Source organism: Vibrio sp. 779(2023) (assembly GCF_033344285.1).
Lineage (GTDB): Bacteria > Pseudomonadota > Gammaproteobacteria > Enterobacterales > Vibrionaceae > Vibrio > Vibrio alginolyticus.
This window is the reverse complement of the sequence record NZ_JAWPOM010000005.1, coordinates 173,014-221,025: the sequence shown is the minus strand read 5'-3', so window position 1 is coordinate 221,025 and position 48,012 is coordinate 173,014. Positions and strand designations below refer to the sequence as shown.

The following is a 48,012-nucleotide window of genomic DNA, read 5'->3' as shown; positions in this document are numbered from 1 at the left end:
ACTTCCGCTACGCGTTCATCGAACGTGAAATCCCCAATTTTATCGATTGGAGCCGAAAAAATAGTATCTGGATTGCTCTTAGGGTTCATAACTAAGTCTCTGCATACAAGCCGCCTGAAAATGTCAGGCACCAAAAAAGGCGCGTATTTTATGGGAATTTCGCGCCTCTGTCATGTGTTGCGTTAGAACATCTGTAACTGCGAGTTGCCATCGTCAGCAGGGAAAGGTGCTAACTCAGGGAGCGTGATACGCTTTTGTATGTCTTTATATAGGTTTGCGGCCAACTCTGGCGCAATTATATTGTCTGCGGTATGGATCATGACATATGGCTGTTTACCTTCGGCAATCCATTGTGGCAACTTGTTGAGCCATGGTTTAAAAAACTCGTAATTTTGCTGTTCTTCTGGATGACCAATAAAGCGAATCAAAGGGTGTGAAGCGGTAGCAATGGCGTGAACAGGTACTCGTGGTTTTTTCATTTGTGCATCAATAATCGCCTCATTGTCGGGCTTAGCGGCAAAGACTGGGCGGCTATCCATAATAATGCGGTCAATATTATTCTCTACTAACCATTGGTTAAGTGCTCGCTCTTCTTCGCCTTTGGAGAAAAATGCCATATGGCGAACCTCAACACCGAGAGGGAAGTTAGGTGGAAAGTTCGCACAGAACTTTTTCAGCCGATCAAGGTGCTCAGGACCAAATGCGGCTGGTAATTGAATTGTCCATTGGCCCACACGGTCATGCAAAGGCTCCATGACTTTCATGAAGTCTCTCAGTTGTTCGCTGCAACCTCTTAGCATTTGCTCATGAGTAATGGCTTTAGGAAGTTTGAAAGTAAAGCGAAAATCATCGTGGGTTGCGGCTCTCCAGTTTTGCACTGTATTGAGCGTCGGTGTGGCATAAAATGTCGTGTTGCCTTCCACGGTATGAAACACTTGCGCATACCTTTCTAAACGTTCAGCGGGCTTTGTCCCGCTGCCGTAAAAACTTTGTTGCCATTGGTTGTGTGACCACATTGTCAATCCAAGTCGAAGAGGTAAGTTATCCATTATTCTTTACTGCTTGCTACTCGTGTGAATACTTTACGAGAGTTTTGCTGAAATAGGTAATTTCACGCTATAATCCTCCCCAATTTTTTCGCTTTGGTGCGCTTTTGAACATTTGTTGTACTAAAAAGCACCAGTGAATGATAAAACACACGTAATTGTATGTTGAGTAGTCGATTTTCGTGGACATTCAGCGTATAACTGAATCTTTACTCTGCTTAGCAATGAGGCTGACAGAGCGTAGTTAACAACATTTGAGAGATTGGGAATTTCATTATGCGTACCCATTACTGTGGTCACCTGAACAAGTCCCTTGCAGGACAAACTGTAGAACTTTGCGGCTGGGTTAACCGTCGTCGTGATTTAGGCGGTCTTATTTTTATTGATATGCGAGATCGCGAAGGTATCGTTCAGGTAGTTGTTGATCCAGATATGGCGGATGCGTATGAAGTGGCGAACACACTTCGTAATGAATTCTGTATCAAACTAACGGGTGAAGTGCGCGTTCGCCCAGAGAGCCAAGTAAACAAAGACATGGCAACAGGTGAAGTTGAGATCCTTGCGAAAGGTCTTGAAATCATCAACCGTTCTGATGTTCTGCCTCTAGACTTCAACCAAAAGAACTCTGAAGAGCAACGTCTGAAGTACCGTTACCTAGATCTACGTCGTCCAGAAATGAGCGACCGTATCAAGCTACGTGCTAAAGCGTCTAGCTTTGTTCGTCGTTTCCTAGATGACAACGGCTTCCTAGACATCGAAACACCAGTACTAACAAAAGCGACACCAGAAGGCGCTCGTGACTACCTAGTACCTAGCCGTGTTCACAAAGGCAGCTTCTACGCGCTTCCTCAGTCTCCACAGCTATTCAAACAGCTTCTAATGATGTCTGGTTTTGACCGTTACTACCAAATCGTTAAGTGTTTCCGTGATGAAGACTTGCGTGCTGACCGTCAACCAGAATTCACTCAGATCGATATCGAAACGTCATTCATGACGGCTGACCAAGTTCGTGCAACGACTGAGAAAATGGTTCGTGAAATGTGGCAAGAGCTACTAAATGTTGACCTAGGTGAATTCCCAGTAATGCCGTTCAGCGAAGCGATTCGTCGTTTCGGTTCGGACAAGCCAGACCTACGTAACCCACTGGAACTAGTAGACGTTGCTGACCTAGTGAAAGATGTTGAGTTCAAAGTATTCTCAGGTCCAGCAAACGACGAAAAAGGCCGCGTTGCCGTTATTCGCGTTCCAGGTGGTGCATCTTTGACTCGTAAGCAAATTGATGGCTACGGTGAATTCGTTGGCATCTACGGTGCGAAAGGTCTAGCTTGGATGAAGGTTAATGACCGTGCAGCGGGCATGGAAGGTATCCAATCTCCAGTCGCTAAGTTCCTAAATGAAGACGTGATCAACGGCATTCTAGATCGTACTCAAGCGGAATCTGGTGACATTATTCTATTTGGCGCTGATAAAGCGGGTATCGTTGCAGAAGCAATGGGTGCGCTACGTTTGAAACTAGGTAAAGACCTAGAGCTAACGGATGAGTCTGCATGGGCTCCACTATGGGTTGTTGACTTCCCAATGTTCGAAGAAGATGACGAAGGCAACCTACACGCGATGCACCACCCATTCACATCGCCTCTAGGTGTGACTGCAGAAGAGCTAAAAGCAAACCCTGCTGCGGCAAATTCTAACGCTTACGATATGGTTCTAAATGGCTACGAAGTGGGCGGCGGCTCTGTTCGTATCCACAACGCAGATATGCAAGAAGCCGTATTTGATATTCTAGGCATCACACCTGAAGAGCAACAGCTTAAGTTCGGCTTCCTGCTTGATGCGCTGAAATTCGGTACGCCTCCACATGCTGGTCTTGCATTTGGTCTAGACCGTCTAGTAATGCTGCTATGTGGCACAGAGAACATCCGTGATGTTATCGCGTTCCCTAAAACAACAGCAGCGGCGTGTCTACTAACAGACGCACCAAGTATTGCGAACCCAGCAGCGCTAGAAGAGCTAGCAATCGCAGTAACTGCAGCGAAAGAAAAAGACGCAGAATAAGCGCACAACATTTGAAGAAAACTCCCGCAACTGCGGGAGTTTTTGTTTAAATAAACCCAAGAAACTTCCAAAGCAATTTCCCAAGCAACGCTTTTAGAACATGTTTTGTTATTAAGCGTCAAAATACATTAAAAGGTGAATTATGGCTGGTCATAGTAAATGGGCGAATATTCGTCACCGTAAAGCAGCGCAAGATGCGAAGCGCGGCAAAATCTTTACTAAATTAATACGTGAAATCGTTGTTGCGGCAAAAGAGGGGGGCGGTGAGCCAGAAAATAACCCACGTTTGCGAGCAGCAATTGATAAAGCACTGTCTAACAACATGACACGTGACACTGTCAACCGCGCTGTCAGCCGAGGTGCTGGTGGTGAAGGCGACGACAACATGGAAACCGTGATCTATGAAGGTTATGGTCCAGGTGGTACGGCGGTCATGGTCGAATGTATGACGGATAACCGAAATCGTACGGTATCTGGCGTACGCCATGCATTCTCAAAGTCAGGCGGTAATCTGGGGACGGATGGTAGCGTCAACTATCTTTTCGACAAGAAAGGCGTGATTTCATATGGCCCAGGTTTAGATGAGGATGCGGTAATGGAAGTAGCATTAGAAAGTGGTGCTGATGACATTGAAACGGCAGAAGATGGCTCGATTGATGTCTACACGGCCCCAGGCGATTTTGGACTCGTAAAAGATGCCCTTGATGCCGCAGGGTTTGAGGCAGAGAACGCTGAGGTGTCGCTGATCCCATCTACGAAAGCAGATTTGGATGCGGATACTGCGCCAAAACTACTTCGTTTGATTGACGCTTTGGAAGATCTGGACGACGTTCAAGAGGTTTATCACAATGGTGATATCTCTGACGACGTTGTGGCTACGCTAGATTAAACTCAAGGTGTCGGGAGCGGTATTTGCTCCGAAGTTAGCAAGTAATAATAAAAAGACTGAGGCCGAATTAGGCCTCATTTTTAGGAACATTCATGTCAATTATTTTGGGCATTGACCCAGGTTCGCGCATTACCGGCTATGGGGTCATTCGTCAAAATGGACGCCACTTGCAATACCTTGGTAGTGGCTGCATTCGTACTTCAGAAAAAGAACTTCCGGGTCGGCTTAAACAGATTTATGCAGGCGTCACGGAAATCATTACCCAGTTTCAACCGGACGTTTTCGCGATCGAGCAAGTGTTTATGGCCAAAAACGCGGATTCAGCGCTAAAACTTGGCCAAGCTCGTGGCAGTGCAATTGTTGCTGCGGTGAATGCGGAGTTGCCGGTATTTGAATATGCGGCTCGTCTTATTAAGCAAGCTGTCGTCGGCACTGGTGGCGCGGACAAAGCGCAAGTTCAGCATATGGTTCAGCAGATGCTTAAATTGCCCGCCAAGCCTCAAGCGGATGCAGCCGATGCTTTAGGTGTGGCGATTTGTCATGCCAATACTAACAAGACTCTCGTTGCGTTAGCGGGCAAAGCAACCAGTGCCAGAAAAGGGCGCTACCGTTAAAATTAACTGGATGTCTATCCAGTTCTTTATTATCCTGTCGCAAATTCATTTCCAAAGAGTATTTATAGTGATTGGACGTCTTCGTGGCATACTGATTGAAAAGCAACCACCTGAAGTATTAATTGAAGTTAATGGCATTGGCTATGAAGTCCAGATGCCAATGAGCTGTTTTTACGAACTGCCAAATGTTGGCGAAGAAGCCATTATTTATACTCACTTTGTTGTCCGTGAAGATGCGCAATTGCTATACGGTTTCAACACGGTAAAAGAACGAGCACTTTTCCGTGAAGTGATCAAAGCCAATGGCGTTGGTCCTAAACTCGGTCTTGGTATTCTCTCTGGTATGACAGCAACGCAATTTGTTACTTGTGTGGAACATGAAGACGTTTCTACGCTGGTTAAGCTTCCAGGCGTTGGCAAGAAAACCGCAGAGCGATTGGTTGTTGAAATGAAAGACCGCTTGAAAGGGTGGGGCGCTGGCGATCTATTTACACCATTTACGGATGCTGCTCCTGCGGATTCTGGTGCGACATCCAACAACGCGGAAGAAGAGGCAATCAGTGCGCTTCTAGCTCTAGGTTACAAGCCGACTCAAGCGTCGAAAGTGGTATCTCAGATCGCTAAACCGGACATGAGCAGTGAGCAAATGATCCGTGAAGCTCTAAAATCAATGGTGTAACGCTGGTTGCACAGTGAATATTTGTTCAAGATAACTCATTCTCTAAGGTTAATGCCAATCGCTTAACGATGTTTTTTGTGTCATTCCAGCGAGCCTGGCGAGACTGGGAATCTAATAGCAGCACGCTGAGCGGTTAATGAAACAATTTGACCATAAATCGCTCGGATAGAAGATCCTGTATCACGCTCCTTCGTCGCTGTACAGGATGACGAGATATAGAAATATGCCACTTGCTGTTAAACGAGCGGCATTATTCTCTCAGGTAACCATTTTTCAAGGTAAAAAGATGATTGAAGCCGATCGTTTAATCGCGCCAGAAAACCCTGCCTTTCGTGATGAAGATGTCATTGATCGTGCTATTCGGCCAAAAAAATTAGCGGATTACCAAGGTCAGGACCATGTCCGTGACCAAATGGAGATCTTCATTAAAGCTGCTCAGTTACGTAGCGAAGCACTTGATCACCTTTTGATTTTTGGTCCCCCAGGTTTGGGTAAAACCACACTTGCGAATATCGTTGCCAATGAAATGGAAGTGAACATTCGCACTACTTCAGGCCCTGTACTTGAGAAAGCAGGCGATTTGGCCGCGCTGTTAACCAACCTTGAAGAAAACGATGTGTTGTTCATCGATGAGATTCACCGCTTGAGTCCGATGGTTGAAGAGGTGCTATATCCGGCGATGGAAGATTATCAACTGGATATTATGATCGGTGAAGGTCCGGCCGCTCGTTCTATTAAGATCGATTTACCACCGTTTACGTTAATTGGTGCGACGACCCGAGCGGGCTCTTTGACGTCACCATTGCGCGATCGCTTTGGTATTACTCAGCGCCTTGAGTTTTATAAGATAAAAGACCTCCAAGATATTGTGCAGCGAAGCGCGGATTGTTTAGGTTTATCAATGGAACCTGAAGGTGCATTGGAAGTGGCAAGACGTGCGCGTGGCACACCACGTATTGCTAACCGTTTGCTACGCCGTGTTCGTGATTATGCGGAAGTAAAAGGCAATGGTCACATTTGTGCCGATGTTGCCGATAAGGCGTTGAATATGCTTGATGTGGACGCCGAAGGCTTCGATTACATGGACCGTAAGCTACTACTCGCGATTATGGAAAAATTTGGTGGTGGTCCTGTCGGGCTCGACAACATGGCAGCGGCGATAGGTGAAGAAAAGGACACTATTGAAGACGTTCTTGAACCTTATCTTATTCAGCAAGGTTATTTACAACGCACTCCGCGTGGAAGAATCGCGACAGATCGTGCGTATTTGCATTTCGGAATTGAAAAATAAGATTCCCTCGCTGGGCCTTTGTTGCCCAGCGCTTCATTAAAGTTGACCAAACTCACATTTTTTGAATTTTTTCTCATACTGGTTTAGTAAGTAAAAAGCATTGATTGTTAACTCGATGTTTGCTTGCAACTGGTTAATTTCTCTCCTGATTACTCTCTCTTAACATCCGTATCCAATACTGGTTGATCTAGATCAATGTGATGGATTTTTGTGCAAATTCCGCGCATAAACATTGATGTATATCAAAGCGCGTTACGGCTATAAACCTTTTGAAACAATCTGTTTTTACAAGTAATATTAGCCCCAGCTATATTAGCTGATGCTTAACAATTAACTAACCAATGAAGCACATTTTTGCAACAATGAGTTGTGATAATTCAACATTTTTCAAGTGTAAATAACACCTGAATATGGATTGCAATATGTAGAGAGTGTCATTCAGCCGACACATAGGAGTTACCATGATTGACGTAGTTGATCTATCGCGGTTGCAGTTTGCACTGACAGCGATGTATCACTTCCTATTCGTACCATTGACCCTTGGTATGGCCTTCCTTCTGGCCATTATGGAATCGATGTACGTAATGACGAACAAGCAAATCTATAAGGACATGACCAAGTTCTGGGGTAAGCTATTCGGTATTAACTTTGCACTTGGTGTGGCGACAGGCCTTACCATGGAGTTCCAGTTTGGTACGAACTGGTCTTACTACTCCCACTATGTAGGTGATATCTTCGGTGCACCGCTAGCGATCGAAGCACTTGTCGCATTCTTCCTGGAGTCAACTTTTGTTGGTCTATTCTTCTTCGGGTGGGATCGTCTATCTAAACGCCAACACTTAGCGGTTACCTGGCTTGTGGCACTAGGCTCTAACTTCTCTGCTCTTTGGATTCTTATCGCAAACGGCTGGATGCAAAACCCAGTAGGCGCAGATTTCAACTTCGAAACCATGCGAATGGAAATGGTGAGCTTCTCTGAGGTTGTACTAAACCCAGTTGCTCAGGTTAAGTTCGTGCATACGGTTGCTTCTGGTTACACTTGTGGCGCAATGTTTATTCTAGGCATCAGTTCATACTACCTATTAAAAGGTCGTGACATTGCGTTTGCTCGTCGTTCGTTTGCTATTGCTGCTTCTTTCGGTATTGCAGCTATCTTATCTACCATCGTTCTTGGTGACGAATCTGGCTACGAGCTTGGTGAAGTTCAAAAAGTGAAACTCGCTGCAATTGAAGCAGAGTGGCACACTGAACCTGCACCTGCCGCATTTACGTTATTTGGTGTTCCTAACCAGGAAACGATGCATACCGATTACGCAATTAAGATCCCTTACGTAATGGGTATTATCGCGACACGTTCTTTTGATGAGCAAGTAACAGGTCTTCGTGATTTACGTGATGAACACGTCGATCGTATTCGTGACGGCATGTACGCTTATGAACTTCTAGAGAAGCTTCGTGCGGGCGACAAGTCAGAAGAAAACATGACTGCGTTTGATGAAGTGAAAGGTGACCTAGGTTACGGTCTACTTCTAAAACGCTACACAGACAATGTTGTTGATGCAACAGAAGAGCAAATCCAAGCTGCTGCGGACGACTCAATCCCAACAGTATGGCCGCTATTCTGGTCATTCCGTATCATGGTTGCTTGTGGCTTCATCATGTTGTTTGTCTTTGGTGCGGCGTTTATCCAAACGTGTCGTCAGAAGATTGAACAGAAACAATGGATTCTAAAAGCTGCACTATTTAGCATTCCACTACCTTGGATTGCAATTGAAGCGGGTTGGTTCGTCGCTGAGTACGGCCGTCAGCCTTGGGCTGTAGGTGAAATTCTACCAGTGCATGTTGCAGCTTCTGCGCTAACTGCAGGTGAAATCTGGACTTCACTCTTCGCAATTCTGGCGCTATACACGGTATTCCTGATTGCAGAAGTTTACCTAATGTTGAAATTCGCTCGTAAAGGCCCAAGTAGCCTGAAAACGGGTCGCTACCACTTCGAGCAAAATGCTGACTCTGTTGAAGACAAAGTTAGTCGCCAAGTAGAAGCGTAAGGTAAGGAGATAACAAGATGTTTGATTACGAAATCTTGCGACTCATCTGGTGGGTACTAATCGGTGTTCTACTAGTTGGTTTTGCAGTAACAGACGGCTTCGATATGGGTGTAGGCGCGCTTGTACCTATCATCGGTAAAAACGACACGCAACGCCGTGTCATGATTAACTCAATTGCTCCTCACTGGGATGGTAACCAAGTTTGGCTTATCACTGCTGGTGGTGCACTGTTCGCAGCTTGGCCTTTGGTTTACGCAACGTCATTTTCAGGCTTCTACTTAGCGATGATTTTGACACTAGCAGCGCTATGGCTTCGTCCTCTGGGCCTAGACTACCGCTCTAAAATCGAAGATCCAAAATGGCGCAATACCTGGGATATCTGTATCTCAATCAGTGGTTTTGTTCCGCCAATCATCTTTGGTGTAGCGTTTGGCAACCTTCTACAAGGTGTACCATTCCAATTGAGTGAGTTCTTGATGCCAACATACCATGGCTCATTCTTTGGTCTACTAAACCCATTTGCACTGTTGTGTGGTCTAGTAAGCTTGTTCATGATTTTGATGCAAGGTTCTACTTGGCTACAAATGAAAACAACAGGCGAAGTGCATGTGCGTGCGCGCAACGTTGCTCAGTTGGCTGGTTTACTGACGGTTGCTGCGTTTGTAGCGGCTGGTTTCTGGATCCAAAATATCGATGGCTACGTCATTGTTGGCGGTATCGACACTAACGCTGCTTCTAACCCTCTAAACAAAGAGGTTATCCGTGAAGCTGGTGCGTGGATGAAGAACTTTGAAAACTACCCACTACTATGGGCTGCTCCTGTACTAGGTGTTGCAATGCCGCTTCTCGCTGTATTGGCATCTCGTCTTGAAAAATGTGCGATTTCGTTCATTACTTCAAGCTTGGGTGTTGCTGGTGTTATCTTTACTGCAGGTTTTGCGATGTTCCCATTCATCATGCCTTCAGACTTAATGCCAAGCCACAGCTTAACAATGTGGGATGCAACGTCATCTGAGCTGACTCTGAACCTAATGACAGGCGTTGCGTTTGTTATGGTGCCAATCATCCTTGGTTACACATCTTGGACTTACTACAAGATGTTTGGTCGCCTTGATGACCAGTACATTGAAGACAACAAAAACTCACTTTACTAAGGAGCATTTACTATGTGGTATTTCGCATGGATTCTAGGTGTACTACTTGCTTGTGCATTCGGTATCATCAACGCTCTTTGGCTAGAGCACTCAGAAATGATGGATAAAGACAGTGAGTAACCTCGCTGATAAGGTAGCGAAACTTCACGCACCAATGGATAAGACTCTGCTACGAGTCTTATCTCTCATCCTTGGCTTTATGCACGTAGGATTGGTGATGTGGGACCCTGAAGCTTACCATCAAGCAATTGGTGGTTTTAACTCAATCATCGCACCAGCACTGATTTGGTCTGTATGTTCAAGCATGGTGTATGGGGTGGGCTTCAAGCCAAGAAACTGGTACTGGCAAGTTTTGTTTAGTCCTTATTTCTCGTTAGCTATCTTAATTTATCTAACGGCACTTTATTTCATTTAGGCTGAAATATGCTGTAATAAAGTCGGTTACTAAATCACCGAATAAAAGCTAGGTATCTCGCCTAGCTTTTATTTTTTCTACAAATTTCAAAAATATTTCCTTAGCTCGGTACCAATTGCTGTCGCTTCAGTTATAGTAATTACTTTAAAGAATTGAATATATTGGTACTCCCTTGCAAGGCACATCAAATCTCTTTCACTGGCCGATCACTGTGTACTATGAAGACACTGATGCGGGCGGTGTTGTATATCATTCTAATTATCTAAAATTCTTTGAGCGCGCACGGACAGAGATGTTACGTGCTAAAGGCATTTCTCAACATGTGTTACTGGAACAAAATATCGGCTTTGTTGTCCGACACATGGATATCGATTTCAACCAAGGCGCTAGGCTGGACGAGCATCTGACAGTCGTAACCCGAGTGTCAGAAATAAAACGTGCTTCTCTGCAATTCTGTCAAGAGTTGGTCAATGATCAAGGCAAGATATTGTGCAAGGCCTCGGTTAAGGTAGCATGTATCGATAATAAGAAAATGAAACCAATAGCTATTCCAACCTTTATAAATTCGGAGCTAACAAATAGTGACTGCTGATATTTCCATTTTAGATCTCTTTCTTCAGGCCAGTCTGTTGGTAAAGCTTGTGATGCTGACGTTGCTTGGCATGTCAATTGTGTCATGGGCAATGATCATCAAGCGCAGCAAAGTGCTTTCTCAAGCATCAAAAAATGCAGAGCAGTTTGAAGACAAATTTTGGTCGGGTACTGATCTTTCTCAGCTTTACCAAAAAGTAAAAGCGCGTAAAGACGAAATTGAAGGCACAGAAGAAATCTTCTACGCAGGTTTTACAGAGTTTGCTCGCCTACGTAAGAGCAACGCAAATTCACCAGCTTACATCATGGAAGGCACTGGCCGCGCAATGCGCGTTGCTGTTTCTCGTGAAGTAGATGAGCTAGAAACAAGCTTACCGTTTTTGGCAACAGTCGGTTCTATAAGCCCTTATATCGGCCTATTTGGTACCGTTTGGGGCATCATGCACGCCTTTATTGCGCTGGGTGAAGTAAAGCAAGCTACGTTGTCTATGGTTGCACCGGGTATCGCCGAGGCACTTATCGCGACAGCGATGGGGCTATTTGCGGCTATTCCGGCAGTAATGGCGTACAACCGCCTAAGCAATAAAGTGAGTAAACTAGAGCACACTTACGCAACATTTTCTGAAGAATTCCACAGCATCCTTCATCGTCAAGCGATGGCTGGCCGAGACAGCGCGGATAAGGAATAAAGCATGGCGGGTTATCAACCTAAAAAGCGAAAAATGACAGCGGAGATCAACGTTGTTCCGTATATCGACGTAATGCTCGTACTGTTGATCATTTTTATGGCGACCGCTCCATTTGTGACTCAAGGCGTCGACGTTGATCTTCCGAAAACATCGACCGCAGAATCTATGCAAGACCTTGCTGGCGAGACTGACAGTAGCTTTATTATCATCGAAATTGATAGCGAGGGTAATTTAGGCCTAAGCGTAAATGATGAAGAAGTTCAGCGAGGTTTGTCGTTGCAAGATGTTATTGTGCGAGTGAAAGCGGAGCGAGAGGTTAAGCCGGATTCACCAGTTGCGGTAGGTGGCGACGCGGCAACACCATATGCCGATGTTGTTCTATTGCTAGATGAACTAAGTCGAGCTGGTATCCCTAAGGTAGGTCTAATGACCGATATCAGGGAATAGACATCAATTATCTATGAAAGATCACAAGAAGAAACCCAACCAATACGCCAAACCGATAGCAATATCGGTTGGTTTGCATGCAATTCTAGTTGCAGCCCTGCTTTGGGGGACGGACTTCAACATGTCTAAACCAGAGCCTACAGGGCAAATGGTTCAAGCTGTTGTCATCGATCCAAAACTTGTGCAGCAACAAGCGAAAGAAATTCGCCAGCAACGCGAAAAGGCAGCGAAAAAAGAACAAGAGCGTCTTGATAAACTGAGACGCGAAGCAGAGCAGCTAGAAAAAAACCGCAAAGCTGAAGAAGAGCAAATTCGCAAGTTGAAAGAGCAGCAAGCGAAAGATGCTCAAGCGGCGCGAGAAGCAGAAGCTGCACGTAAGAAAAAAGAGCAAGAGCGCAAGCAGGAAGAAGAACGTGTTCGCAAAGAAAAAGAGCGAGCTGCTAAGCTAGAAAAAGAGCGCAAGGAAAAAGAAGAAGCCGTGCGTAAAGCTGAGCAGGAGCGTTTAGCAAAAGAAGCGGCTATAGCAAAAGCTGAGCAAGAACGTTTGGCTCGTGAAAAAGCAGCAAAAGAAGCGGAAGAAAAAGCACGTCGTGAGCGTGAAGCTGCTGAAAAAGCTGAACAAGAGCGCATTGCAAAAGAGAAAGCGGCAAAAGAGGCAGCGGAGCGAGAGCGTAAAGCGAGAGAAGCAGCTGAGCGTGCCGAGCGTGAGCGTAAAGCTCAAGAAGCCGCGTTAGATGATATTTTTGCGGGTCTCGAGGATGAGGTCAGTAAAAACAGTGCTGCGCGCAATCAATTTATTGACGACGAACTTTCTCGTATGTCATCCATCTATACTCAAAATATTCAGCAAAAGCTGATTAAGGATGACTACTTGCTGGGAAAGGAGTGTAGGGTAAACATCAAATTGATTCCGACAGGAACTGATATGATGGTCTCTGGTGTTACCGTTTTGAGTGGCGATACTCGAGTATGTGCTGCGGCGAAGCGAGCAATAGCTCAGGTAGGGACGTTCCCTAAATCTTCAGAATCAGCGGTCAATGAAAGACTAAAAGACATCAACATAACTGTTGCTTTGGACTAAAAGGAATAAGACGTGATTAGACGCCTTTTACTAGGAATGTTTGTACTGTTTAGCAGTATGACAAATGTGGCGAATGCCGCATTAGAGTTGGTCATTACCGATGGTATTGATTCAGCACGACCAATTGCTGTTGTTCCGTTTAAGTGGGAGGGCACACAAGCGCTTCCAACGGATGTTTCTGCTGTTATCGCCTCGGATTTACAACGTAGTGGTAAATTCAGCCCAGTTCCAACGAGCAAAATGCCACAAACACCGTTCAGTGAATCAGAAGTTAATTTTGATGCTTGGACCAATTTAGGTGTGGATGCGCTATTGACTGGTTCAATCAAGCAAAACGACCAAGGTGACTACGTTATCAACTATCAACTTGTTGATATTGTGCGTGGTCAGTTAACAGGTGGGAAGAGTAAGGCGCTTGGTAGTGACGGTGAATTAGTCCTGTCAAAAGATCATGTGCTGTTCAATAAAGTAGCCACTGTTCAAGGGCCTCGTATGCGTGAGTACGCTCACCGTATCTCTGATTTGGTGTATGAGCAGTTAACTGGCGACCGTGGCGCTTTCATGACTCGTATCGCATATGTGGTAGTGAACGATAAAGACCGTTTCCCTTACCAACTTCGAGTCGCTGATTACGATGGCTACAATGAGCGTCTGGTTTTACGCTCTAAGCAACCATTAATGTCACCAGCGTGGTCACCCGATGGTAAAAAGCTTGCATATGTTAGCTTCCAAAATGGCCAAGCAGAAATCTTCATCATGAACATCTACACCGGTGAACGTGAGAAAATTACTTCATACCCACGTCACAATGGTGCGCCAAGATTTTCGCCAGATGGCAATAAGTTAGCGATTGTTCTTTCTAAAACAGGCTCGCTTCATGTTTATACGTTTGACCTTAACACTCGTAAGCTGACGCAAATTACGCGTGGCAGATCAAATAATACGGAACCGTTCTGGCATCCGGATGGAAAATCGTTGATTTTCACATCGGATAGGGGTGGTAAACCACAGATTTATCAAGTAAATTTGGGCAGCGGTTCTATTGACCGTTTGACTTGGCAAGGCAGCCAAAATTTGGGTGGTCAGATTACTCCTGATGGGCGATTCCTAGTTATGGTGAACCGCAGCAACGCAGGATTTAATTTGGCGAAACAAGATTTGGAAACTGGTGCTCTTCAAGTCTTAACTAAGACCTTGCTTGATGAGTCTCCTAGTATTGCCCCAAACGGTGGCATGGTTGTGTATAGCTCGATTTACAACAAGAAAAACGTACTATCGATGGTGTCAATTGATGGTCGATTCAAAGCTAGATTACCGGCAACAAATGGGCGTGTTCGAGCGCCTGCATGGTCACCGTTTTTGTAGTAATAAGTTTGATTAATAAAGGAAAATAAGATGCAACTGAACAAGGTTCTAAAAGGGCTACTAATCGCGCTTCCTGTAATGGCTGTTACAGCGTGTAGTTCAAGCGACGACGCTGCTTCTAACACTGGTGCAGCAACAAACAACAATGGCGCAGTGGAAACAACAGTAGCTACGCCAATTGATCAAAGCGGTCAGTTGACAGAGCAAGAGCTAAAAGAGCAAGCGCTACGTGAAACTCAAACAATCTACTTTGCTTTTGACAACTCAACAATTGCAGCAGATTACGAAGAGATGCTAGCGGCTCACGCTTCTTACCTAAGCAAGAACCCAGCACTTAACGTAACTATCGAAGGTCACGCTGATGAGCGTGGTACTCCTGAGTACAACATCGCTCTAGGTGAGCGTCGTGCACAAGCAGTAGCGAACTACCTACAAGCACTAGGTGTTCAAGCTGACCAAATCTCAATCGTTAGCTACGGTGAAGAGAAGCCACTTCTTCTAGGTCAATCAGATGAAGTTTACGCTAAGAACCGTCGCGCGGTTCTAGTATACTAATTCGAGGTAATCCTCATGTTCAGTAACACTAAGCGCGCTGTTGCGCTTACGTTACTGGCAAGTGCAGCGAACTTTGCGTTCGCTGCACCAGCTCCAGTATCCGATCTCAACAGCACATCATCCGTCTCTAAGAGCCGTTCATCTGAAACGGAAGTAGAACGTCTAGAACGTTTGCTACAAAATCGCAATCGCGTTCAGCTCCAAATGCAACAGCAAATTGACCAAATGTCACAAGAGATCAGTGAATTGCGTGGTCAATTAGAGCGAAATAGCTACGAAATGAAACAAATGTTGCAACGTCAACGTGAGTTGTTTGTCGAGCTGGATCGTGTTCGTGGAGAGATAAAATCCACACCTGCACAAGAAGCACAACCTGTGAAAACAGGTGGCCAGTACACTCCAAATGTTGATGAGCAAACGGCATATCAGAATGCAGTTGACCTCATTCTCAAAAAGCGTGATTACACTGGCGCAATTGCAGCGTTCCAGCAGTTCCAGAAAGATTATCCTGATTCTACATATTCAGCGAATTCTCACTACTGGTTAGGTCAGTTGTACTTCGCTAAAAAGCAGGATGAGGATGCAGTGAAAAGTTTTGCCGCTGTTGTGTCTTATAAAGACTCCAACAAGCGAGCCGATGCGTTGCTTAAGTTAGGCGAAATCGCTGAGCGTAATAACAATGCAGCTCAAGCGAAAAAGTACTACCAACAAGTGGTTGATGAATACCCAGGTAGTGCATCTGCAAAACTTGCCAGCTCTAAGCTGTAAGACGTTATGTTTTGAAAAGGAAGCCTCGGCTTCCTTTTTCTTTTCCATTTTCTGTTGGTGCAGAACGGCTAAGTCGATAGCAATGATGCAGAGCCTCTGACCTTGTGTTGCACCGAATTTCGCTACTCGGAAATGCTACCTGTAACAAAGATATACGGCTAGACCGCTAGAAATCCCCGCGACAAGTTGGTTTTTGAAAATTAACGAGGTTACAATACTCGGATTAAAGGAAGTTGCGTAGAGCAAGAGCAATGAGCCATATATTAGATAAAATCGACACTGTTTACCCATTCCCACCGAAACCAGTTCCATTAAGCGAAGAAGAAAAAGCATCTTACATTGAGCGTATTAAAAAGTTACTCAAAGAAAAAGATGCGGTACTTATCGCACACTATTATACCGACCCTGAGATTCAAGCCCTAGCTGAAGACACTGGCGGGTTTGTTGGTGACTCGTTGGAAATGGCGAAGTTTGGTAATCGTCACCCTGCAAGTACATTGATTATTGGTGGTGTTCGCTTTATGGGCGAGTCGGCCAAAATTCTGACACCAGAAAAGCGCATTCTAATGCCAACGTTGGAAGCGGAATGTTCGCTTGACCTTGGCTGTCCTGCGGATAAGTTCAGCGAGTTTTGTGATGCTCACCCTGATCATACGGTTGTAGTTTACGCAAATACTTCAGCAGCGGTTAAAGCCCGTGCCGACTGGGTCGTTACATCGAGCATTGCGCTTGAAATCGTGGAACACTTAGACGCTGAAGATAAGCCAATTATTTGGGGACCAGACCGTCACCTAGGATCGTACATCGCTAACAAAACTGGCGCAGATATGCTGCTTTGGCAGGGTGAGTGTGTGGTTCATGATGAGTTCTCTGCTGATGCGCTACGAAAAATGAAGAGCGTGTATCCAGATGCGGCTATTTTGGTTCACCCTGAGTCACCAGCAAGCGTCGTAGAACTTGCCGATGCCGTTGGATCAACGAGTCAGCTGATCAAAGCAGCGAAAGCGCTTCCTCACAAACAAATGATCGTTGCGACAGACAAAGGCATTTTCTTTAAAATGCAGCAACTTGTGCCAGAGAAAGAACTTATCGAAGCGCCAACCGCAGGTGCAGGCGCAACATGTCGCAGCTGTGCACACTGTCCTTGGATGGCAATGAACGGTTTGAAAGCAATTGAGAAAGCGCTTAGTGAAGGTGGTGAAGAGCACGAAATTTTTGTTGATGAAGCGCTACGTGTGAAATCACTTATCCCACTGAACCGCATGCTAGATTTTGCTGAGCAGCTAAATATGCAAGTGAAAGGTAATGCTTAAAAAGTAGGCGTAACTGAAAGTAAATCTCAAAAACCAGCCGAATATGGCTGGTTTTTTTGTGTCTTACTATCAATGAGTTACTATTGATGCAATCAATGAATATCGAGGTCATAAATTTATGGCGGTGTGGTTAGTAGTTAAAAAGTGGCTTAGTTCCCACCTTTTTAAATTGAGCAACCGAAGCCTTCTCATCTTTAGTGGCTTATATGTGAGCCTTTCATGGTGGCTGCTGGTTCTCGCTGGTGAAACAGCATTAACAGACAGTTTCGCTAACTTTATCTATTACCTCATGGTTACGGCGAGTACGGTGGGTTATGGCGACCATTCTCCAGTAACAGATATGGGTAAATGGGTTGTCGTACTATTTGTAATCCCCGGCGGTTTGAGCTTATTCGCCGCATTATTGGGGCGTGTCGCTGGAGCAGCGATGGACTATTGGCGAGCGGGTATTTTAGGAAAACGGAGAGTAAGAGTGGAAAACCATATTGTATTGTTGGGCTGGAATGGATCGAGAACGATGCACCTTATTCGCATGTTACAACATGAAGAAGAGGGAAAGCGCCCGATTGTTTTATGCAGCCGTTCAGAAATAGAGAACCCGTTACCTGGCGAAATCAGTTTTATCAAAGTGACCAGTTATACCGATTCGCAAGAGATGAAAAACGCCAATATTGCCGAAGCCGCTTGCATTATTGTGGATAATCTCTCGGACGACATTACCTTGTCAGCCGCTCTATACTGCGCATCTGTAAACCCTTCCGCTCATTTGGTCGCTTACTTTAAAGATGAAGCGCTAGGCCGACTTCTAAGTCAGCATTGCCCGAAAGCGGAATGCATACCTGCTGTTGGCGCAGAAATGTTGGCAAAAGCGGCGGTTGACCCGGGCTCAAGTGCGCTTCATCAGGAGCTTTTGGCTTCAACACGAGGTATGACGCAATACTCAGTTATTTATCCTGAGGGGCAGTCTGCCACCACTATTGAGAATCTCTTCGTTTTTCTCAAAAGACGCCATCATGCCACGCTGATTGCTTTTGATATTGGCGATGGTATTCAACTCAACCCAGATTTAGATGCTGAAGTACCCGCGAGTACCAAGCTGTTTTACATTGCAGATGAACGTATTGAAGATTTTGCCTGGAAAGAAATGAACAAGGAACAATAATGCACATGATTGCCGGCCTGTTAGCAGGCTTCCCAAACTTTTTACTCTATTTCTCTGTTTCTATTATTTTTGTATTGGCGTTTAAGTTCATCTACGTCAAGTTGACGCCATACGATGAGTGGCATCTGATTAAAGAAAAACAAAATACAGCAGCAGCGATTGCGCTAAGTGGGGCTTTCCTTGGTTACTGTCTCGCGATTTCGGGGGCGGCAAAAAACTCAGTCAATATCGTCGATTTTATGGTTTGGGGCGTTGTCGCAATGCTTGCTCAAATTATCGCATTTGCAATTGTACGCTTTATTTTACTTCCGAAAGTGGCAGAGCGTATCGAAAAAGATGAACTGCCAGCCGGTATCGTATTAGCAGCAGTTTCTGTTTCGGTCGGCGTATTGAATGCCGCTTGCATGACTTACTAGGAGGAACGATGAAGCGGAGTTCTAACGTTAAACGTTCTTCCATGGACAAAAGCTTAAAGCTTGGGAAAATTCTTCCCTTTGCTGCCTTTGGTGGTATTTTCTTCTTTGCTACGTACGAGTCAAAAACAGAAGGGTACATTTTTTCTGATGCCGATGAGTGTAAATCTAACTCGCCTGAGTTTAGTGAACAGTGTGACATTGCATACCAAGAAGCTTTAGCTCGTGCCGAAAAAAATGCCCCTCGCTACCGCAGCGAGTTCGAATGCGAGAATGATTTCTACGAGGATGATTGTTACTACAGTTCCAGTTCCCGAGCTTATGTACCTAACTTTGGCGGTTTTTTTTACAGTCGCTCATTAAGCGGGTTGAAAGGTTATAACAAGAGCTATTACTCAGAGCCGATGTACCGTTATAAATCCAAATTCTATAATGGAGCAGGACAATTCTTTGGCTCCTACCGAAATCAGCCGACCAAAGTCGCGACGAATAGCCTTAACAAACGTGGTGGCGGCACCATTGGCAGGGCGATGTCTCGAGGCGGGTTTGGTAAAGCGGTGTCGGTCAGTCGAGGCGGTTAAAAAGCACTATGTTTCGACGAGAAATACAAGAGCGCGAAAACTGGCGTGAATTAGCACGCCAGTTTGGTTTTGGTTTCCATACCATGTATGACCAACCGTATTGGGATGAGAGTGCTTACTATCAATTCACGCTGGAGCAAATTGAGCGCGATATAGAAGCGCCCACTGAAGAGCTGCATCAGATGTGCCTGGCTATTGTGGATGAAGTCGTTCGGAGTGAGCGGTTGCTGACGCAATGTGCGATCCCTGAATCTATGTGGGAGCAGGTCGCTTCTTCATGGAGACGAAGCGAACCTTCGCTTTATTCGCGGCTGGATTTCGCGTACAACGGGACCTCGCCAGCAAAATTACTGGAAAACAATGCGGATACGCCAACCAGCTTGTTTGAAACTGGCTTTTGGCAGTGGGTGTGGCTAGAAGATGTTGTAAATAAAGGTCGAGTTCACCAGAGCGCGGATCAATTCAATATTCTTCAAGACTTTTTGATCGAGCGCTTTGCCGAAATAGCAAAATACCAACCAGGACAAACACTTCACTTTAGCTGCTGCAAGTACACTGAAGAAGATAAAGGGACTGTCCAGTATTTAGAGGATTGCGCGCGAGAGGCAGGGTTAGCAACGGCATTCGTGCATGTCGAAGATATTGGAGTGACGGAAGATGGTCTGTTTGTGGATGCTGACGACAGAGCGATTCGTTGGATGTTTAAGCTTTACCCTTGGGAGTTTATGTTTGAAGAGGAATATGCGAAGTACTTAGCGACTGCGAACGTAAACTGGTTAGAACCGATGTGGAAGTCGATTCTATCCAATAAAGCACTTTTACCGTTATTGTGGGAGCGCTTTCCTAACCACCCGAACCTTTTGCCCGCTTATTTTGCTAACGATTCAAAAGCGAACACTATGAGAGATTATGTCATCAAGCCACTATTTTCTCGAGAGGGCGCGAACATCGAGATCGTCATCGATGGAAAACGTTTTGTTAAAACGTCAGGGCCTTATGAATCTCAATTCAATATCGTCCAGCAATACCATCCACTACCTAAGTTTGGGCAAAACCATACGTTAATTGGCAGTTGGTTGGTCAATGATAGAGCTGCCGGTATTTCGATTAGGGAAGACAGTAGCTTAGTGACTCAAGATATGGCGCGGTATATTCCACATGTAATTTTAACATGATCAAAAAAGCTCTCCATTTGGAGAGCTTTTTGTCTATTCAGCCGTTCAATCTTGATGGTCGACAGCGTTGCGTCTATTGTTCTTCAGCTAATGCAACACCGCGCTGGGTAAGACCACATAACATCACTGGCATTGCATTGAAGATTTCCTCAAACTGCTCTAAGCCTTCCATACCTTGTTCGGCCAATGTTTCAATGGTCGTTTCTGGGTCGTAAAGCATAGTAAGAGAAAGTAAAACACCACCGAGTAGGGCATTATCTTCGCTATCCTCAGGCATCAACGTTTCCCAGTCATCACGCGCAAGTTGCCAGCCTTGTAATACACCTTCACAGAAATCGCGAGCCTGACTTGTTACAATGTCTTGCTCATCTAGCGCGCACCCTGCAGGCCACTGCCAAGTGCCTTCTAGGAGAGCGGGACGAGTTTGGTTCCACATTTGTACAATCTCGTCAATGTATTGCTCTAGTTGCTCACCGTCAGCAAATGGCGCTGTTTCTTCTCCACCCCATAAGAATGGCAACCACTCTTGAGGCATTAATACGTTTGGCGCTGCAGCCATCGCTGTTACAAAGCCTTGAGTTTTTGCTAGGTTTAGTAGTTTACCGTCAAGTTCTGGGAGAGAAAGGATGTCTTGTAGTTTCAAAATAGAATACCATTTGTTAATGGGCTGGTTGATTGCGCTCATCTTACCAATCAATTAGTGATAAATCGATATTAGGGAATGATTCACACATCTATGGAAATTCGCTCATCACTTAGAAAAAAAAGCATTCTCGCCCTAACACTTTACCTGTGCTTCTTTATCGCCACTATCGGTTCTGTCGCCTATTTGGTTGTTGAGCCACCGGTTAGACAAAAGCTAGAGCAAAACCTAGAGTTACGTACCCAACTCCTGGCTCTTGAGATAAAAGAGCCCCTCCTCAGTTCTACAGGTGTATTGAGCAGCTTAGTAGGGCTAGCCCAAGGGACTGAAAATATTCAATCTCTCAACACAATAATTCCACATATACTTCAATTGAGTGACAAGATGCTTGTTAGTGGTGGCGTATGGCCTAAACCCGAACTCAAAGCAGAACAATGGAGATATAAAAGTCTATTCTTCAATAAAAACAGTGATAGTGGTATTGACCAAATTCACTCCTACAATAACCCCGAATCTGGCGGTTATGATAATGAACCCTGGTATGTCGCTGCCGCCGATGCTCCGGTAGGTTCTGTTAGTTGGTCTACGGTTTACATCGACACCTTTACTCAGGTCCAGATGATTACCGCATCTTCTCCATATTACCAAAACGGTCGATTCGCTGGAGTTGTAACGGTAGACCTATCACTAGATGCACTTTTTCAGTTTATTCGAGAGCACACGAACCAGCATTCTTTGGGGGTAGTGGTTCGCGATGCTGACTCAAACGTGATTATTGAACACAACTTTCAACTGACGGACGAAATTTATGTCAGCGAGCTTGATTTCGGAGAGTTCGACTGGCGCATGGAAGTTGTCAACGCAAAAGCTAAAGTCGCCGATCAAGTGTTTGAACAAGTGATGAGCGTTGAGGGGAGGATCATTCCATTTTTGCTCTTGTGTGTCTTGGTCGGTTACTACTTACTGAATCGCTATATTGTTGAACCAATTGTTCGCATTGCCGTTAAGATTGATGACTCGAAAACTGGTGGGATCATAGATATTGACTACGATAGCGATGACGAAATCGGACAGCTTATCGAGAAGTTCAATGAAAAGACGATCTATTTAGAGCAGGAGAGAATAAAAGCTCAGGCTTCGACAAACGCTAAAACGGCATTCTTAGCCACATTGTCCCACGAGATTCGCACACCAATGAACGGTGTACTAGGAACTGCCCAGATACTGTTAAAAACACCACTTACCGATGAGCAGCGTAAGCACCTGAGAACACTTTATGATTCAGGTGATCACATGATGACATTACTCAATGAGATTTTAGATTACTCAAAAATTGAACAAGGGCATGTTGAGTTTGAAAATAAGCCTTTCCCAATTGAGTCGATTATCGGCAGTATCAAGAGTGTTTATCAAACGCTATGTGCAGAAAAAGGTCTTCGCTTTAGAGTAGTCTCGCATTTACCAACGGGTCGTTGGTACAACAATGACAAAGCCCGTTTGCGTCAAGTACTGTTCAATCTACTCAATAACGCTGTTAAGTTCACCGATCGTGGCATCGTAGAGGTAGAGCTAGCCGAGAAATCGAGTAAGGCTGGCACCAAGCTGATACTAAAGGTAAAAGATACAGGGATTGGTATTTCAAAAGAGGCACAAAAACGCATTTTTCGTCCTTTTGAGCAAGCAGAGTCATCAACGACTAGACGGTTTGGTGGTACAGGGCTTGGTTTAGCAATAGTCAAAGAAATCGCGGAACATATGGGTGGGCAAGTGGTTGTAGAGAGTCAGGAGGACGCTGGAACGACTTTTACTGTCGAAATTGCCCTTACACCTTGCAAGCCGGGTAAAGTAGAGTCAATCAATACACATAAATTGAACTGTAAAGGGTTGAAAGCACTCATTGTTGAAGACAACCGAACAAATGCGATCATTATGGAAACTTTCCTCCGAGCCAAGGGCTTTGAGTGCACAAGTGTCGAAAATGGTCAGCTTGCAGTCGATGAGGTTGCGATCAAACCATTTGATTTGATACTGATGGATAATCATATGCCTGTTCTAGATGGCGTTGGGGCCATATCAGCCATTCGAGCAATGAGTTCACCTGCTAAGTCGGTACTGATTTTTGGCTGTACAGCGGATGTGTTCAAAGAAACACAAGAGCGTATGATTAATGTAGGAGCAGACCACATAATAGCGAAACCAATAGTGGAGTCTGAATTAAATGATGCACTGTATCTTCATGCGACACAGTTATATCAGTACCAATCGGACTTTGATGGAAATGCAGCAGATAGCTTTAATGCTGAAAAGTGGTTACTCAACTTCTATGTCGCTCTAGATAATGGACATCTTAATGAAGCACTTGAGGCTATTTCAGCGATCATTGCGGAGGCTCCCCTTGAACTCAGTGGCGACGTTTCTTCAGTCGCCGAACGGATAAGAAGTAACTTAAAGCGTCAGCAATCCCCAGACCAAGATGATATCGATACATTAACGATTTTGCTGGCCTCACCATAATTTAATCAATATGGCGCAACTGTGAATTGTTCTTACTATTCATACGTCATCCAGCTTCGTGACAAACTCTTCTAACCCGCAATGAACAGGCTTGCAGTTTTACTTTTACGAGTAAAACAGCAAGACCTTCTACTGTGATTATATCGGTAATACTCTGAATTTTCGCAGCTTGGTAGCATAAGCTATAGGAGTGACTGTTTTCGGTCCGAGTTTTGTTCTAACTTTACGTCAAAATAATTATCGTAACCCCTTTTTATGTAAGTGAAATCCGTGTTTTTGTACCATTTTTACGTGATTTTAGGCGTTTTTACTCGCCATTGGTGAAAAAAACTACTTTTACTTTAAAAGTTGGTTATAAATTTACAACTTAATTTTAAATGCAGAGCCATAAGCTAGTTTTTGTGTGTTCTAATTGCATCATTAACTGGCTTGATGTCTTATTGGTGGTTAATAGTTTTATTATTTTCATTAATCGCAGTGTTTGATTTTAAGGGTTTTGTAAATGAAGTCTCGTGGACCATTTTGTATTCGTCACGCCGCAGCGGATACCTTTGCTATGGTTGTTTTTTGCTTTATCACAGGGATGATTGTCGAGATTTTGATTTCAGGGATGACATTTGAGCAATCTCTAGCATCGCGTACGCTATCGATTCCAGTGAATATCGCCATTGCTTGGCCGTATGGGGTTTTTCGTGATTGGGTGCTGCATCAAGGTAGTAAGGTGTCACCGTCTTCCTTTATGAAGAATATCTCTGATCTGGTCGCTTATGTACTATTTCAATCTCCAGTTTATGCGGGTATCTTATTCGCAGTTGGCGCATCTACAGATCAAATTGTGACCGCAGTAGCAAGTAACGCTGTTATTTCTTGTGGCATGGGTGTGTTGTATGGGTACTTCTTGGACATGTGCCGCCGTTGGTTCCGTGTTCCCGGTTATTCTCAAAGCATCTAAATGCCCCAGTTTTGCTCAATTTAGTTACTTAGTGAGCAATCGATTCGAAAAGGGCGCTTTTTTTTATGTTTAGCCTTGACCATCAGGCACATAATCATTAAATTAGCGCCTCGTTAGCCAATGATGCTAACCAAAATTTGATTCGGTGAGTTGTCCGAGTGGCTGAAGGAGCACGCCTGGAAAGTGTGTATACGGCAACGTATCGAGAGTTCGAATCTCTCACTCACCGCCACATTCAAGTTTAAAGACGTCTCAGGACGTCTTTTTTCTTATCTGAAGATTATCAAAATCAATTAGTTACAGTCCTGTAGCGTTCCATAATGTTCCACAAAAGCGTTTGTTTTTCGTAATACCTAAAGTAATACCCAGGCCCACGATCTGATGCTAGTATTACTTTAGAGCACTAATTCAGGTATTACTTCGTTGTCAATTTTTCCATCACCATGAGCTATAACTTCATTTAATTTAGATAGTTATCAGTCATAAGTAATACCTAGATTTTTCGGCTATCCAGCTTAGAGCAGGTATTACTTGAGGGATCAAAATGGCGAACAATCTAACGGCAAGGCAAGTCCAAACAGCAAAACCCAAAGATAAGCTCTATCGACTATCTGATGGTGGTAACCTCTACTTCTGTGTGCGTCCCAGTAACTCTCGATCTTGGCAGTTTCGCTACAAGCGTCCAGGTCAGGATCAAATCACCTATCTCTCTTTTGGTACCTATCCTGACATGTCTCTCGCTGAGGCACGAGAGAAAGCCCTCGAAGCAAGGAAGTTGCTTGCCGATGGCATCGATCCTCAATTAGCGAAAGCAGAACAGAAAGCCAAAGCGATCACTGAGCAAAATGCGACATTCAAGTTTGTTGCCGAGCAATGGAAGGTGACAAAAGAGGGGCAGATAAAAGAAAAGACGTTGAATGGGAACTGGCGTAAGCTCGAACTCTACGCTTTTCCAAAGCTTGGTACCATTCCAGTAAGTAAGATCACGGCGCCAATCGCCATCGCGGCTTTACGGACAATTGAATCAAAGGGCTTGCTTGAAACGGTGAAACGAACTGCGCAGTTAATGAATGAGATCATGAACTACGCGGTAAATAGTGGCGTTATCCATGCCAATCCATTGTCTGGCATTCGCGATGTGTTTAAGAAACACAAAGTCGTTCACATGAAAGCACTACAACCGCATGAAATGCATGAGCTTATTCGCACGGTTGCTACAGCCAATATACAGCACGTCACGCGTTTTTTAATTGAGTGGCAGCTTCACACTATGGTTCGACCTAATGAAGCCTCTGGTGCTCGCTGGGAAGAGATTGATATGGAAAATCAGCTGTGGATCATCCCGAAAGAGCGCATGAAGATGAACCGGGAACATGTAGTTCCTCTCACGGCCCAGACTTTGGCAATCCTTGAAGCAATAAAACCGATTAGTGGCCATCGTGAATTTGTTTTTCCATCGAGCCGTAATCCTAAGGTACCTACTGATTCCGAGACCGCCAACAAAGCGCTTGGCAGAATGGGCTTTAAGGATAGAACGACTGCTCACGGTATGAGGGCACTTGCTAGTACCACACTCAACGAAAAAGGGTTTGATGCTGATGTGATTGAAGCTGCGCTGGCTCACACCGATAAGAACCAAATACGCAAAGCTTACAACAGAACCGACTATCTCGACTCTCGACGTCAGCTCATGTCCTGGTGGAGTGAGCATATCGAGAAGTCAAGCTATGGAAGTTACAGTGTTACCGGAGGCAGCTACCTGCAGCAGGTTAACTAGTGGCTGGCTGTATGAGCGGTGGGCCACTCTAGTCGATGGCCAGTAGACATCGATACCAAATCTTTTCAGATATATGTCATCAGAGTGAAATCTACTTATTGAAGAGGTGCCACTATGCCAAATAAACCAATTCGTTTAATCCGCTTAAATGAAGTACTCGCGATGACTGGGTTATCAAGATCTGGTGTGTATCGCTCGATAGATAAACAGCAGTTTCCAAAGCAGGTGTCGCTTGGTGATAGATCTGTGGCCTGGGTTGAGAGTGAGGTTCAAGCTTGGGTGATTGATAGGGTTATTAACCGGTAGTCAGTTTGCTAATGGAGAGCATGATTGCTCTCCATTTATAAAGTTCACAATTTGGAGGGTCCACCTAAATGTTCAAATTCAAGGTCAATAAGTTCTTTAATGAATGCATTTATTTTTTTGTCTTTATTATTTACAAGCCAGTCTAAACGTTTATTAGTTCTCTCTGACATTGATATGCTTCTAGATCTCGTGCCTTTGTTTTTTGATTGAAAATTCCTTTGATTCCAGCTATTTCTCGCTTCTTTTAAAAGTAGCTTCGCAAATGTTAGATCTATTAAACAAAGATAACAAAATTCCGCATAAAGAATATAAAAATAATCTTGTTCATTCACTGAGTTCCATGATAGTTGAATGTTAGGGTATTTCTTTGCGTAGTATTCTTTAAACCATGATGTTTGCTCAGGTATGTCTATATTAAACCATTTACTAAATGAAGAACATTCGTTTTTTGTTGAGGCTTCTTTCCAGGCATCTGCTACCAGCGCTAAAATGTACTCTTGTCCTGCTATATCAATTTCACTTTCTTTAAAAGAAGTTTTAATACAGTCAATAAGTTCTGAAATTGTATTTGGTGTTAGTTTTCGATGTCGGATTAAAGGAATTCTTATTCTATCTCTGTTTCTCAAGAAGGAGGGTAATCTAGGGAAGGTAGTAGTCTTAATAAGTGGCTGGCGTAAGTATTTCGGGTTTAATGCTTTACCTGCATCGTCAATGATTTTGTCATCAGAACGGCATGACCTCAGATACAAAAACTGGTAGCAAAATGCGCAAGCTTTTAGGTTATCTTCCAACCATTGGTAGGCGTCGTTTGGAAGTTGATGCTCTTCGGAAAACTTACTTTTAAGATGTGTAACCAGTGTATGCTTATCATTAAACTGGTGTGGATTTTTACCCAGTTTATTGACTATTTCGGCATTTGAGATCTTGGATAAGAGAGTGCGTAAGTAGCGTTCAGCGTCCTTCAAATCGCGTATACGGTTAAGTATCTTACCACAATTCAACCCCAGGAGCAGGTCTAACTCATGTGCATAAAAGAAACCCTCTCTCCAACTACCTAGCTTTAAATCCATTTGAACATTCCTTCAGGCAAATCAAACTTTTACTACATAAATTTACACTAAGTTAAGCATAAATAACGTGTAATTATCACATAATTATTACGTAATTTTTGAGTAAGGTTTTTTCTTTCTCAATCCTCACTCTATCAAGGATTTCTACTAAAGATGGGTTGTTTATCATGGCTTTTGTTGGAACTGATAACTCCAGAGCGATTTACTCGGTGTTACGTATGTAATTTTGCAATTGCTATAGAAGGGGGAATCTCGTGACAGGATCGCTTCGAGCGTGTTGGTATAGTTATATACATAGCTCTTAGTGAACATACCCTAGTATGATCACGTCACGGTATCGTCACTAAAAAATTAATGCTGTTGATTATCTATGAGTGAAAAACCATAGGTAATGAAAAATGAGCAAGAACCACTACAAGGGACTCCCAATACAGGGGAATGTGAATGACTACCAAACAAGATACTTAGACCGGATTCTATGCACGATTAATCGTGCATGTGATGAAGATAATCGAGTGTATGCAGTGAGGATAGACCTAAAGATACCACAAGCTTCCCAAGAGCTGGATTGCTTGAGTCGAGACGAGCCTGTTAACCATTGTCGATTCAGAGGTAGGCTTATCTCTAGATTTGTAGATTCGCTCAAGGCAAAAATACAAGCAACAGACCAGAGGTATCGTAGAAATAACAAAAGGGTGTATTCAACAAGCGTGAGATATATTTGGTGCAGGGAAAGGGATAGCTCGATAAATGAACATTATCATGTTGTTCTTTTATTTAATAAGGATAGGTATCATAGACTAGGTGACTGGAATAGTAGGGTTAGTTTATCTGGTATGATTATTTCATCATGGGCTAGCGCACTAGGGGTGGATTATGTTAACGCAACCGGTCTAGTACACTTCTCTGACAATGGTGGTTATTATCTATATCGGGATAAATATGAATTCATGAAGCAGTACTCTGACCTATTCTATCGGGTAAGCTATTTGGCAAAAAAAGAAACCAAGCACTATGGGGAGGGAAATAGAAGCTTTGGTTGTAGTCTGCGATAATAAAATAGGCTAGGTTTTCTCCTAGCCTTAACATAGTTAATCCCAAATGGCATCCCAACACTTAAAAACAACATGCACAGGTGCAAACGCTGTTTCTATTACGGTCTCAGTAGTGCCATAAATTAATTCTCCAGCGGCACCGACAATATCCCCATCGCAGATCTTATCGGTGGTATTTGATATTGTTTTCCCTGCGCCATTAATACATGATTCCAGAGGCTTAGATACCAAATCACCGGGGTACCAATGACTGTATTAACTCTGTCTGGTAGTCCAAGTGTTTCACCTGCGGTCTTAGCAAGGGTAGAGCCAATGGTAACAATGCCAATAGGTCCCTTTGCTAGATCTAATGCTCCACGACCAAGAAGCCCGGCACGAGCAGCGACATGGGCACCTACATGATAGTTATCTGCTACTTGTCCCGATGTATGATGGTCGTCCAAGCAGTAGTTAACAAAGTGCTCACAGTTGTTAGTTAGAACGTTGTAGCCTCCTTCACCAAGTTTGTTATGAGCTAGTTCAATAGCTCGTCTAGGGATAGTCGCATGACGTTTGACGCTGATTGGGCAACCCCCACCAAAACAGCCTAATGTATCTTTTGTAACCATGTCGTTGTATGCGTCAAAATGAATCACTATGTCATCACCGATATAAAGCCCATGATGCTTAGCACCAGCGTAACGGGTGTATTGTTGACTGGTATTATTGCTGATGTCGACCACCAGGTGATCGCCAGGTTGTAAATGTTCCATGATAGAAACCTCTCTTAGTTACAGTTCGAGTGATACGAAGTCTTTGTCGACTTCATCTTGGGTGATACCGATATAACGAAGCGTCACGCCTTCAGAGCTATGGCGTAGCATCTTCATTACTCGTCCAAGATCTTTGGTGGATTGGTAGAGGAAATATCCTCGTGTTTTGCGCATGGAGTGGGTACCTAGCGCGATATTGAGTTCTTGCCCGACCTGCTGAAATGCCTCTGAGACCGCACGCCGTGAGAGCGGCTGCGGTGGTCTATGCTTTAGTTGCTGGCATCGGTAGGATTGGAATAGATAGATGTGGTTTGGGTGCTCAGCTCGAATCCTAGCAATATGTTGCTGTGCTTTGGTGTTTAACCGGATGTTCGCCAGCTTGCGCGTTTTGCTCTCACGGATGATAAGCCTGTCACCTTGGATATCTTCAAAGCGGATAGACAGCAAATCGGATATTCGTAATGCCAGGTTTAATCCAATCAGCCAGACATCGGCGAACTGGGGGTGACAACGGATACTCAATAGGTGGCCAATCAGGCGGATAGTATCATCGTCTTTGATCGCTTGGACCTCAGACATAGCCTGCTTCCTTTTTTGTCTGTAGAGGGATGTTTTGGGAAGCACAGAGAGGCCGACAGCACCAAACCCTTATGTAGCAAGGGATCGGAGCTTCCCGTTTTACCAATATGGGAAGCAGCGACATCAGTACTCACGTGTGCCCGTGAAGAGTGTTTTTGAACGAGACTTTAGGTTGGCTTGTAGTTGTGATGGTTTAGTGGCTGCTGACTTTGACTTCGTCGTAGGCGTCCATGTCGACATAAGCGACAAAGTTGCTTTGCCACAATTCGTACAGTTCCGCTATTAAGGGTTCACGTATACTTTGCCATCCCCCATAGCGAGAAAATGCCATTCCATTACCAATATCAAAATCGACATCTCTCTCCAGCTCTGGATAAGGACCATTGAAATAACTAAAGTCGGTAATGTACAAAATGGAGTAATGCGTCCCTTCCACTTTTTGTAGTGCTATCTCGACAGGGTGAAAACCACCATTTGCAGCGCTGTAGCTTTTATCATGAAAATTTAGCGTGATGTGATTACCCAAACCTTGATGGTGAAGGTTTAGCGCTTGGGCCAGGCATTTATGAAATCCCTTCGATACTGGTAAGCATGTAGGGGCAAAACTAATCGTTGATGTTTTTACAGGCATAGGACCTCCTAGCACCGCATAACGGCGCCTTATGTTTATCGATATCGGATTTAAACTGTGGTTTGGGGTGTTCGGTCGATCGTTGAGATGGCAAAAGTATCGAAATCGCCATCACGGAAAGCCTTAAGTAATGCACGTTGCCATGAATGGAACAGCGCTATCACTTCCGGTCGGTTCAGTTCACACCGCTCAATATCAGGTTGATAAAACCATTGGTGATTTAAGTTAAAATAGAGCTCGACCTCCAATTCCGAGCTTGAGTCGTCAGGAAACGAAAAGCTGGTCATGGTAGTAATCTTCCAAACATGGCTATCGTCTAGTCGAGTTAAGTGGATCTCAATAGGGTGTGGTCCGGTTTGATTAACGTGATAGTCGTAATGGCGAAAGTTAAGAGCAATTCGTTTTGAGTGCTCGGGAAGGGCAGCTAGGCTTATTGACGCGACTAAATACTGCTGTAGCTCTGGTAATAAAGATACACAGCCATATTTTGAATTGATGCTGTTCATATCCAGCCCCTTTCTGCAAACGAGACACAACTTTCACCGACCACGATATGATCGAGTACCCGAACGTCAATGAGTGATAAAGCCTCGCTGAGCCTTTTTGTAATGCGCCTGTCCGCACTTGATGGTTCCGGATCTCCTGAAGGGTGGTTGTGGGCAAATATCACGGCGCCAGCATTGCCGTTGAGCGCTGCTTTAACTACTTCTCTTGGATACACGCTAGCGGCGTCGATAGTGCCAAAGAACAGCTCTTCAAATCGTATTAGCTGATGTTGATTATCAAGCAGCATCAGCGCAAACACTTCTCTGTCGTAAGAACCAAGTTTGAGTTTCAAATATTCCTTTACGTTGTTTGGATTAGTAAACGTCCCTTCGCGTTTGTACTTCTGCGCAAGAGCCTCTGCTGCCGTTTCAAGTAGCTCGTTCAAACTCGACGGCTGATGGGGTGGGTAGGGTGTGTTTCGCATGATATGCCTCCTAAAATAAACAGTGGTAACGATTCACTTTGATGACATATATCTGAAAGGCTTTTGAATGAGGGTGCAATCTGGAGGGGCGCTCTGTCTAAAAATTTAATGGCGGACTCCTGTTATGACGAATAACAAGGAGAACAACCCATGAGATTTCTAAAACTAAAAGAAGTAATGGAAAAAACAGCATTAAGCCGTTCAGCGATTTACCGAAAAATGAATGATGGTGAGTTTCCAAAATCCATCAGCTTAGGAGATAGGGCTGTAGCTTGGGTGGAAGGTGAGGTCGATGAATGGATGGAGGAGTGCTTACAACAACGATGAATTTTGAATTACTGGAATGCCTCCAAGAGCAAATTCACCGTACCACTACATTGACGCCATCTCAGAAGAAGCAGCTTGAAGAGTTCAGCCGCAAAACTCAGAGTGTACAAGTTACTCCTAAAGGGCGTGGCGTTGTCTACCGCATTCTAGATATGGATGTCGTTAAAGTCACACTGGATCAGTTGGCACCAAATCAAAACGTGTCTCCATCTGCTCCGCAAAGAGCTATAAACATAGCCTCCACACGCAGCAGCAAACAAGGAAGAGTAGGTCACAATGTCACCTATGTGCTGGCTAAAACGGTTGCAAATCCGCTATGGGAGGTTGCTGGAATACTAACTGAGCACTTAAATATAGCGACAGAAGAGTTTGGCGTTTTTTCCCTTGAAGTGGGTGGAGAAAGAAACAAGAACCTTCAAACTCATCATTCTATTTGACTGGTGGAAAACCAAGCATTGTTTGACCGTCTAGATTGGCTACCCAGTAACGAACCCACTACCGTTATTTGGTACCGAGGGCAGCTACACAACAAACTGATTGATTGGCTATCGGTGCCTGAAAGAGCACCGATGGTCTACTTTTTTGCTGACTATGATGGAGTCGGGCTAAATAACTTCCGGCGTCTGAAAGAGAAGCTAGAAGAAAGAGCAGAGTTTTGGATGATGCCTAACTGGAAGGGGCTTTTGAACCATTATGGACAAAATGGTCTTAGGGTTGATACCTCTCGGGAATTTGAATCTTTCGAGCGAAACAGCCAAAGACTTTTAGATCAATCCCCTGCGCTGCGAGAGCTGGTAACGGAAATGAAGAAGTATGGCTTAGCGTTGGAGCAAGAGGCTACCTGGTTGAGTGACGCGTACATGCATTGTGAAGAAGGCAAACAAGAGTAGAGTGCCTGAATATGGAATAAGCGTTTAATCTCATAATGAAACAACAATCATTGTTCATTCCCCAATTTTCCCATATTCTCTCACTATCAATTCTGATGAATTAAACCAAAATGAGATAACACTCTGAATGGTAGACCAAATTTTAACCTTGAAAGAGGTGGCTGCTTACCTAAAGTTGGCCGAAAAAACTGCATACAGATTAGCAAGCGAAGGAAAGCTACCGGGCTTTAAAGTCGGTGGTTCTTGGCGCTTCAAGCGTGAAGACTTAGATGCATGGATCAATACGCAAATCCAACAAACTGATCGGTGAGGCTCTCAGTGGACCAAGAGATTCAGAAGGCAAAACTAAGCCAACTGCTTGTGCAGTTAAGAGCGGAGCCGAAAACGGCAGAAGTCATCTTTGATGAGCACCAAGAACTATGGCGTACACTAAACTTCAGTCAAGCTCAAGTGGGGCTGTGGCTTGCTTCATTGCGAGTCGACAACGAGATTAATTATCCAGGCGCAGATTACAACGTCACACCGGATATTTCTTCGCACCTCATTGAGTTGTTGCAGAAAGCCGGTGGGCGAATGCCTTTGGCGCAAGTGTTGAAAAAGCTTCCTGCTGGGGTTGTGACCTCAGAACAACAAATTCGCAAATTGGTGCAGCAGCACAGCCAGCTTCAAGTAAAAGGGCCATTTTTGGTTCTGGAAAATTAATTGCTGCATTCAACTCAAATGATTATTAGAGAACAGATTTTAAGAAGACATCATGGCTAAACAAAAAAAGATAGACCCAACCATTGCGCTCGATGAGCAATTTCAAACGCTGGTGGCGCAGCATGGCGAGTTCACTCAGCCATTAGTAGAACTGCCGGAGCATGAGTTTGCCAAAGCAGGCCTTATTCAAGGATTGGTCGAGGGGAACTTGACGCCACCAGTGATGCTGGTTTCCCTGCTTGAAGGTCATTGGGAATATGCTGCTGATACAGCAAAGTTTGATGATTTGGCTTACCAGCTGTTAAGTGATGTTGAAGGAGACTGGCCTGTTTTTGCCGTCGTGGCAGATGGTAGTAACCATCGTATTCTTGCCCTTTTCGGTGCAGATGGTTCAGACGGCACCCATGGAGTTGATGCACTCCCAACACTGGAAGAGCTGCGTAATTTTGACCGCCTGGAACGCGATCCTACGTTTCGTTGGTCTATGCGAGTTTATACCCGTTTGATGCAACGCTTTGATGCATTTCATGAAAATGTCTATCGCGTTACCAAAGATAAGGTGAACGATAAAAACGACATCATCGAAGAAGTGGCTAAATTGCTATTTCTGGAGAGCTTCCGCGTACACCACGATGAAGATCTTACCTTTAAAGATGAAGCCGGTAATACGTTACGTTTCCGTGATGTATACGACTGGGAGTATGTCGCCAAGAATGGTGATAAAGCAGTAGAACAAATCAAAGCTGCGTTTGAAGAATTTAAAAGCCATGAAGACTATGTAGTGATCTCAGACGATGGCTCACGCAACGCTATTTTTGGTAAAGACACACATTTGCGCCTCTCAGTGGCCAAAAACTACCAAGATTTGCTTGAAGCCATTCAAAACTTGGGGCCAGTCAAAACCAACGATGGCAAAACCGTGAAAGAGCAAGGCACCTTGGGTGATGTGTCTGGGGATTTGCTCGGTCGAGTTTTTGATGTATTCCTGCGAGCCAACTTTGAATCCAAAGGCGGCCTTGGCGTATACCTCACACCAAACCCAGTGAAACAAGCCATGCTCGAAATCGCGATGCATGATATTGACGATGACGATGAAATGCGCTCGCGACTGGCCAATGGCGATTTTCGTTTTTGTGACCCAACCTGTGGTTCCTTTGGTTTTGGCTCAGTGGCACTGAGTCAGATTGATAAATGGATCGACTTTAAGCTGGTCTTGGGCGACGACAAAAAACAAGAACTTAAACAACAGCTTCGCGACAATGCCTTTACGGGCGCCGATGCTGCACCGCGCATGGTGATGTTGGCTCGCGTCAATATGGCGTTGCAAGGGGCGCCCAAAGCACAAATTTTCTATACCGATAACTCGCTCACGACTCAAGCTCTGAAGCCAAATAGCTTTGACCTTATTTGTACCAACCCGCCATTTGGTACCCCTAAGTTTGGTAAAGACAAAAAAGGCCAAGAGTCGAAAAAGAACTATGAAGCCAATATGGAGCAAGTCCTTGGTGGCTTTCGCCCTGCTCAAAAAGTCGTTGATAGCTATAACGCTTACTACGACCACTTAAAAATGAAGTGGGTAGATACCGGCGATTTAGAGCTTGATGAGCATGGCAACCCCAAATGGGCGGGTTACCGCACAGATTTGCGCCGAACTGGCGGTACCGACAAAAAGCCAGTTTACAGTCTGCAGCCTAGCCCAGCCGGTTTGGCACTTGGTAGCAAACCTGATGGTAAAGGGAACTGGCAGCCAGTGAGCTCCACCATTGATCCCGCTGTGCTGTTTATCGACCGCTGCCTGCAACTGCTTAAACCCGGTGGCCGTTTAATGATTGTCTTACCTGATGGCATTTTATGTAACTCAGGCGACCGTTATGTGCGCGAGTACATTATGGGCAAGAAAGATGAGCAAACTGGCGAATTTGTCGGTGGTAAAGCCATCGTTAAAGCAGTAATTTCTCTGCCAAGCGACTGCTTTAAGCTCTCTGGTACAGGCGCAAAAACCTCGATTTTGTATTTGCAAAAACGCCACGCCAACCCAGACCAACCCGAACAGTTTTTACCTGAGCCACAAACCGACGTGTTTATGGCGGTAGCCGAAACCTTAGGTTATGTGGTGAAAAACAATATCGAAGACTATAACGCCGGCGTTGCTAATGATCTGGATACCATTGTTTCTGCTTATAAGCGGGGTGAGTGATTATGCCTGCATCCCTATTTAACCGTATAAAACCAGATGAAATAGCAGATAGGCTCGACGGTGAATATTACTCAAGAGAGTTATTAGAAAACGAGGATAAGCTTGGACGTTTCAACCAAGTTACACTTGAGAGTAGTGTGACCAATGCTCGTAATGCTATTTCTGATCTTACGTCGAATGGAAGCTTTGAGTTTTTGCGGGGTATAGAGTTTAACGACTCGAGTGGCATTCCTTACATTCGAACTCAGAACCTGATGGAAGGCTACATAGATGGCGCGGATGTCATTTACGTGGATATTAAATGCAAAGAGATGGTAGCAAAGTCACTATGTGAAACTGGTGATTTAGTTGTTTGTCGGAAAGGTAAGGTTGGTGCTGCAAGTGCCGTCTCAGTTGAAATGAATGGTGCAGCAATCAGTGAAAACGTCACAAGGTTTCGCCTTCAGGATAACTATGATGGAGACTTTCTCGCAGCATTTTTAAACTCGAACCATGGAAGAATGAGGTTTTTAAGGGAGGCCACTGGCGTTATTCAGAAATGGATTAACAATGAAAAGCTGCGACAGATTAAAGTTGTTCGAATTGAGCCTCAAGCAGAAAAATACATCGGGGATAAAGTTCGCCAAGCCGAGCAACTGCGCGCTTGGGCTAAGCTTTGTAGAGGAAAAATCAACGATTATTTTGACGGGTTATTTACTGGGATTAGTTTAACTAAGCCAGAGCATCACCATACGCGAATATCTTTAGATATTTTGGTTCCTCGTCTAAATGCAGAGTATTACTCAGACCACTACACTCAAGTCGAAAAGGGCTTGTTAGATCGATTCGGAAAGCTGACTACACTTGGTCGTTTAGCACCTACCGTTAGAGCAAAGATAAAACCGTCGGCTGACTGCATATATAAAGAAATAGGCGATCTTGATGTAGGTAAAGGAGCCTTTAGCTCTGGGACTTTCTATAAATATGGAGAGGCCCCTAATAATGCCCAGAGGGTATTTGATGAGGGGGATGTGGCTGTTTCTACGCGGAGGCCTAACAGAGGAGCGATCGCAGTTATAGAGGAATCATCGAGCACAACTTTTTATTCTGTATTCCTAGCTAGGTTGAAGCCTAAAAACAAAAACTTCGGATATTGGCTCAAAGAATTTTTGAGGCACGACGCTGGTAAATTACTTCTGCTCCAACGATGTACGTGGACGACATACCCTGTAATTTCTGAGGATGACATTGAAACTATACCAGTTCCTGAGATTCCTAATGATTGGGACTTCGTAGCTCGTTTATCTAAGCAATCCGTTGAATTGGAGGCGTTTGCAACGAATCTAACTAGAAGTGCCAAAACCCTAGTCGAAGGCCTAATTGAAGGCCAACTCACCGAACAACAACTTATCCAAGCCCAGCAGGCCTTGGACGATGGCGATAACAGCTTAGACCAAGCGATTTTAGGCAAACTTAGTAACGAAGGTTACGCCATTGAAGGTTCTACTCTACTGTTTAGTGATCTTGATGAGTTGTACCGCTTGTTAGAAAGTGCCACTCAAGCCGAGACTGAGGAGTAGCTATGGTGGCGAGTAACATGGATGGTAACACGCAAGTCAGTAACCTGTTATCCCACGACATCGCCCGAAGCGGTTGCCAGTTACTCAACCAGCTTTGGTCCTGTGGCGGGTTATCAGGCGATAAAGCCGCAGAGTTATTGACAGCCATTCCTACGCTAAAAAAGCTGTTACAGCCGATTGTGGCTGGCGATACAGATGGTGATGCAAAGGGAGAGAGCTACGCCTATTGCCTAAGCGCCTCTTTGCTTGATGCTTATAATCAACTCAGCCAACTAGGTGAATGGCAATTAGCACTTCTGGGGTTAAACCCAGAAGTGCGCGCACATTGGCTTAATTTAGCCGCTGCCCGCTGTCGCGAGGCGGGCGCCATGAGTGACCCGCAGGTGTTAGTAAAGCTTATCCAGCAACTGGGCAATGCCAGCGAATGGGTGTTCACGCAGCTGGAAAACGCGAGTAATACCCCAGGGGCTGCGCCACAAATTGCCGCGGGCCCTTTGGCGCAACTAGAGCGAGATTTACTCGGCCACAGCCTAAACGACAACGCCGCTATACCGGCGTTATGCCGCATATTACGTGCCTGTTTTAGGTTGCACACTTTGAGTGAACAAACCGAAGCCTTAACGCCAATCCAACTGGTCGATATTAGCGCAAAACAGCTTGCCGACAACTGGTGCCAAGGTCGATTGCTGGCACTGCCGGACACTTTGCTTAGCGAATACAGCTTCAATCATCCGCTCAAACCCAATGCTAACTGGTTGTTGGTGTCTCGTCCTGTCAATGATGAGGCAAAGCTTATTGAGCGCTTCGCCCACCAGCCTTGGTGGTTTTTATTAAGCCTAGTGAGCTTTGTGCAAGATGCGTGGGCCGCCGAGCAGCGCGGCGGTTTATTGCTGACTCTGCCCGCCGGACAAAATGCCTTTTCCCCAGCTCAAGTGAACGTGGAGGTGCAAGGCATTGATGGTGATGAAGTCAGCCTAGGTAATTTGGCCGAGTTTTTAATGCAGTTGCTGGGCGAGCTAAATATCGCACTTTACCCCGCGCTAACGAATAGCGCAGAAGATATGCAGCGATTGAATCGTGCACTTAGCCCATTAATTGCCGAGTTACTGGCAAACAAAATTTGGCAGTTCACTGAAGCAGGGCGAGGCGAACCAGGTCATTACCGTATTCACCCCGATTTTAGCGATGCCTGTTACAGCCTGCCGCTGGCGCCGCTGTTTGGCTATAAAAGCCAACATTTGCAACAGGCGATTAAGCAACTGGCCCAAACCAGCTATGCCAATAAAAAATGTGCCAGCTCGGCTAACAGAATAAACAGTTAAAGGATTTTCGTGATGAGTTTTGAATTAGATGATGTCGTCGTCGATAAGCTAGCCAAGCAACACCGCTGGGCAGCGACGGGTGTGTCGGACTATCCACCGCGTGATCCATTGGTTGGTCAAAGCCGCTTTTTTAAGCGCTTTCAAACCTTTTTACACACGGTTGACCATGACGATGATCGCTTTGCCCATGTATTTGCCGTAGAGGCGGAGTGGGGGCGTGGTAAATCTCGTTTAGGCCATGAGCTGGTGGCGCAAATTAACGACTGCTCGAAAGGTTGGTTTGTGCGTGACGACCAAGGCCAATTACATGATCAGAAACTGTTCACTGTTGAAGAACAAGATAAATACTTAGCTCTCTATATTCGATACTCACAAGTGGAGTCAAAGTACCAACAGGCAGATAACTGGTTTGCCTTTGGCTTGTATCAGGCGCTATTGCCACTGGCGACCCAATCCTTTGATGGCTCCATTCAAAGTGAAATTGCTAAACAGGCCTATGAGCGTTTAATGCCGTTCGGTTTTAAATCTGAGTTGCTGGCAGACGCTTTGCAGTTAGACGTAAATCATAGTGAGGAAGAGCTCTACACTGATCCAAACTTGGTGGTAAGTTTAGTTCAAGCCGCGTACGAATTATTAAAACGCTTTGGTGTGCAATATGTGTTAGTTGTGCTCGATGAACTTGAAACCGTCGCTGAAGCTGCCACCTTTGGTTTGGAAGATGAACAAGACAAACGTCTTGATGGCCAAGCCATTCGTTTAATTGGTAAAGCAATTAAGCATGAAGACCCTCGTCGTAAGTTGCCTTGGTTGCGTTATGTAGCTCTTTGCTCGCCACTTTTGGGTCAGGAGCTACGTGAAATTCAATCAGTGGCGCGCCGCTTTGAATTGGTCGAACTTGAGCACAATGCGTTTGCCGATGTGTCAGACTATGTCGCCAGCCTACTAAACGATGGCAAACTGGGTTTTGATTACCCAGCAGGTTTGGTGGAAGCCGTTTATGCCATGAGTGGTGCTAACTTCGGTTGGTTTAACGTGGTCATGGCCAATGTGGATGCGGTACTTAGCCAATATCAACAAGCGGACCGCAGCATTAATGATGTGGGTGAATTGTTTGAAGCGGTGTTGGCTGGCTCTGGCCGTGTGGCCAACCACGTGCTCGATAAGGGCGCCATTGAAGGGATTCAAACTCGCGATAGAGCCTTATTAGGCCAGTGCCGCAGTTTGCTTTATGGCCAGCTACCTGTGCGTTTGCCTGAGGTGAAGCAAGCAACGGAACTTTTGGCACTGAAAAACGAAGACCAAGAGCCGATAGCCGCACACTATCGGAAACTGAGCATCGACCGCTTGCAGTGTCGCCAAGCGCTAGAACAAGCTAAATTTCGCCGCGACAATGATGAATGGTACTACCCTGCGGTAGACCAAGCGCTCAGTTTAGACACCTTGCTGGATAACCTACGTACGTTCTCGATTAAAGAGCAGGCTGCCAGTGGTGATAAAGGTGCAGTGTTATTGCCGCTGTCTAAAGGTGAATTTAAGTACTTATTGAGCTTACTGTACGATCACCCCGCCATTGAATTTGCCGCAGATGCCCTATGGCACAAGTTGGTCGGAGAAACCGCCGAGCTAGATGCCAGCGAAGCGACCCACATTGGCCCGAGCGTGGCCATGTTATTACGTTTGGATTTACGCTACCGAAGTGCACAACAGAACTCGTTGATCTTTAAAGAACCAAGCATGGGCGATGGTCACGAGCAGGCGATGGCGGCGCTGAGTAAACAAAGCAGCCAAAAGCCAATCATAAAAGCGTTAACCCGAGTAACTGGCTTTGTGCGTTTGCTGGACAACAACTGGGGCTATGACGAGAGCCTGTTGGACAACAAAGAAGGGCAAGACGATGCGCCACTGGCGATTCTAACCGAACCGCGAAGCCGCCAAGGTGGCCTATTCACACTGGAAGGGTTTAAGTTGCACCCAGAAGGTAAAGCCTTGTTTGCATGGGTGAGCAACCTAAACGAGTTGGAGAATCTTCATTCTTTTTCCACCGCATACTGCCGTAAAACTGGACGTATGCCGGTACTGGCACTAACGGCCTCTGCGCATTTAATGGAGCAATATAGCCGTCTAGAAGAAAACAACGAATTGCGCGATGCGATACTACTGCACTACGTGAACCCAAGTGAAGCGGACCAGTTAGAGCGTATTGGTTTAAGTGTGGAAGTTTGCCACCAACATGGCGTGTCTTTGTGTCCCGAGAGTTTCACCGCTAAGTTCAACAACAAGCTGCATGCTCTGAGTACTTTTGCCAACGAGGCAATCCATAAATGGCGCCAGCGTTTGCAAAAGGCTGGTTTAATTGCTTGGCCACTAAAAGTGGACGGCAAGCTATCGCAAAATGATCGCGAACTGTTGTTCAAAGGCTGGTATCAGCTAGCTATCGCACACCCAGAACTTAACGGTGTGCTGGATTTACAACAGCAGCATGGTGTGCCGGTGGATGAGCTCAGCGGTTTGCTGGACAAACTCAAAGTGCCAGGCAGCTATATGGCGAAGGGTTATACCGCTGATGAGCACGCTGGGTTGTTTACAGAACTAAATAATGTACAGCGCAGCCAAGCACAAATCCCGCTGTTTTTAGCGCGTATTGCTCACCCAAACAAACAGCATAAATGGCATTTCGAACGCTTTAAACAGCAGTTCTATTTTGCCTATGTCGCTGAAACCAATATTACCGCCATAAGCGTGTTTAAAGACTGGATGTGGTGGTGTGGTGAGCTGAATTTGCTCACTTTAGCCAATCCAACCGAAAAACAAGCGATTTGGGAGAGCTACCCACGTTCCCGTTTAGGTAGTGCGATTAGCGAGGCGAAAAACTGGTTCAGTGGTAACGACCAAGACAGTTACAAAGCCAACGTAGAAGTGATGAGCCGCGTGTATGGCTATGGCCGTATCAATGAAGTCTTTGCGCCGGAAGGTAATAACCAATTCGGTTATGCCACGGTAGAAGCCAAAGAACAGTTGGAAAAAGCACAAACACTCTTTAGTGTTCTTAAGCAACAAGAAGAACAGCTGGAAGATATTAACCAAGTGGGTGAGGCTCATATTTTAGCTGGGCTTGTTAATAAGCGCGCTGAAGTGTTGGACTTAGTAGCCAAAGTTAAGCCATTGAACAGTAGCAAACCTACGCTTAAAGATGCGCATATTCTGGATTTGGAAGACAAAGGCACTTCGCTTTACCAGCGAGTTGAACAGGCTTGCTTATTTGCTGAGTTTGTTGAACGAAGCGCTGAGCGCATCAGCAATCGGATCTCAGACCTAATCAATGATGTTGACGCAGATTGTGTAACACTCAGCCATTTTCCTAAAAGTTTGTATACCAATACATTGCGCACGGTTGGGCATATTTTGGATGGTGCTTTAAAAGAGGACGCCAGTAGCGCGACGGGGAAAAAGGAGCAGCAGGCGGGCAGTGATACCTTATTGCACTACCTGCGCAAACTCGATTTGGGTAAAGCGCAAGATAAACTTTCTGCTCTTGCTACTGAAGTCGGGTTAAATCTGCACACAGAACAGCAGTTACCGATGGCTGAAATCCAAGGCAGTATTTTATCCAGCTACCGAAATTGTAAAGAGCGCTTTGAGAAGCTGATCAATAACTTAGATGAGCAAAGCCAACGTGCTCAAAAACTACAGCAACTGCTCAGTAGTGCAACTGCTGCGTATGAATATGCTGATGATATTGCTGAACTTCCCAAACTGGTAATGAAGTTGCAATTGATTGAAGACGCAATTGCTGATTTACCTGTTGATGCTGAAAGTAAACGTCAAAGCATGCAAGCCAGTTTGCGCAATGGTCAGTTCACGGGATTACGTGATTTGCCGGAAGAGCTGATGAAATCGGCACGTGGACAAATTGCGCCTATTCAAGGTCGACTGAACAATATTGAAAATAACCTTGCAGCTGTAAAACGCGATGCCATCGTTCAGGTAAATAGTTGGTTGCCTCTATTAAAACCACTACTGGTTTCGCAGCAGCAACCACTACCTGCTGAGTTAACACTCGCCGATGTGGACAAATTAGGAGTCAGTGAGCTTGTGATGGTGTGTGATAAAACCCTATCAGATTGGCAAAGCCAAGGTGAAGCGATTTTACAAGGCACTGGGCTAACGCTGGCAGAGTGGCAGCCGGTTTATGAGGCGCTAAGCCAAAATCAAGAGCCGATGTTAACTCCTGAGCAGCGACAAGGTTTAGTTGATAAAGGCATCGTCAAAATGCGCTTAACCTTTGCTGCGGTATTGTAGAGGTCATGCGATGAGTTTTTATTTGTCGTCGGCATTGGCTAGCAATCGTAAAGGGCGCTTTTTACAAACGGTTGCGGGAGCAATACCACTCGACACGGAGTGGCTTAGCTCGCCACCAGCCAAAGGTTTGTTGTTGGTGCAAGCTGAAGAGTTGAACGAGAAACAAGCCTTAATTGGCTTGTTTCAATGGGCGATGCAAACGGGTTGTTCGGCTTTAGTTATTAACCCGCAGCTTGAACAGCATGTTGAGTTTGCCGCACTGCAACCAGCGCTGGATTGGACATTTGCACCAGCTAGCCTGATCTCTGAAGACGCAGGATTAACGGCAGTACTGGCAAGTGAAACCAACCAAGCCGTTGTTGGATTTGTTGGTAGTGCAGATCAGAGGCAGCATATGGTAGGCGATGTTGTACATACTCGTTATGTCCGAAAACATAGCAACAGTGGTTTGTTTGCAGTCACGACGTTGCCTTTGTGGTCGCTAAATCTGCTTGATCATACTGAGGCTTTAGTAGGCTGGTTAAACTGGTTCGTTGATCACGCGGGCGTCGCAACACCGGTTGCTGAGGAAAAAGCAGAATTGGCGGCGTATTTGCCCGACAAGTACGACTTGGTTGTCCTGTTGCTGCTTTATGCTGGACACGGTAAGAGCCTGGCAGCACTTGTTGACAATGACACAGTTAAGTTGATGTTTGATGTAAATAGTCTTGATGCCATCAAGCGAAGCGAAACATTGCAGCTGCATGGTTTTATCAACGAAACAGGATTAACTGAATCGGGCAAAGCCAGCTTACAAGCCTCGCAATATTGGGCTTATGCACCGCTACTCAGCGAGCAGTTAGATACGGGAGCGCTATAAGCATGAATGAAAATAAAACAATGAATTTAGCGCAATCACTTGCCATAGACAGTCAGCTTCGTTTACCAGGCAGTGCGGGGCGTTTACTTAAGCAAATTCGCGATATTGAGCAGGTAGCACCACTGTTTCGTGATGCTGGTTTAGTTAAGGCTGTTCCTAAGCCTACGGTAGTGAATTTAAGCGTGGCGGGTATCGCCACTAAATCGTGCCTAGATAAAGCTCTGGGGGGATTTATTTATGCCAGCGCAGCTGTACGAACAGATTTATTGATAGAAGAAAACAAGGTCAGTACTTCTGGTAGTGATTCAGTATCTGAACTGGATGATATTGATTTCGAAGCGCAACGAAAGCGGCTTGACCTGATTGAAGTTCGCCAGGCGTATCAGCTGGTTGAGAAACAACTGTTGAGCCAAGAGCGCTGTGATTTAATTTTACTTGATACCCCACTGTTCTTAGCGCGCGATATGGCGCCACTGGAGCGGAATGTTCGCCATAAGCAGGAATATGACAAAACCAAGCGAGCAATAGAATCCTTTTGGCAAAACCACCGTGCAAAGCTGTTCCCATGGAATAAGACAGGGGTGGTGTTAGCAAGCATTTTGGCCGAGCGTTTTAGTGCAATTGTGAGTATTGCCAAACAAGATTTACGTTCTGAGCAAGGGCGAAAGCAGATTTTAGATTCGGACGGTTTCTCTAGTGAGTTAATGCAAAATCTGGCTGGACTGGACGAAAGCTTGGTGGGTGTTGGGGACTTACGTTTTATTAATGGCATTTTAGGCAACTACTCGCGGACCATTGCGTTTCGTTTATCAGAACAAGAGAACCGCATAGAACCAAGTGTCGAAGCGAAGCAAGGCCTGATTGGCTTTCATTTTCGCAGCGCGCGTGGTGGCCAAATCAAAATGGTGCAGCTAGCTGGTGATGAACCTGATTGGCAGAGCGCAGATCTTGATTTAGTGGCATCTCGATTGATGGTGCTTGATATGCAGAACAAAGGCAATGCCATGCCTTTGCCGCAATTACTAGGCTATCAGCAGCTCGGCATTTTGCCGAAGTTTGCCAAGTTTTACCGTCAAGGTTTGCACGGTGCACTTAAGAATAATGATATTGAAGCAGGCTGGTTGGCTGGCTTGGATGAGGGATTGAACAATGGCTTATAAAGTTTTGGGTAAATTAGTCGGTAATACCGGCGATGCCAGCCAGTTAACTATGGTGGTGCAAGATTCGTTTTCAGTGCGTCGTGGTGAATTTGTGCGGATTATGCACCAAGAGCGTAAAGACGAGGGGCAAGTGGCCGTATTAGGTCGTGTAACGAAGATCAGCCGAACTAATATGCTTTACAACGCAGGTTTTGGTGATGGCGTGACTGAGCTTGAGTTGTTGCCAGGCGCGAATGTGACTGGTGAGAACATGTTTGCGCAGGTAGAGCTGGTGGGATACCGCGATCCTGTTTCTCGTCAGATTAAGATCCCGCGTCGCCCGCTTAATCCCGGTACTGCAGTTGAAACCGTTGATTTTCAGTTTTTGAGTGACTTTTACGAGTTCAATGAGCACTTCAGTTTGCACCTGGGTAATTTGGTTGGTTACGACAAAGGTGAAAATACGGTTCCGGTCTTTATTGATGTAAATAAGCTAGTGACTGAGCACATGGCTGTGCTAGCGATGACAGGCTCAGGTAAGTCGTACACAGTTGGCCGTATTATTGAGCGCTTGGTTGCCGTTAACAATGGTACTGTTGTAGTGTTCGACCCTCACGGTGAATACGGCAAAGCTCTGGCTGGTGGGAATCTGCAATTTTCTAGCCTTTTGGATGCAACAGACGATAAGCGCGATCAAGAAGCATTGCCTCTGATTAAACATACTTTTGAAAAGTTACAAGCTGCAGGTGCGGGCATTAAAGTTTTCTCGCCACAGCATGAATCTTTTAAACACAAATATGCCAGCAAAAACACACCACTGGCGCTTCAATTCGACCATTTTGAAATGGACGATATTGCCGAGATCTTACCTGGGCTAACCGAGCCGCAACAACGTGTGTTGGATGTGGCTATTCGCTATTGGCGCTCAGTGGATAAGACAGAACCACGTGATATTAACCGCTTACGCTACTTCTTAGGTGATGGTATTGAAGAACTTAAAGAGTGGGATGATCTCTCTGAAGCGGAAGCCAAAGCCTTGTCAGGTCGAAGCGCTGCTGTTGCCTCAATGAAGCTCTCTCGCGTGCTTAATGAAGCTCAAAGCTTTTACAGTGCAACGATGGCTGAGCCAACTGACATTTATAAAATGGTCGGTCGTCCAAGTAACCAACAAGGCCGGTTGGTCGTTGTCGATTTACAAGGCTTGAGTGATACCGCTAAGCAAGTTGTTTGTGCTCTGCTCTCCAGTGAGATTCTAAAAGCGGCTTCAAGCAAAACAGACCCACTTCGCCCTTGCTTTATTGTGTACGAAGAAGGCCATAACTTTGCGCCAGCTGGTGGTAACGCAGTAAGTCATCGGATCATTAAGAAAATTGCCGGTGAAGGTCGTAAGTTTGGTGTCGGTTTTGGCATTGTGAGTCAGCGCCCATCCAAATTGGACTCAGATGTTACCTCTCAGTGTAATACGTTGATTACCATGCGTTTGAAAAACCCAGACGATCAGCGTTTTATTGCCAAAGCTTCCGATATGGTCAGCAAGGCCGACCTGGATGAGTTACCGAGTTTATCAACCGGTGAAGCTTTAGTATGTGGTCGTTCTATTCCGGCCCCATTACTTGTTAAGGTCGGTAGCAAGGCACTTATTCATGGCGGTGAGTCTCCGGAAGTATTGCGAGTTTGGGGTTCATTTAATGGCTAATCTGCCCATGCCAGCGCTTGCTTGGGTAAGTGAAGCGTTTCCTCTTATGACTAGCGGAGCATTGTTGGACCAAGATGTGCTGGTCCATAGTCTGGGGTGCAGTGTTTGGAATACGTTTGGCCATGAGCAATCTTATATGGCAGTAGTGGAGTGCCCAGCACCGGGCACTTCTGGAGCCGATATTCGTTCAGATTCAGGCTGGTTTGATAAAAATGCATCAACACCAATGTGTTTAATTGAGTTTGAGCGCTTTGATGGCACTTCCCGAGGCCAGCAAAAGCTTGAAGAGAAATTGAAAAACTTAATGGAAGCAGCTCAACGTTGGGACCATTCACCGAAAAGTTTGGTGCTGAGTGCTTGGAGTCAGGGGCTTGTGAACGCCCCTGATACGCAAAAACTTAAAGAGATCTGCCGCTCAGGGTTTACTTCATCCGCGGGAACCCAAGTAAGGGCATCGAACGATGTTGAAGTCGTGTTTAGCCGTTTCCAGTTTGTTAAAAATCTAAACACTATCGCTTTGGATAGAATTCACTACGAGGTGTTGATATGAATGTAAAATCAGCACACTTTTTACCAGGTACGAACAAGCGATTAGGTGATAAATACCTATTGCTCGAATGTCTTGGTGATGGCAGTCATGGCTGGGTATGGCGTTCTGAGCGCTTAAATGATGGTCAGATTGTTGCTGTAAAAATACCTAAAGATATAACGAGGGAAGATCGTCAGCTTGCTGAAGGTAAAGAGTTATTGCAAGTCGAGCCTCACGATAACATTGTACAAATTTTTGATATGGGCCGAATCGATAACGAATGGTTCTATATTGAAATGGAGTATTTCCCTAGTCAGACTTTGGCACAAAAACTTGACGATCGACAGCGCAATTTTGGCCAAACCTATGAAAGGTTGTTCAGAATTTATCGACAAGTGCTATGTGCTGTTCAGTATTTGTCTGAATTGCCTGTCCCCATCTCACATGGAGACATAAAACCGCATAACATCCTTGTTGGTGAACGTGATCTGGTTAAATTGACCGATTTTGGTAGTTCTGCGTTACCGGAAGAAATATACGTTCGTACTCGGGAAAACGGTGGAACAGTGTTGTATTCCGCACCTGAGTTTTCCAACGTGGATAGCCGTAAAGGGAGTTTAGAAGAGCTATTGCTCGGGGATGTTTATAGTTTAGGTGTTTTACTATATCAGCTGCTGACGGGTAAGTTGCCGCATGATACACCAGCCCAAGTCCAGCGCCATGCACCTTTCAAGCGGCCTACCGAGATTAATAGTTCTATCCATGCGGATTTGGAGCAAGTCGTACTCACGTGTATGCAAAAAAGGCCGGAGGAGCGCTTTTTAACTATCTCGGCTTTGATGTCTGCATTCGATGCAGCGACCCAGAAACAGTTGAAGATTGGAGCTACCGCTCCTGTTTTTCAGGAAAAACC

The 48,012-nt window shown here is 45.1% G+C and carries 48 protein-coding genes and 1 tRNA gene (1 of these 49 only partly in view); 41 read left to right on the top strand and 8 right to left on the bottom strand.

Translation table 11 applies throughout. The features are described 5' to 3' along the window. Positions 1-182: 182 nt before the first annotated feature. Entirely contained in the window at positions 183-1,016 is an 834-nt protein-coding gene (locus R8O70_RS09410) for a DUF72 domain-containing protein (RefSeq protein ID WP_226082847.1), read from the bottom strand. A 306-nt stretch (positions 1,017-1,322) separates the two neighbouring features. On the opposite strand from R8O70_RS09410, the gene aspS reads away from it, so the two are divergent. The 21 genes from aspS (at position 1,323) to R8O70_RS09305 (ending at position 20,331) form a co-directional block, all read left to right on the top strand. Next, complete coding sequence (aspS, locus tag R8O70_RS09405) at positions 1,323-3,101, top strand: aspartate--tRNA ligase (RefSeq protein WP_064353747.1); 1,779 nt, start codon at positions 1,323-1,325, stop codon at positions 3,099-3,101. Positions 3,102-3,243: 142 nt separating this feature from the next. Next, positions 3,244-3,990: a YebC/PmpR family DNA-binding transcriptional regulator gene (locus R8O70_RS09400; RefSeq protein ID WP_318184150.1), complete on the top strand. Its 747-nt coding sequence runs from the start codon at positions 3,244-3,246 to the stop codon at positions 3,988-3,990. 92 nt (positions 3,991-4,082) lie between these two features. Continuing rightward, positions 4,083-4,604 (top strand): crossover junction endodeoxyribonuclease RuvC, encoded by a 522-nt coding sequence (gene ruvC / locus R8O70_RS09395; RefSeq protein WP_005387909.1) that lies wholly within the window; start codon positions 4,083-4,085, stop codon positions 4,602-4,604. Positions 4,605-4,671: 67 nt separating this feature from the next. Then, positions 4,672-5,283, top strand: a complete 612-nt coding sequence (gene ruvA, locus R8O70_RS09390; RefSeq protein ID WP_005378313.1) for a Holliday junction branch migration protein RuvA — start codon at positions 4,672-4,674, stop codon at positions 5,281-5,283. A 286-nt stretch (positions 5,284-5,569) separates the two neighbouring features. Continuing rightward, positions 5,570-6,574 carry a Holliday junction branch migration DNA helicase RuvB gene (gene ruvB / locus R8O70_RS09385; RefSeq protein ID WP_005378312.1) on the top strand — a complete coding sequence of 335 codons (1,005 nt, stop codon included), beginning with the start codon at positions 5,570-5,572 and terminating at the stop codon, positions 6,572-6,574. Positions 6,575-7,035: 461 nt separating this feature from the next. Then, positions 7,036-8,622 (top strand): cytochrome ubiquinol oxidase subunit I, encoded by a 1,587-nt coding sequence (cydA, locus tag R8O70_RS09380; protein ID WP_005378311.1) that lies wholly within the window; start codon positions 7,036-7,038, stop codon positions 8,620-8,622. Between the two features lie 17 nt (positions 8,623-8,639). Then, positions 8,640-9,776 (top strand): cytochrome d ubiquinol oxidase subunit II, encoded by a 1,137-nt coding sequence (gene cydB / locus R8O70_RS09375; protein WP_006742909.1) that lies wholly within the window; start codon positions 8,640-8,642, stop codon positions 9,774-9,776. 12 nt (positions 9,777-9,788) lie between these two features. Next, positions 9,789-9,896, top strand: a complete 108-nt coding sequence (gene cydX / locus R8O70_RS09370) for a cytochrome bd-I oxidase subunit CydX (RefSeq protein ID WP_000270284.1) — start codon at positions 9,789-9,791, stop codon at positions 9,894-9,896. Next, on the top strand, positions 9,889-10,191 hold the full coding sequence (gene ybgE, locus R8O70_RS09365; RefSeq protein ID WP_005378304.1) for a cyd operon protein YbgE: 303 nt from the start codon (positions 9,889-9,891) through the stop codon (positions 10,189-10,191). Before cydX ends, ybgE begins: the two co-directional genes overlap by 8 nt. Positions 10,192-10,363: 172 nt before the next feature. Further along, positions 10,364-10,783 (top strand): tol-pal system-associated acyl-CoA thioesterase, encoded by a 420-nt coding sequence (ybgC, locus tag R8O70_RS09360; protein WP_017820044.1) that lies wholly within the window; start codon positions 10,364-10,366, stop codon positions 10,781-10,783. Continuing rightward, the gene (tolQ, locus tag R8O70_RS09355; protein ID WP_005378301.1) at positions 10,773-11,471 is read left to right on the top strand and encodes a protein TolQ; all 699 of its coding nucleotides are present in this window, start codon (positions 10,773-10,775) and stop codon (positions 11,469-11,471) included. Before ybgC ends, tolQ begins: the two co-directional genes overlap by 11 nt. A 3-nt stretch (positions 11,472-11,474) precedes the next feature. After that, positions 11,475-11,918 (top strand): ExbD/TolR family protein, encoded by a 444-nt coding sequence (locus tag R8O70_RS09350; protein WP_005378298.1) that lies wholly within the window; start codon positions 11,475-11,477, stop codon positions 11,916-11,918. Between the two features lie 13 nt (positions 11,919-11,931). Further along, a complete protein-coding gene (gene tolA / locus R8O70_RS09345) occupies positions 11,932-12,999 on the top strand; it encodes a cell envelope integrity protein TolA (protein ID WP_042522108.1) in 1,068 nt (355 codons plus the stop codon). Positions 13,000-13,011: 12 nt separating this feature from the next. Then, positions 13,012-14,364, top strand: a complete 1,353-nt coding sequence (tolB, locus tag R8O70_RS09340) for a Tol-Pal system beta propeller repeat protein TolB (protein ID WP_005387925.1) — start codon at positions 13,012-13,014, stop codon at positions 14,362-14,364. Positions 14,365-14,394: 30 nt separating this feature from the next. Continuing rightward, positions 14,395-14,919, top strand: a complete 525-nt coding sequence (gene pal / locus R8O70_RS09335) for a peptidoglycan-associated lipoprotein Pal (protein ID WP_005378293.1) — start codon at positions 14,395-14,397, stop codon at positions 14,917-14,919. A gap of 15 nt (positions 14,920-14,934) precedes the next feature. Then, positions 14,935-15,687, top strand: coding sequence for a tol-pal system protein YbgF (ybgF, locus tag R8O70_RS09330; RefSeq protein ID WP_005378285.1), 753 nt, complete (start codon positions 14,935-14,937; stop codon positions 15,685-15,687). A 251-nt stretch (positions 15,688-15,938) separates the two neighbouring features. Further along, on the top strand, positions 15,939-17,000 hold the full coding sequence (nadA, locus tag R8O70_RS09325) for a quinolinate synthase NadA (RefSeq protein WP_151514653.1): 1,062 nt from the start codon (positions 15,939-15,941) through the stop codon (positions 16,998-17,000). A gap of 118 nt (positions 17,001-17,118) precedes the next feature. Next, entirely contained in the window at positions 17,119-18,162 is a 1,044-nt protein-coding gene (locus R8O70_RS09320) for a potassium channel protein (protein WP_017820047.1), read from the top strand. Next, entirely contained in the window at positions 18,162-18,578 is a 417-nt protein-coding gene (locus R8O70_RS09315) for a DUF350 domain-containing protein (RefSeq protein ID WP_005378281.1), read from the top strand. The genes R8O70_RS09320 and R8O70_RS09315 overlap by 1 nt, the downstream gene beginning before the upstream one ends. 8 nt (positions 18,579-18,586) lie before the next feature. Beyond that, a complete protein-coding gene (locus R8O70_RS09310) occupies positions 18,587-19,156 on the top strand; it encodes a DUF1190 domain-containing protein (RefSeq protein ID WP_258623653.1) in 570 nt (189 codons plus the stop codon). An 8-nt stretch (positions 19,157-19,164) separates the two neighbouring features. After that, positions 19,165-20,331, top strand: coding sequence for a glutathionylspermidine synthase family protein (locus tag R8O70_RS09305; protein ID WP_033905056.1), 1,167 nt, complete (start codon positions 19,165-19,167; stop codon positions 20,329-20,331). A gap of 73 nt (positions 20,332-20,404) precedes the next feature. Here the strand turns inward: R8O70_RS09305 and R8O70_RS09300 are convergent, their stop codons facing one another. Next, the gene (locus R8O70_RS09300; protein WP_318184149.1) at positions 20,405-21,016 is read right to left on the bottom strand and encodes a YecA family protein; all 612 of its coding nucleotides are present in this window, start codon (positions 21,014-21,016) and stop codon (positions 20,405-20,407) included. A gap of 51 nt (positions 21,017-21,067) precedes the next feature. Between R8O70_RS09300 and R8O70_RS09295 the strand changes: the two genes are divergently transcribed. The 5 genes from R8O70_RS09295 to R8O70_RS09275 all read left to right on the top strand — a co-directional run bounded on the left by R8O70_RS09295 (position 21,068) and on the right by R8O70_RS09275 (position 26,523). Continuing rightward, a complete protein-coding gene (locus R8O70_RS09295; RefSeq protein ID WP_258623670.1) occupies positions 21,068-23,488 on the top strand; it encodes a hybrid sensor histidine kinase/response regulator in 2,421 nt (806 codons plus the stop codon). 502 nt (positions 23,489-23,990) lie between these two features. Then, on the top strand, positions 23,991-24,440 hold the full coding sequence (locus tag R8O70_RS09290; RefSeq protein ID WP_054575116.1) for an L-alanine exporter AlaE: 450 nt from the start codon (positions 23,991-23,993) through the stop codon (positions 24,438-24,440). Positions 24,441-24,584: 144 nt separating this feature from the next. Further along, a tRNA-Ser gene (locus tag R8O70_RS09285) sits at positions 24,585-24,672 on the top strand. A 312-nt stretch (positions 24,673-24,984) separates the two neighbouring features. Next, entirely contained in the window at positions 24,985-26,217 is a 1,233-nt protein-coding gene (locus R8O70_RS09280) for a tyrosine-type recombinase/integrase (RefSeq protein ID WP_258645984.1), read from the top strand. Positions 26,218-26,331: 114 nt separating this feature from the next. Further along, positions 26,332-26,523, top strand: a complete 192-nt coding sequence (locus R8O70_RS09275) for a helix-turn-helix transcriptional regulator (protein WP_258645983.1) — start codon at positions 26,332-26,334, stop codon at positions 26,521-26,523. Positions 26,524-26,567: 44 nt separating this feature from the next. On the opposite strand, the gene R8O70_RS09270 is transcribed toward R8O70_RS09275, so the two are convergent. After that, on the bottom strand, positions 26,568-27,593 hold the full coding sequence (locus tag R8O70_RS09270; protein WP_318184148.1) for a hypothetical protein: 1,026 nt from the start codon (positions 27,591-27,593) through the stop codon (positions 26,568-26,570). Between the two features lie 398 nt (positions 27,594-27,991). On the opposite strand from R8O70_RS09270, the gene R8O70_RS09265 reads away from it, so the two are divergent. Further along, a complete protein-coding gene (locus tag R8O70_RS09265; protein ID WP_258645977.1) occupies positions 27,992-28,648 on the top strand; it encodes an inovirus Gp2 family protein in 657 nt (218 codons plus the stop codon). Between the two features lie 122 nt (positions 28,649-28,770). Here the strand turns inward: R8O70_RS09265 and R8O70_RS09260 are convergent, their stop codons facing one another. The 5 genes from R8O70_RS09260 to radC form a co-directional block, all read right to left on the bottom strand. Then, positions 28,771-29,400 (bottom strand): lecithin retinol acyltransferase family protein, encoded by a 630-nt coding sequence (locus R8O70_RS09260; protein WP_258645975.1) that lies wholly within the window; start codon positions 29,398-29,400, stop codon positions 28,771-28,773. An 18-nt stretch (positions 29,401-29,418) separates the two neighbouring features. Next, positions 29,419-29,979: a tyrosine-type recombinase/integrase gene (locus R8O70_RS09255; RefSeq protein WP_258645972.1), complete on the bottom strand. Its 561-nt coding sequence runs from the start codon at positions 29,977-29,979 to the stop codon at positions 29,419-29,421. Positions 29,980-30,172: 193 nt separating this feature from the next. After that, entirely contained in the window at positions 30,173-30,610 is a 438-nt protein-coding gene (locus tag R8O70_RS09250) for a DUF2787 domain-containing protein (protein WP_258645971.1), read from the bottom strand. 50 nt (positions 30,611-30,660) lie between these two features. Beyond that, positions 30,661-31,116 (bottom strand): DUF2787 domain-containing protein, encoded by a 456-nt coding sequence (locus tag R8O70_RS09245; RefSeq protein WP_258645968.1) that lies wholly within the window; start codon positions 31,114-31,116, stop codon positions 30,661-30,663. After that, positions 31,113-31,580, bottom strand: coding sequence for a RadC family protein (radC, locus tag R8O70_RS09240; RefSeq protein WP_258645966.1), 468 nt, complete (start codon positions 31,578-31,580; stop codon positions 31,113-31,115). The genes R8O70_RS09245 and radC overlap by 4 nt, the downstream gene beginning before the upstream one ends. A gap of 150 nt (positions 31,581-31,730) precedes the next feature. Here radC and R8O70_RS09235 point away from each other — a divergent pair, with 150 nt between their 5' ends. The 14 genes from R8O70_RS09235 to R8O70_RS09170 form a co-directional block, all read left to right on the top strand. After that, the gene (locus R8O70_RS09235; RefSeq protein WP_171384256.1) at positions 31,731-31,907 is read left to right on the top strand and encodes an AlpA family transcriptional regulator; all 177 of its coding nucleotides are present in this window, start codon (positions 31,731-31,733) and stop codon (positions 31,905-31,907) included. Continuing rightward, a complete protein-coding gene (locus tag R8O70_RS09230; protein ID WP_258645964.1) occupies positions 31,904-32,344 on the top strand; it encodes a hypothetical protein in 441 nt (146 codons plus the stop codon). The genes R8O70_RS09235 and R8O70_RS09230 overlap by 4 nt, the downstream gene beginning before the upstream one ends. Before the next feature lie 3 nt (positions 32,345-32,347). Continuing rightward, the gene (locus tag R8O70_RS09225; protein ID WP_258645961.1) at positions 32,348-32,797 is read left to right on the top strand and encodes a Wadjet anti-phage system protein JetD domain-containing protein; all 450 of its coding nucleotides are present in this window, start codon (positions 32,348-32,350) and stop codon (positions 32,795-32,797) included. A 127-nt stretch (positions 32,798-32,924) separates the two neighbouring features. Next, positions 32,925-33,107 carry a methylation-associated defense system helix-turn-helix domain-containing protein MAD1 gene (mads1, locus tag R8O70_RS09220; protein WP_132699715.1) on the top strand — a complete coding sequence of 61 codons (183 nt, stop codon included), beginning with the start codon at positions 32,925-32,927 and terminating at the stop codon, positions 33,105-33,107. Positions 33,108-33,115: 8 nt separating this feature from the next. Then, positions 33,116-33,499: a hypothetical protein gene (locus R8O70_RS09215; protein WP_258645959.1), complete on the top strand. Its 384-nt coding sequence runs from the start codon at positions 33,116-33,118 to the stop codon at positions 33,497-33,499. 52 nt (positions 33,500-33,551) lie between these two features. After that, positions 33,552-35,696 carry a class I SAM-dependent DNA methyltransferase gene (locus tag R8O70_RS09210; protein ID WP_258645957.1) on the top strand — a complete coding sequence of 715 codons (2,145 nt, stop codon included), beginning with the start codon at positions 33,552-33,554 and terminating at the stop codon, positions 35,694-35,696. Between the two features lie 2 nt (positions 35,697-35,698). After that, on the top strand, positions 35,699-37,255 hold the full coding sequence (locus R8O70_RS09205; protein ID WP_258645955.1) for a restriction endonuclease subunit S: 1,557 nt from the start codon (positions 35,699-35,701) through the stop codon (positions 37,253-37,255). A gap of 2 nt (positions 37,256-37,257) precedes the next feature. Next, positions 37,258-38,577 (top strand): hypothetical protein, encoded by a 1,320-nt coding sequence (locus R8O70_RS09200; protein ID WP_258645952.1) that lies wholly within the window; start codon positions 37,258-37,260, stop codon positions 38,575-38,577. 12 nt (positions 38,578-38,589) lie between these two features. Further along, positions 38,590-42,876: a hypothetical protein gene (locus tag R8O70_RS09195; RefSeq protein ID WP_258645950.1), complete on the top strand. Its 4,287-nt coding sequence runs from the start codon at positions 38,590-38,592 to the stop codon at positions 42,874-42,876. 10 nt (positions 42,877-42,886) lie between these two features. Beyond that, complete coding sequence (locus R8O70_RS09190; protein WP_258645948.1) at positions 42,887-43,735, top strand: hypothetical protein; 849 nt, start codon at positions 42,887-42,889, stop codon at positions 43,733-43,735. Positions 43,736-43,737: 2 nt separating this feature from the next. Beyond that, on the top strand, positions 43,738-44,895 hold the full coding sequence (locus R8O70_RS09185; protein WP_258645946.1) for a hypothetical protein: 1,158 nt from the start codon (positions 43,738-43,740) through the stop codon (positions 44,893-44,895). After that, positions 44,885-46,570 carry a helicase HerA domain-containing protein gene (locus R8O70_RS09180; RefSeq protein ID WP_258645945.1) on the top strand — a complete coding sequence of 562 codons (1,686 nt, stop codon included), beginning with the start codon at positions 44,885-44,887 and terminating at the stop codon, positions 46,568-46,570. Before R8O70_RS09185 ends, R8O70_RS09180 begins: the two co-directional genes overlap by 11 nt. Beyond that, on the top strand, positions 46,563-47,120 hold the full coding sequence (locus R8O70_RS09175) for a hypothetical protein (RefSeq protein WP_258645943.1): 558 nt from the start codon (positions 46,563-46,565) through the stop codon (positions 47,118-47,120). The genes R8O70_RS09180 and R8O70_RS09175 overlap by 8 nt, the downstream gene beginning before the upstream one ends. Continuing rightward, on the top strand, positions 47,117-48,012 hold the 5' portion of the coding sequence (locus tag R8O70_RS09170; protein ID WP_017188274.1) for a serine/threonine-protein kinase. It continues 574 nt past the right edge of the window; the window shows 896 of its 1,470 coding nt (coding positions 1-896); the start codon lies at positions 47,117-47,119; its stop codon lies beyond the right edge, outside the window. The genes R8O70_RS09175 and R8O70_RS09170 overlap by 4 nt, the downstream gene beginning before the upstream one ends.

Bases quoted from the DNA above. Each gene is read 5' to 3' on its own strand.
- ybgF (WP_005378285.1), top strand. From the start codon at position 14,935: ATGTTCAGTAACACTAAGCGCGCTGTTGCGCTTACGTTACTGGCAAGT.
- R8O70_RS09195 (WP_258645950.1), top strand. From the start codon at position 38,590: ATGAGTTTTGAATTAGATGATGTCGTCGTCGATAAGCTAGCCAAGCAA.
- R8O70_RS09300 (WP_318184149.1), bottom strand. From the start codon at position 21,016: ATGAGCGCAATCAACCAGCCCATTAACAAATGGTATTCTATTTTGAAA.
- R8O70_RS09245 (WP_258645968.1), bottom strand. From the start codon at position 31,116: ATGAACAGCATCAATTCAAAATATGGCTGTGTATCTTTATTACCAGAG.
- R8O70_RS09185 (WP_258645946.1), top strand. From the start codon at position 43,738: ATGAATGAAAATAAAACAATGAATTTAGCGCAATCACTTGCCATAGAC.
- R8O70_RS09320 (WP_017820047.1), top strand. From the start codon at position 17,119: ATGGCGGTGTGGTTAGTAGTTAAAAAGTGGCTTAGTTCCCACCTTTTT.
- R8O70_RS09315 (WP_005378281.1), top strand. From the start codon at position 18,162: ATGCACATGATTGCCGGCCTGTTAGCAGGCTTCCCAAACTTTTTACTC.
- R8O70_RS09235 (WP_171384256.1), top strand. From the start codon at position 31,731: ATGAGATTTCTAAAACTAAAAGAAGTAATGGAAAAAACAGCATTAAGC.
- R8O70_RS09270 (WP_318184148.1), bottom strand. From the start codon at position 27,593: ATGGATTTAAAGCTAGGTAGTTGGAGAGAGGGTTTCTTTTATGCACAT.
- aspS (WP_064353747.1), top strand. From the start codon at position 1,323: ATGCGTACCCATTACTGTGGTCACCTGAACAAGTCCCTTGCAGGACAA.
- radC (WP_258645966.1), bottom strand. From the start codon at position 31,580: ATGCGAAACACACCCTACCCACCCCATCAGCCGTCGAGTTTGAACGAG.
- R8O70_RS09265 (WP_258645977.1), top strand. From the start codon at position 27,992: ATGAGCAAGAACCACTACAAGGGACTCCCAATACAGGGGAATGTGAAT.
- R8O70_RS09280 (WP_258645984.1), top strand. From the start codon at position 24,985: ATGGCGAACAATCTAACGGCAAGGCAAGTCCAAACAGCAAAACCCAAA.
- cydB (WP_006742909.1), top strand. From the start codon at position 8,640: ATGTTTGATTACGAAATCTTGCGACTCATCTGGTGGGTACTAATCGGT.
- nadA (WP_151514653.1), top strand. From the start codon at position 15,939: ATGAGCCATATATTAGATAAAATCGACACTGTTTACCCATTCCCACCG.
- R8O70_RS09290 (WP_054575116.1), top strand. From the start codon at position 23,991: ATGAAGTCTCGTGGACCATTTTGTATTCGTCACGCCGCAGCGGATACC.
- ruvC (WP_005387909.1), top strand. From the start codon at position 4,083: ATGTCAATTATTTTGGGCATTGACCCAGGTTCGCGCATTACCGGCTAT.
- R8O70_RS09350 (WP_005378298.1), top strand. From the start codon at position 11,475: ATGGCGGGTTATCAACCTAAAAAGCGAAAAATGACAGCGGAGATCAAC.
- mads1 (WP_132699715.1), top strand. From the start codon at position 32,925: ATGGTAGACCAAATTTTAACCTTGAAAGAGGTGGCTGCTTACCTAAAG.
- tolA (WP_042522108.1), top strand. From the start codon at position 11,932: ATGAAAGATCACAAGAAGAAACCCAACCAATACGCCAAACCGATAGCA.
- R8O70_RS09295 (WP_258623670.1), top strand. From the start codon at position 21,068: ATGGAAATTCGCTCATCACTTAGAAAAAAAAGCATTCTCGCCCTAACA.
- R8O70_RS09180 (WP_258645945.1), top strand. From the start codon at position 44,885: ATGGCTTATAAAGTTTTGGGTAAATTAGTCGGTAATACCGGCGATGCC.
- R8O70_RS09200 (WP_258645952.1), top strand. From the start codon at position 37,258: ATGGTGGCGAGTAACATGGATGGTAACACGCAAGTCAGTAACCTGTTA.
- R8O70_RS09210 (WP_258645957.1), top strand. From the start codon at position 33,552: ATGGCTAAACAAAAAAAGATAGACCCAACCATTGCGCTCGATGAGCAA.
- R8O70_RS09255 (WP_258645972.1), bottom strand. From the start codon at position 29,979: ATGTCTGAGGTCCAAGCGATCAAAGACGATGATACTATCCGCCTGATT.
- R8O70_RS09410 (WP_226082847.1), bottom strand. From the start codon at position 1,016: ATGTGGTCACACAACCAATGGCAACAAAGTTTTTACGGCAGCGGGACA.
- R8O70_RS09250 (WP_258645971.1), bottom strand. From the start codon at position 30,610: ATGCCTGTAAAAACATCAACGATTAGTTTTGCCCCTACATGCTTACCA.
- cydX (WP_000270284.1), top strand. From the start codon at position 9,789: ATGTGGTATTTCGCATGGATTCTAGGTGTACTACTTGCTTGTGCATTC.
- R8O70_RS09400 (WP_318184150.1), top strand. From the start codon at position 3,244: ATGGCTGGTCATAGTAAATGGGCGAATATTCGTCACCGTAAAGCAGCG.
- cydA (WP_005378311.1), top strand. From the start codon at position 7,036: ATGATTGACGTAGTTGATCTATCGCGGTTGCAGTTTGCACTGACAGCG.
- R8O70_RS09175 (WP_258645943.1), top strand. From the start codon at position 46,563: ATGGCTAATCTGCCCATGCCAGCGCTTGCTTGGGTAAGTGAAGCGTTT.
- R8O70_RS09275 (WP_258645983.1), top strand. From the start codon at position 26,332: ATGCCAAATAAACCAATTCGTTTAATCCGCTTAAATGAAGTACTCGCG.
- pal (WP_005378293.1), top strand. From the start codon at position 14,395: ATGCAACTGAACAAGGTTCTAAAAGGGCTACTAATCGCGCTTCCTGTA.
- R8O70_RS09260 (WP_258645975.1), bottom strand. From the start codon at position 29,400: ATGGAACATTTACAACCTGGCGATCACCTGGTGGTCGACATCAGCAAT.
- ruvB (WP_005378312.1), top strand. From the start codon at position 5,570: ATGATTGAAGCCGATCGTTTAATCGCGCCAGAAAACCCTGCCTTTCGT.
- R8O70_RS09230 (WP_258645964.1), top strand. From the start codon at position 31,904: ATGAATTTTGAATTACTGGAATGCCTCCAAGAGCAAATTCACCGTACC.
- R8O70_RS09305 (WP_033905056.1), top strand. From the start codon at position 19,165: ATGTTTCGACGAGAAATACAAGAGCGCGAAAACTGGCGTGAATTAGCA.
- R8O70_RS09205 (WP_258645955.1), top strand. From the start codon at position 35,699: ATGCCTGCATCCCTATTTAACCGTATAAAACCAGATGAAATAGCAGAT.
- R8O70_RS09190 (WP_258645948.1), top strand. From the start codon at position 42,887: ATGAGTTTTTATTTGTCGTCGGCATTGGCTAGCAATCGTAAAGGGCGC.
- R8O70_RS09310 (WP_258623653.1), top strand. From the start codon at position 18,587: ATGAAGCGGAGTTCTAACGTTAAACGTTCTTCCATGGACAAAAGCTTA.